54 protein-coding genes and 1 tRNA gene (2 of these 55 running past the window's edge) are annotated in these 57671 nt (G+C 63.9%); 48 read left to right on the top strand and 7 right to left on the bottom strand.

Annotation, left to right across the window (positions count from 1 at the left end):
• On the bottom strand, positions 1-16 hold the beginning of the coding sequence (locus ACZ5R1_RS07270) for an Arc family DNA-binding protein (protein WP_007160462.1). 299 nt of this gene lie to the left of the window's left edge; 16 of the gene's 315 nt are visible here — the first part of the coding sequence; its start codon is at positions 14-16; its stop codon lies off the left edge, out of view.
• A 259-nt stretch (positions 17-275) separates the two neighbouring features.
• On the opposite strand from ACZ5R1_RS07270, the gene ACZ5R1_RS07275 reads away from it, so the two are divergent.
• The 9 genes from ACZ5R1_RS07275 to ACZ5R1_RS07315 all read left to right on the top strand — a co-directional run bounded on the left by ACZ5R1_RS07275 (position 276) and on the right by ACZ5R1_RS07315 (position 8586).
• Positions 276-352 (top strand) — tRNA-Arg (locus ACZ5R1_RS07275).
• A gap of 245 nt (positions 353-597) precedes the next feature.
• On the top strand, positions 598-1620 hold the full coding sequence (locus tag ACZ5R1_RS07280; protein ID WP_027598048.1) for a glycosyltransferase: 1023 nt from the start codon (positions 598-600) through the stop codon (positions 1618-1620).
• A 47-nt stretch (positions 1621-1667) separates the two neighbouring features.
• Positions 1668-2732 (top strand): FAD-dependent oxidoreductase, encoded by a 1065-nt coding sequence (locus tag ACZ5R1_RS07285; RefSeq protein WP_391564048.1) that lies wholly within the window; start codon positions 1668-1670, stop codon positions 2730-2732.
• Positions 2713-4344 (top strand): hypothetical protein, encoded by a 1632-nt coding sequence (locus ACZ5R1_RS07290; RefSeq protein WP_222932029.1) that lies wholly within the window; start codon positions 2713-2715, stop codon positions 4342-4344. Before ACZ5R1_RS07285 ends, ACZ5R1_RS07290 begins: the two co-directional genes overlap by 20 nt.
• Before the next feature lie 5 nt (positions 4345-4349).
• Complete coding sequence (locus ACZ5R1_RS07295; protein ID WP_037007070.1) at positions 4350-5138, top strand: NAD-dependent epimerase/dehydratase family protein; 789 nt, start codon at positions 4350-4352, stop codon at positions 5136-5138.
• Positions 5138-5971, top strand: coding sequence for a sugar phosphate isomerase/epimerase family protein (locus tag ACZ5R1_RS07300; RefSeq protein WP_267399860.1), 834 nt, complete (start codon positions 5138-5140; stop codon positions 5969-5971). Before ACZ5R1_RS07295 ends, ACZ5R1_RS07300 begins: the two co-directional genes overlap by 1 nt.
• Complete coding sequence (locus tag ACZ5R1_RS07305) at positions 5968-6324, top strand: SMR family transporter (protein WP_007160456.1); 357 nt, start codon at positions 5968-5970, stop codon at positions 6322-6324. The genes ACZ5R1_RS07300 and ACZ5R1_RS07305 overlap by 4 nt, the downstream gene beginning before the upstream one ends.
• Before the next feature lie 13 nt (positions 6325-6337).
• Positions 6338-7186, top strand: a complete 849-nt coding sequence (locus ACZ5R1_RS07310; protein ID WP_027598042.1) for a glycosyltransferase family 2 protein — start codon at positions 6338-6340, stop codon at positions 7184-7186.
• 44 nt (positions 7187-7230) lie between these two features.
• Complete coding sequence (locus ACZ5R1_RS07315) at positions 7231-8586, top strand: MFS transporter (protein ID WP_077172389.1); 1356 nt, start codon at positions 7231-7233, stop codon at positions 8584-8586.
• Positions 8587-8628: 42 nt separating this feature from the next.
• Here ACZ5R1_RS07315 and ACZ5R1_RS07320 read toward each other — a convergent pair whose 3' ends face one another.
• The 4 genes from ACZ5R1_RS07320 to flgA form a co-directional block, all read right to left on the bottom strand.
• Positions 8629-9363 carry a flagellar brake protein gene (locus ACZ5R1_RS07320; protein WP_077172390.1) on the bottom strand — a complete coding sequence of 245 codons (735 nt, stop codon included), beginning with the start codon at positions 9361-9363 and terminating at the stop codon, positions 8629-8631.
• Positions 9364-9451: 88 nt separating this feature from the next.
• Positions 9452-9919: a flagella synthesis protein FlgN gene (locus ACZ5R1_RS07325; protein ID WP_074584329.1), complete on the bottom strand. Its 468-nt coding sequence runs from the start codon at positions 9917-9919 to the stop codon at positions 9452-9454.
• 60 nt (positions 9920-9979) lie between these two features.
• A complete protein-coding gene (flgM, locus tag ACZ5R1_RS07330) occupies positions 9980-10288 on the bottom strand; it encodes a flagellar biosynthesis anti-sigma factor FlgM (protein ID WP_027598038.1) in 309 nt (102 codons plus the stop codon).
• A 160-nt stretch (positions 10289-10448) separates the two neighbouring features.
• The gene (gene flgA / locus ACZ5R1_RS07335; protein ID WP_081398847.1) at positions 10449-11177 is read right to left on the bottom strand and encodes a flagellar basal body P-ring formation chaperone FlgA; all 729 of its coding nucleotides are present in this window, start codon (positions 11175-11177) and stop codon (positions 10449-10451) included.
• A 98-nt stretch (positions 11178-11275) separates the two neighbouring features.
• Between flgA and ACZ5R1_RS07340 the strand changes: the two genes are divergently transcribed.
• From ACZ5R1_RS07340 to ACZ5R1_RS07525, 38 genes are all read left to right on the top strand, one after another.
• Positions 11276-12208 carry a chemotaxis protein CheV gene (locus tag ACZ5R1_RS07340; RefSeq protein ID WP_007160449.1) on the top strand — a complete coding sequence of 311 codons (933 nt, stop codon included), beginning with the start codon at positions 11276-11278 and terminating at the stop codon, positions 12206-12208.
• A 42-nt stretch (positions 12209-12250) separates the two neighbouring features.
• The gene (gene cheR, locus ACZ5R1_RS07345) at positions 12251-13078 is read left to right on the top strand and encodes a protein-glutamate O-methyltransferase CheR (RefSeq protein WP_027601640.1); all 828 of its coding nucleotides are present in this window, start codon (positions 12251-12253) and stop codon (positions 13076-13078) included.
• A 222-nt stretch (positions 13079-13300) separates the two neighbouring features.
• Positions 13301-13723: a flagellar basal body rod protein FlgB gene (flgB, locus tag ACZ5R1_RS07350; RefSeq protein WP_017642008.1), complete on the top strand. Its 423-nt coding sequence runs from the start codon at positions 13301-13303 to the stop codon at positions 13721-13723.
• Between the two features lie 2 nt (positions 13724-13725).
• Entirely contained in the window at positions 13726-14163 is a 438-nt protein-coding gene (flgC, locus tag ACZ5R1_RS07355; RefSeq protein ID WP_027598035.1) for a flagellar basal body rod protein FlgC, read from the top strand.
• 12 nt (positions 14164-14175) lie between these two features.
• Entirely contained in the window at positions 14176-14886 is a 711-nt protein-coding gene (gene flgD, locus ACZ5R1_RS07360) for a flagellar hook assembly protein FlgD (RefSeq protein ID WP_027598034.1), read from the top strand.
• A 26-nt stretch (positions 14887-14912) separates the two neighbouring features.
• Positions 14913-16436 (top strand): flagellar hook protein FlgE, encoded by a 1524-nt coding sequence (locus tag ACZ5R1_RS07365; protein ID WP_027598033.1) that lies wholly within the window; start codon positions 14913-14915, stop codon positions 16434-16436.
• Between the two features lie 169 nt (positions 16437-16605).
• Positions 16606-17349: a flagellar basal body rod protein FlgF gene (locus ACZ5R1_RS07370; protein ID WP_027598032.1), complete on the top strand. Its 744-nt coding sequence runs from the start codon at positions 16606-16608 to the stop codon at positions 17347-17349.
• A 46-nt stretch (positions 17350-17395) separates the two neighbouring features.
• Entirely contained in the window at positions 17396-18181 is a 786-nt protein-coding gene (gene flgG / locus ACZ5R1_RS07375) for a flagellar basal-body rod protein FlgG (RefSeq protein WP_027598031.1), read from the top strand.
• Positions 18182-18202: 21 nt separating this feature from the next.
• Entirely contained in the window at positions 18203-18898 is a 696-nt protein-coding gene (gene flgH / locus ACZ5R1_RS07380; RefSeq protein WP_027601645.1) for a flagellar basal body L-ring protein FlgH, read from the top strand.
• An 11-nt stretch (positions 18899-18909) separates the two neighbouring features.
• On the top strand, positions 18910-20010 hold the full coding sequence (locus ACZ5R1_RS07385) for a flagellar basal body P-ring protein FlgI (RefSeq protein WP_007160438.1): 1101 nt from the start codon (positions 18910-18912) through the stop codon (positions 20008-20010).
• Between the two features lie 12 nt (positions 20011-20022).
• Complete coding sequence (gene flgJ / locus ACZ5R1_RS07390; protein ID WP_288493552.1) at positions 20023-21243, top strand: flagellar assembly peptidoglycan hydrolase FlgJ; 1221 nt, start codon at positions 20023-20025, stop codon at positions 21241-21243.
• Between the two features lie 8 nt (positions 21244-21251).
• Positions 21252-23291: a flagellar hook-associated protein FlgK gene (flgK, locus tag ACZ5R1_RS07395; RefSeq protein WP_464712969.1), complete on the top strand. Its 2040-nt coding sequence runs from the start codon at positions 21252-21254 to the stop codon at positions 23289-23291.
• Between the two features lie 11 nt (positions 23292-23302).
• Positions 23303-24601 (top strand): flagellar hook-associated protein FlgL, encoded by a 1299-nt coding sequence (gene flgL, locus ACZ5R1_RS07400; RefSeq protein ID WP_077172396.1) that lies wholly within the window; start codon positions 23303-23305, stop codon positions 24599-24601.
• A gap of 118 nt (positions 24602-24719) precedes the next feature.
• Positions 24720-25715: a UDP-N-acetylglucosamine 4,6-dehydratase (inverting) gene (gene pseB, locus ACZ5R1_RS07405; protein ID WP_027598025.1), complete on the top strand. Its 996-nt coding sequence runs from the start codon at positions 24720-24722 to the stop codon at positions 25713-25715.
• Complete coding sequence (gene pseC, locus ACZ5R1_RS07410) at positions 25712-26863, top strand: UDP-4-amino-4,6-dideoxy-N-acetyl-beta-L-altrosamine transaminase (RefSeq protein WP_464712970.1); 1152 nt, start codon at positions 25712-25714, stop codon at positions 26861-26863. The genes pseB and pseC overlap by 4 nt, the downstream gene beginning before the upstream one ends.
• Positions 26864-26874: 11 nt before the next feature.
• Complete coding sequence (locus ACZ5R1_RS07415) at positions 26875-27495, top strand: pseudaminic acid biosynthesis-associated methylase (RefSeq protein ID WP_464712971.1); 621 nt, start codon at positions 26875-26877, stop codon at positions 27493-27495.
• Positions 27492-28193 carry a pseudaminic acid cytidylyltransferase gene (gene pseF, locus ACZ5R1_RS07420; RefSeq protein WP_464712972.1) on the top strand — a complete coding sequence of 234 codons (702 nt, stop codon included), beginning with the start codon at positions 27492-27494 and terminating at the stop codon, positions 28191-28193. The genes ACZ5R1_RS07415 and pseF overlap by 4 nt, the downstream gene beginning before the upstream one ends.
• On the top strand, positions 28193-29251 hold the full coding sequence (gene pseG / locus ACZ5R1_RS07425; protein WP_464712973.1) for a UDP-2,4-diacetamido-2,4,6-trideoxy-beta-L-altropyranose hydrolase: 1059 nt from the start codon (positions 28193-28195) through the stop codon (positions 29249-29251). Before pseF ends, pseG begins: the two co-directional genes overlap by 1 nt.
• 20 nt (positions 29252-29271) lie before the next feature.
• Positions 29272-30324: an N-acetylneuraminate synthase family protein gene (locus ACZ5R1_RS07430; protein WP_108581186.1), complete on the top strand. Its 1053-nt coding sequence runs from the start codon at positions 29272-29274 to the stop codon at positions 30322-30324.
• On the top strand, positions 30321-31031 hold the full coding sequence (locus tag ACZ5R1_RS07435; protein WP_464712974.1) for a hypothetical protein: 711 nt from the start codon (positions 30321-30323) through the stop codon (positions 31029-31031). The genes ACZ5R1_RS07430 and ACZ5R1_RS07435 overlap by 4 nt, the downstream gene beginning before the upstream one ends.
• A 2-nt stretch (positions 31032-31033) precedes the next feature.
• Entirely contained in the window at positions 31034-31711 is a 678-nt protein-coding gene (locus ACZ5R1_RS07440) for a WbqC family protein (RefSeq protein ID WP_177324644.1), read from the top strand.
• On the top strand, positions 31708-32388 hold the full coding sequence (locus ACZ5R1_RS07445; RefSeq protein ID WP_027598017.1) for a class I SAM-dependent methyltransferase: 681 nt from the start codon (positions 31708-31710) through the stop codon (positions 32386-32388). The genes ACZ5R1_RS07440 and ACZ5R1_RS07445 overlap by 4 nt, the downstream gene beginning before the upstream one ends.
• The gene (locus ACZ5R1_RS07450) at positions 32385-33065 is read left to right on the top strand and encodes a PIG-L deacetylase family protein (RefSeq protein WP_027598016.1); all 681 of its coding nucleotides are present in this window, start codon (positions 32385-32387) and stop codon (positions 33063-33065) included. Before ACZ5R1_RS07445 ends, ACZ5R1_RS07450 begins: the two co-directional genes overlap by 4 nt.
• Positions 33062-34093 (top strand): hypothetical protein, encoded by a 1032-nt coding sequence (locus ACZ5R1_RS07455; RefSeq protein ID WP_027598015.1) that lies wholly within the window; start codon positions 33062-33064, stop codon positions 34091-34093. The genes ACZ5R1_RS07450 and ACZ5R1_RS07455 overlap by 4 nt, the downstream gene beginning before the upstream one ends.
• Complete coding sequence (locus ACZ5R1_RS07460) at positions 34090-38025, top strand: glycosyltransferase (RefSeq protein ID WP_464712975.1); 3936 nt, start codon at positions 34090-34092, stop codon at positions 38023-38025. The genes ACZ5R1_RS07455 and ACZ5R1_RS07460 overlap by 4 nt, the downstream gene beginning before the upstream one ends.
• Before the next feature lie 238 nt (positions 38026-38263).
• Positions 38264-39697, top strand: coding sequence for a flagellin N-terminal helical domain-containing protein (locus ACZ5R1_RS07465; protein ID WP_027598014.1), 1434 nt, complete (start codon positions 38264-38266; stop codon positions 39695-39697).
• A gap of 72 nt (positions 39698-39769) precedes the next feature.
• Positions 39770-40159: a flagellar protein FlaG gene (locus ACZ5R1_RS07470; protein ID WP_077172406.1), complete on the top strand. Its 390-nt coding sequence runs from the start codon at positions 39770-39772 to the stop codon at positions 40157-40159.
• A gap of 71 nt (positions 40160-40230) precedes the next feature.
• Entirely contained in the window at positions 40231-41685 is a 1455-nt protein-coding gene (gene fliD / locus ACZ5R1_RS07475; protein WP_464712976.1) for a flagellar filament capping protein FliD, read from the top strand.
• Between the two features lie 94 nt (positions 41686-41779).
• Positions 41780-42160 (top strand): flagellar export chaperone FliS, encoded by a 381-nt coding sequence (gene fliS / locus ACZ5R1_RS07480; protein WP_026083956.1) that lies wholly within the window; start codon positions 41780-41782, stop codon positions 42158-42160.
• Between the two features lie 14 nt (positions 42161-42174).
• Entirely contained in the window at positions 42175-42486 is a 312-nt protein-coding gene (locus ACZ5R1_RS07485; protein ID WP_464712977.1) for a flagellar protein FliT, read from the top strand.
• 164 nt (positions 42487-42650) lie between these two features.
• Positions 42651-44129, top strand: coding sequence for a sigma-54 dependent transcriptional regulator (locus tag ACZ5R1_RS07490; protein ID WP_044340926.1), 1479 nt, complete (start codon positions 42651-42653; stop codon positions 44127-44129).
• 188 nt (positions 44130-44317) lie between these two features.
• Entirely contained in the window at positions 44318-45517 is a 1200-nt protein-coding gene (locus ACZ5R1_RS07495) for a sensor histidine kinase (RefSeq protein ID WP_464712978.1), read from the top strand.
• Complete coding sequence (locus ACZ5R1_RS07500; protein ID WP_464712979.1) at positions 45514-46896, top strand: sigma-54-dependent transcriptional regulator; 1383 nt, start codon at positions 45514-45516, stop codon at positions 46894-46896. The genes ACZ5R1_RS07495 and ACZ5R1_RS07500 overlap by 4 nt, the downstream gene beginning before the upstream one ends.
• A gap of 241 nt (positions 46897-47137) precedes the next feature.
• A complete protein-coding gene (gene tkt / locus ACZ5R1_RS07505) occupies positions 47138-49222 on the top strand; it encodes a transketolase (protein ID WP_464712980.1) in 2085 nt (694 codons plus the stop codon).
• Positions 49219-52038 (top strand): bifunctional transaldolase/phosoglucose isomerase, encoded by a 2820-nt coding sequence (locus tag ACZ5R1_RS07510; protein ID WP_464712981.1) that lies wholly within the window; start codon positions 49219-49221, stop codon positions 52036-52038. Before tkt ends, ACZ5R1_RS07510 begins: the two co-directional genes overlap by 4 nt.
• An 18-nt stretch (positions 52039-52056) precedes the next feature.
• On the top strand, positions 52057-53034 hold the full coding sequence (gene gnd, locus ACZ5R1_RS07515) for a phosphogluconate dehydrogenase (NAD(+)-dependent, decarboxylating) (protein WP_007160419.1): 978 nt from the start codon (positions 52057-52059) through the stop codon (positions 53032-53034).
• Positions 53035-53117: 83 nt separating this feature from the next.
• On the top strand, positions 53118-54674 hold the full coding sequence (gene zwf, locus ACZ5R1_RS07520; protein WP_464712982.1) for a glucose-6-phosphate dehydrogenase: 1557 nt from the start codon (positions 53118-53120) through the stop codon (positions 54672-54674).
• Positions 54656-55474 (top strand): HAD family hydrolase, encoded by an 819-nt coding sequence (locus ACZ5R1_RS07525; RefSeq protein WP_464712983.1) that lies wholly within the window; start codon positions 54656-54658, stop codon positions 55472-55474. Before zwf ends, ACZ5R1_RS07525 begins: the two co-directional genes overlap by 19 nt.
• Positions 55475-55826: 352 nt before the next feature.
• Here ACZ5R1_RS07525 and ACZ5R1_RS07530 read toward each other — a convergent pair whose 3' ends face one another.
• A complete protein-coding gene (locus tag ACZ5R1_RS07530; protein ID WP_464712984.1) occupies positions 55827-56729 on the bottom strand; it encodes a LysR family transcriptional regulator in 903 nt (300 codons plus the stop codon).
• A 162-nt stretch (positions 56730-56891) separates the two neighbouring features.
• Between ACZ5R1_RS07530 and ACZ5R1_RS07535 the strand changes: the two genes are divergently transcribed.
• Positions 56892-57620: an SDR family oxidoreductase gene (locus tag ACZ5R1_RS07535; RefSeq protein WP_464712985.1), complete on the top strand. Its 729-nt coding sequence runs from the start codon at positions 56892-56894 to the stop codon at positions 57618-57620.
• Here ACZ5R1_RS07535 and ACZ5R1_RS07540 read toward each other — a convergent pair.
• Positions 57617-57671: the 3' portion of a LysR family transcriptional regulator gene (locus ACZ5R1_RS07540; RefSeq protein ID WP_027598001.1), read on the bottom strand. The gene runs 866 nt beyond the window's last position; only the last 55 of its 921 coding nucleotides appear in the window; the start codon falls outside the window, past its right edge; its stop codon occupies positions 57617-57619. The two genes, ACZ5R1_RS07535 and ACZ5R1_RS07540, sit on opposite strands and share 4 nt — an antisense overlap.

Below are 57671 nucleotides of genomic sequence, written 5' to 3' on the forward strand. Positions count from 1 at the left end.
TAATGGCCTGGGTCATTGAGGTACTTCATCTGGAGTCAAAAATCAGTGAAGGCATAAGCCCTCGTCTCGTTCCGCTAGCACTCACGGCACCTTGGACTCTGTAACCACCTGTCCCTAGGTATCTGTTTTTATTGACGTCAATTTACCGACGTACAGAACAAATTGCAAAGCTGCCGAAGAACTTCCTGCCTGTGCCGCCCCGCGCGCAGTGTCGCGCTGCCTGAACCGGAACATGACAAACCTTCCGCTGCTCGTTACCATGAGCGCCCTTTCCTGTCCCAGTAGCTCAATTGGATAGAGCATCCCCCTCCTAAGGGGAAGGTTGGTGGTTCGACCCCACTCTGGGACACCAGATTCCTTTCCAGAACCTCTCCTCGCGATCCGACGCCTTCAACTGCCCTTGCCGAACCGTTACAGCAGTTTGGAGGATAGGGCAAAAACGGCGACCTTGTCCGACTTCCAAGCTCTTCCAGTGGCGATTTGTGGCTGTGATCACAGCATAGAGCAGCAGACAAAAACCTGCCGAATTTATCTGTACTCTCCGTTGGCTAACCGTCTGCATTGCTTGTATCTGGAGCGCCTCTGGAGGTTCGCGTCATGGCCTTTTATCCCGTCCTACTTTCAGTCGTGTTCGTTGTGCGTAATCAGGCTACCGAGTTGCAGAGCGTCCTGGAGCGCGCGGCAACTGTTATCGGTCCCTTGGTAAGTGACTACGAACTTATCATTGTCGACAACGCCTCTTCTGATGACAGCGTAGCTCGATTGAAGCAACTCACCAGCATCAATGGCCTGCCCAATCTGCAGGTATATGCCCTGACCAAGGAAGTGGACTCCGATACCGCCGCCTGGGTGGGACTGGAGAATGCGCTGGGAGACTTCGCGGTCGTCATAGATCCGGAAACCGATGACATCGCCTTCTTGCCCGACATGTTGCAACAGGCTGCGGGTGGCATCGACGTGGTGTTCGCCAACAATCAGCAGAAAGTTCGGCAGACCCTGTCCTACAGTCTTTGCTCCAAGGGCTTCAACAGTCTCTACAAGCAGTTCAACGGCGTCGATCTGGCCAAGGATGCGCCTCAGTACCGGATGCTCAGCAAGAAGGTCATCAATTACATCCTGCGCCACCCCGCGCCGGCGCTGACCTATCGCCATCTGCCGGCGACGGCGGGCTTCTCGCGGATCAATCTCGAATACAGCATGCCGCCGCGCAGCACCAAGCCCAAGCGGTTGTCAGGCAGCTTCGATCGCGGTGCCCGGTTGCTGGTGTCCTCCACCCGCAAGCCCATGCGCATGGTCAGTTTCCTGTCCATCGTCGGGGCCCTGTCCAATCTGCTCTATTCGATCTACGTCATCGCCATCGGCCTGTTCAAGGATGACGTCGCGCCAGGTTGGGTGACGATTTCATTACAGCAGTCCGGCATGTTCTTTCTCATTTCGCTGGTCCTGCTGGTGCTCGGCGAATATGTCCTGCAGTTGACCCACAGAGTCAACGAAGGGCCGCTCTATCATGTCGCCCAGGAGTTCACGAGTGCGGTCATGACGCGCCGTGACAAGCTCAATGTCGAAGTAGTGCAGGGCGGCAATGCCGCAAGGCCGGCCACTCAATCCGGCATGGCCTGACGATCATGAGAGATGCGATCGTCATAGGTGGCGGATTTTACGGGGCCATGACGGCCCTGTATCTCATGCGCGTGAGAGGCTTTGCGAAAGTCACTCTGGTCGAGCGGGAAGACGGGCTGTTGAAGCGCGCCTCTTATCACAATCAGGCACGCGTCCATAACGGTTATCACTATCCCCGCAGTTTCGTCACGGCCTTTCGCAGTCGAGTCAACTTGCCGCGCTTCTTGCGCGATTATCCGGATGTGGTGGTGCGCGACTTCACCAAGTTGTATGCCATTGCCCGCAATAACTCCAAGGTCACGGCCAAACAGTTCGAACGCTTCTGTCAGGGGATCGAGGCGTCGCTGCAACCGGCGTCCGAGGAATTAAGTCGATTGTTCGACGATCGACTGATCGAGGCGGTTTATCTCACCGAGGAATATGCCTTCAACTCCGCCGTACTCGCCGCTGAAGTCAGTCGCGAACTGGATGCCGTCGGCGTCGAGTTGCGCCTCAAAAGTCGCGTGACGGCGATCCGCGGCGAAAGCGGCGGCCTGGGGGTCGACGTGGTGGATGAAGCCGGCGGGCAGGAGGAGATGCATTGCCGTTATCTCTTCAACTGCACCTACAGCGGCCTCAACCAGTACGGTGGCGATTTCCCCGGGACCGCTACCCGGCTGCGCCACGAAATCACCGAGATGGCGCTGGTGGAGATGCCTCCGGAACTGCGCAACCTCGGGGTGACGGTCATGGACGGGCCGTTCTTTTCCATGATGCCGTTCCCGGCCCGGGGTCTGCACACCCTGTCCCATGTGCGCTACACCCCGCACCTGAACTGGGAAGACGCCAATGGCACCGATCCCTATGCGCTGCTGGACGGCTATGACCGCGCCTCGCGGGCGGACTGGATGGTGCGCGACGTGGCCCGCTACATGTCGGCAGCGGCGCGGGTGGAGTACCGGGATTCGCTGTTCGAAGTGAAGACCATTCTGATGAAGAACGAAGGCGACGACGGCCGTCCCATCCTCTTCGAACAACATCCCCAACTGCCCGGCTGCTATTCGATGCTGGGTGGCAAGATCGACAACATTTTCGATGCCCTGGAGCGCCTCGATGCCGAACCCTTCCACTGAAGCGACACCCAGGGGGGTGTCCGGCGTCGCCGGCTTCATCAGCGTTCTGGTCTTTTCCATCATCAATTTCTTTCTGTTCGGCAAGGGCGTCATCCTCGACCCCTTCCACCAGGGGGAGTATTTCGCCACATTGCCGACGCTGCTGCACAGTCAGCCGGGCGCCCATGCCTTCACCATCCATGGTGGCCTGGATTTCATCCCGGTATGGCTGGCGGAGACCTGGTTCGGCGCCCAGCACACCTTCCTGGTGACCCAGATCCTCTATGGACTGTGCAACACCGGTGCGGCACTGCTGCTCTGGGGAACGGCCGTGTTGCTGTGCCCGGTGCCCAAGGGCCGCGCGCGCCTGATCCTGCTGGTCGCCGTGGGCGCCGTGGCGACCCAGGTGGTGGGCTATCGCGATCTCTTCCTGCTGCTGTCGCTGTTCCTCTTCTGCCTGCATCGCAAGGTGGAGACCACGCCGCGGCGACTGCTGTGCGAGGTGTTGCTGGGCCTAGCGGCCGGCTTCAACCTGTTCTGGTCCTATGACCGCGGCATCGCCGGGGTGCTGGCCATCGGCTCGGCGGTACTGCTCACGCTGCTCCTGCAGCGGCGGCATGTCCTGTCGCTGCTGAGCTTCGTGGCGACCGTCGGCTGGCTTGGCTTTGGTACCGATTTCTTCGCCCTGACCGATTACGTCAAGAACCTGACCTTCCTCCTGGAAACCTCGTCCCAGTGGGGCTACGGGCTGAGTGCCCGGCCGCTGGCGCTGAGCCTGCTGCTGGCGGTGCCCACGGCCCTGGCAGGTTTCGCCCTGATCCGTTGTCTGCCCTGGCCATGGCGCTGGAGCGAGGATCTGCCACTGATCGGTGCCCTGGCCGTGTTGCTCGCGATCTTCTTCAAGATCGGGGTCAATCGCGCGGACTTCCAGCACATCCAGATGGGTTTCTGGGTCCCCCTGCTGAGCCTGCTCTATGCCGCCCGGCGGCAACGCCTCGCGCGCAATGGCGGTTGGGATATCTCGGCCCACCCGCGCGCGGCGGTCGCGGCCATTGCCGCTGCGGTGCTGCTGGGGCTGGTCGGACTTAATCCCTCGCCGTTCTTCGCGGTACTGCTGGTTGGTGCGCTGCTGGCTTTCAGCCGGCGCCTGCTGGTGCCCGCCCTGGCGGCGCTGCTGGTGCTGCTCGCCGCCTTCAACCTCTACAAGTCGCCGGTGGAGCGAGTGTGGGCCCAGGGGCTCGCCTGGGTGCCGAAGCTGGCCGCCTTGCCGGATGACGCCGCCCTGGCAACGCCCGGGGTGCAATGGGCCTCGCAGCGCCTGCTGGAGAGCGGCGCCCACTGTGTGTTCGACCTGGCCAACAACGGGGTCATCAACGGGGTGACCGATCTGCCGGCCTGTACCAAGTACATCTATCCGGTCTATGCCACGCCGCCCTACGAGGCCGATCTGCTCAGCGATCTGCAGCATGCCGATCCGCCGGCGGTGGTGTATTCGACGACCTTCTGGTCATTCAACCTGAACAACATTTCCATGCACGACAAGTTTCCACGACTCAAGGCCTACCTGGACGAGCGTTATCCCGTCGAGGAGTGCCAACCGGACTATTGCCTGAGATTCAAGACCAAGGGGTGAGCAACATGAAGACCGACGCATTGATAGGGTACAGCGGCTTCGTGGGGTCGACGCTGCTCAAGCAGAAGGCCTTCGGCGCGCTGTTTCGCTCCACCAATATCGACCAGATCGGCGACCAGCCCTATGGCCAGGTCATCTGCGCCGGCGCCCCTGCCCAGAAGTGGATCGCCAATCGCGATCCCGAGGCCGATCGCCAGAAGATCGATGGCCTGATCGGTCATCTGTCGCGGATCCAGTGCGATTCCTTCGTGCTGATCAGCACCGTGGACGTCTTCAAGCAGCCGCTCGGGGTGGATGAGACCACCGCGGTGGACGAAGAGGGCCTGCACGCCTACGGCGCCAATCGCTATCGGCTGGAGCAGTTCGTCCGGGAGCATTTCGCCAATGCCCTGATCGTCCGCCTGCCTGGCCTGGTCGGTCCCGGCCTGCGCAAGAACGTGATCTATGATCTGCTCAACGACAACAACCTGCACGCCGTGGAAAGTCGCGGCGTCTTCCAGTTCTATCCGATGGTCAATCTCGGCTATGACATCCAGACCGCCCAGGCCGCCGGGCTGGACCTGGTGCACCTGACCGCCGAGCCCATCAGCGTGGCGGACATCGCCCGCCAGGGCTTCGGACGCGACTTCGGCAACACCCTGGAGGGTACGCCGGCGCGCTACGATTTTCGCAGCGTGCATGCCGAGGTCTTCGGCGGGCGTGACGGCTACCAGTACAGCGCGCGCGACACCCTGCTCGCGGTTCGCGCCTACGCCCAGTCGGAACCCCCGGTCATCAAGGCGGAGGGTCAGTGATGCGCATCGCCATCTCCAATATCGCCTGGGAGCCGACCGATGACGCCATGGTCGCCGAGATCCTGCAGCAATACCGGGTCGATGCCATCGACATCGCGCCTGGCAAGTACTTCGCCGATCCCAAGACGGCCACCGCCCAGGACATCCAGGCGGTGCGTCAGCAGTGGCAGGCCCGCGGCATCGAGATCACCGGTATGCAGGCCCTGCTGTTCGGCACCACCGGACTCAATGTCTTTGGCGCCGATGACATCCAGCGTGCGCTGCTGGCGCAGCTGGAGGGCGTCTGCCGGGTCGCCGAGGGACTGGGTGCGACGCGTCTGGTGTTCGGTTCGCCGCGCAATCGCGATCGCTCGGGCTTGAGTGACGACCAGGCCCTGGCACAGGCACGGGATTTCTTTCGCCGTCTGGGCGATGTGGCCGCGACCCATGGCGTGCAGATCTGTCTGGAGCCGAATCCGCCCCGCTATGGCGCTAACTTCATGATCGACAGCGATTCCACCGCCGCCGTGGTGCGGGCGGTCGAGCATCCGGCGATCCGCATGCAACTCGATACCGGCGCCCTGACCATCAACGAGGAAGATGCCGCTCGCGTGCTCGAAGAGCATGCGGAGCTGATCGGTCACGTCCATGCCAGCGAGCCGGACCTGGTGACCTTGGGGGAGGGCGGTACCAACCACGAGGGCATCGCCTTCGCCCTGACCCGCCGCCTGCCGGAACAGGTCGTCAGCATCGAGATGCTGCCAGCCAAGCAGGGCTCCAACCTGGCCGCGCTGGAGCGTGGCGTCCAGGTCGCGGTCAAGGCCTATCGAGACCTGCCGGAGGCTGCCGCATGAAGTGGCTGATCCTGATCCTGGGCATCGCGTCCAACGCCTCGGCGAGCGTGCTGGTGAAACTGGCCATGCTGCCGCCGCGGCGTTTTCCCAGCCTGAGCGATCCCATGGGCGCCCTGGCCAACTGGCCGTTCTGGCTCGGGCTGTTCATGTATGGCCTGGCCTTTCTGCTGTATGCCGCCGCCCTCGCCAAGCTGCCGCTGAACGTGGCGCATCCGGTGCTGACGGCCGGCGCCATCGCCAGCGTCGCGTTGCTGTCGGTGGTGATCTTTCGCGAAGCCTTTCCCTGGACCACGGCGGCAGGCATCGTCCTGATCATTGCCGGCGTCGCCCTCATCACGGCCCGTGTCGGTTGAACCTGGAGGACCTATGACTACTGCAATTCCCGCCACCGAGCGCGCCCTCTGGCAGGTGCCCAGCTATTCGACGACCTTCTGGAACGGCCGTAGCCGCCCGCACTGCGTGGTGATTCCGGTCATCAACGAAGGCGAGCGCATTCTCAATCTCCTGCGGCGCATGGCGGCGGTCAGGATCGCCGACATCGCCGATGTCATCATCGTCGACGGCGGCAGCACCGATGGCTCGCTGGAGCCGCAACGGCTGCAGGAACTGGGCGTCCGCGGGCTGCTGGTCAAGACCGCGCCGGGCAAGCTGAGCGCCCAGCTGCGCTGCGCCTATGCCTTCGTCCTCGACGAGGGTTACACCGGCATCGTGACCATCGACGGCAACGACAAGGACGACCCGGACGCCATTCCGCGCTTCATTGAAGCCATCGAGCAGGGTTACGATTTCGTCCAGGCCTCGCGCTTTCTGGCTGGCGGCGTGGCGGAGAACACCCCCAAGTCCCGCGACTTCGCCATTCGCTTCATCCATGCCCCCATGCTGAGCCTGGCCTCGGGTTTCCACTGGACCGACACCACCCAGGGTTTCCGCGCCTACAGCCGGGCCATGCTGCTGGATCCGCGCGTGGCACCGTTCCGCGACGAGTTCACCACCTACGAGTTGCTGGCCTATCTGTCCTACCGGGTACCGAAATTGGGCTATCGCTGCGTGGAACTCCCCACCGTGCGGCGCTATCCGAAGGGCGAGGTACCCACCAAGATCAGCAGCGTCAGAGGTAATCTGTCGGTGTTGCAGGTACTGATGAAGGCCTGTGCAGGCCACTACAACCCACGCTTGGGCGAGGATGCCCAGTTGGCAGCGCAACGACGAAGCTGATCCCGTCGCGCTCGCCTGATGCGCAAGAGACGATGGAGTAGGCAATGGTGCGTGTGCTGTCGGCGTTTCGCGGGCTCTATTTCGCGACGCTGTTGATGTTGATCGGGACCGGTCTGCTGAGTACCTATCTAGGCCTGCGACTGGCCGCCGATCAGGTGCAGGGACTCTGGGTCGGCGCTCTGACCGCCGCCTATTACGCAGGACTGGTGATAGGCGGCAAGCTGGGGCATCGGCTGATCGCCAAGGTTGGCCATATCCGCGCCTATGTGACCTGTGCCGGGGTGGTCGGCGCCGCGGTACTGGGCATCGGCCTGCTGCCCTGGTTGCCGGTGTGGCTGGCGCTCAGGGTACTGATCGGCATGGGCATGATGTGCCAGTACATGGTGCTGGAAAGCTGGCTCAACGAGCAGGCTGGCCCTGGCGAGCGGGGCAAGGTCTTTTCCGGCTACATGACCGCCTCCTACCTTGGCCTGGCGCTGGGGCAGGTGGTGCTGGTGCTCTCGCCCGATCTCGGCGTCGACAAGCTGATGCTGGTCGCCATCTGCTATGCCCTGTGTCTGGTGCCAGTAGCGGTCACCGGCAAGATCCACCCGGCGCCGCTCAAGCCGGCGCCGCTGGAGCCCACGTTCTTCATCCAGCGGATTCCGCAGTCTTTGACGACGACCCTGGTCGCCGGACTGGTGATCGGCTCCTTCTATGGCCTGGCGCCGCTCTATGCCAGCGCCCAGGGCCTGCCCACCGAGCGCATCGGCCTGTTCATGGCCTGCTGCATCTTCGCCGGTCTGATCGCCCAGTGGCCGATCGGCTGGCTTTCGGATCGGCACGATCGCAGCTGGCTGATCCGCGTGGTCGCCATCGCCCTGACTCTCGCCGCCCTGCCGTTGGCCGTGCTGCCCCATGTGCCGCCAGTGGTGCTGCTACCCCTCGGCCTCATCGCCAGCCTGCTGCAGTTCGTGCTGTATCCGCTGGCGGTGGCGCTGTCCAATGACCATATCGAAGGGGAGCGCCGGGTCTCCCTGAGTGCCATGCTGCTGGTGACCTTTGGCATCGGTGCCTGTATCGGTCCGCTGGTGGTGGGGGCTCTGATGAATCTGGTCGGACCCAATATGCTCTATGCCTTCGTCGTCCTCTGCGGGGCGATCCTGATCTGGCGCATCCGGCCGGATGCAGTCACCGGCAAGCACCTGGTCGACGAGGCGCCCTTGAGCCATGTGCAGATGCCCGAAGGGTCGACCAGTTCGCCGCTGGCCGCCGCGCTGGATCCACGGGTCGATAGCCAGGTGGTACACGACCAGATGCATACTGATCCGGTCGTGGAGGAGGAACCCGCCGAGGAGGGGGCGCCTCTGCAGGAAGAGATCGAGTTTCCCCGGAATCCGCCTGAATCCAAGGCGACCTGAGAGTTGGAGGAGGGCGCCCAGCAGCCGTGGGCGCCCGATCGGTCACTCGAACCGGCGATTTTCTCGCTGCAGCTGGTAGATGAAGCGCTCGACTTGGCGCTGGGCTGCGCCACTGAGGTTGTCGAAGCAGACGCCCACGTCGCTGTATTCCAGGCGGTCCGGACAGGCCACGTGGCGGATGGTCACCGGTGTGTTGATGGCGCCTATGGGCAACTCGGCGGTAAAGCTCTGGACCCGCTGCCCGGGTTGCAGCAAGTGGGTCACGTTGCCGGGAAAGCGTAGCTTGCAGCCCGTGGCCGACAGATCAATCAGTTGGCCACGCAGCTGGATCTGGCTGTTGCCCTGACTCAACTCGGCCGTCGCCGGCTGGGTCAGCAGCAGCTTGACCCGATAGGCATTTCGCCGCTGGTGATAGGTGAGCTCGGTGGGCAGGCCGATCCAATAGCAGCGGTTGCCGTCCAGTTCGCTGAACTCGACCGGATGATCAATCTGCCAGGTGACCTTGATGCCCTCGTGGAAGCTGTCCACCCGGAACGCCTGGCCCTGTTCGAGCAGGCGTTCGGCTTCACGTGGGATGAACTCGTCCAGCGCGATCAGTCCCTTGGCTTCGTCGATTTCGACGACGAAGCTCTGGAATTGCTGCCCCTGACGATTGAAGGTGATCCGCAGCGGAATGTGCTGCTGTTGCGCCGGCCGCAGGCAGGCCAGGATCTCGCCCTTGGAGCGATAGATCTGGGGTGGCTGAGCGGCGTTGTCGCTAGCGGAAGAACCTTGCACCTGGAAACTCCTGTAAACAGCGGTCAGCAAGAATACTGGCTAGCTGCCATCTGTACAGCAAAAACGCGTTGGGGGAAAAGCTTCGAGCTCAAGCCGAACTCAGCGGACGCTGATAACCGCCACCGGTCTGGCTGCCGCGACGGTTGTACAGCGTGGGTGCCGAGGTGCCCTGCAGCACGTTTAGCAGCTTGCCGACCACGAATCGGTTGGCCTGGATGATCTGGCCATTGCGGACGTTGTGCGCCTTGCACTGCTCCATGAGCTGCGCGAGCCGACTGGAAAGCGTCAGCAGTTCTTCCCCATCGGGTAGCCGCGCAGCCAGGGCTTGCAAGCCCTGCAGATCCGCGCGCAGGCCGTGGGCCTGGAGCAGGGCAGTGCGCTGCTGGGCATGCTGGTCGAGCTGCTTGAGCAGGATCTGCTTGGTGCCCAGCAGGGCTTCCAGCCGATCGAGCTGACGCTCGCTCAAGGCCTGGAATTCCTGCTCGATCAGGGCCAGCAGTTGCTCGCTCAGGTCGATGTCGTGGCGGGTGATCTCGAGCAAGGTGGCATTGGGCATGGCACGGTTTCCTTTCGAACGTTAGTGACGATCGTCAGAAAGGCCGTGCCGAACCGGGCGTCAGGACTCGAACGCCATCAGTTTGTCGGCCACTTTCTGGCTGTCGACCTTGTAGGAGCCATCGGCGATGGCCTGTTTCAGGCGGCTGACCTTGTCGCTGTCGACCACCGGCAGATCCTTGAGCCCTGCCGTCAGGGAGCTCAGTTGCTTGGCTTCAGCACTCAAGCTGACCGACTCGCCGGAGGCGGTGCTCTGGGTAGCCTTGACGTCGCTGGTCTGAGCCGCGGACACGTCCTTGGTGGACGCCGCCTTGGTATTGCCTATGCCCGCAGTAGAGGACGAATTCAGGCGATTGATATCTAGAGCCATGAGTGGAGATCCTCGTGTCGTCTCGTTCGCATGTCCGGCTTATCGGCGTGCAATGCCGAAACTTTAGCCGTAGACCTGTGCGCCCCGTCACATCCTTCGACAGGATGACGCGCAGAGGTTCAGGAAGCGGACGTTCAAGGTACCTCTTTTGGCTCCTGCGCTAAAGGGCTACCTCCACCTGGCCCTGATCGACGACCCGACCGTGGATCACCCGGTTGGAGCTGAGGTTGCGGACCCGGATCTCTTCGTCCTTGGCGCCGGCGCTGAGGGCCTCGCCCTGCATGCGGATGCTGAAGGAGGCGCTGCGGGCATTGATGACCACCTGCTCGCCCTTGCGAATGAGTTCGGCCTGCTCGATAAAGGACGGCGCCAGGACCTGCTCGCTGACCACCTGACGCTTCAGCTGGGTGCCTATCACCTGTTCCAGGCTGGTCAGGTAGCCCTGGGTCAGGGTGCCAACATCACGCTCCACCAGCGCCACGTTCTGGTTGTCCAGCACCGCGCCACGCAACAGGGGCTGCAGCGTGACCACCACTGGGCGATACAGCTTGACCTGCGCGGGCACGAATACCGTCCAGGGACTGCCGCCCTCGCAGCGTACCTTGACGTTGATCCGACCCACCGGCATTGGATTGCCCTGTTGCGACAGCGTCAGGGGTTTGTCGCAGGCGGCCAGGCGCAGGCGGGAATCCAGCGAGTTGATCTGGGTTTCATGGCGAGCGTTGGAATGGGTCTCCAGCAAATATTCCTGCACGCGCTCCTCAAGAAAACTTTCGACGGCGCCGATAAGTTCGTCAGATGAGGTGTAGTCGCCTTCTGCATAGGCCTTTCCGCCCAGGCATGTCAGGATCAGCACAAGATTCGCAGCCCAGCGGCAAGAAGTCTTCATAGGTCGGAAACACGTCGCTTCGATCTTCATGAGTCACATCTAAGCAAGCCCTGTGCCGAGTTTTCCAACCGGTCCGTGGCAACGAGAGGAGTCGCCAAATGGCTGGTGTATTGGACGCAGTCAACCAACGTACCCAACTGGTGGGCCAGAACCGTCTGGAACTGCTGCTGTTCCGCCTGGACGGCTCGCAGCTCTATGGCATCAACGTCTTCAAGGTGAAGGAGGTGCTGCAGTGCCCCAAACTCACCGTGATGCCGAAATCGAGTCCGGTGGTACGGGGCGTGGCCAGCATTCGCGGCGGCACCTTTCCCATCATCGACCTGGCCATGGCCACCGGTCGTCGTGGGCTGGAAGACATCAACAACTGCTTCGTGATCATCACCGAGTACAACACCAAGGTGCAGGGCTTCCTGGTGCGCTCGGTGGAGCGGATCGTCAACATGAACTGGGAAGGCATCAACCCGCCGCCCAAGGGCACCGGTCGTGATCACTACCTGACCGCCGTCACCCGGGTCGACAACCAGCTCGTCGAGATCATCGACGTGGAAAAGATCCTGTCCGAAGTCGCACCGTCCGTCGAAACCGTGTCGGCCGGCGTCATCAGCGAAGTGGTACAGGCCAAGGCCGTCACCAAGCGCGTCCTGATCGTCGACGACTCCTCGGTGGCCCGCAAGCAGGTGAGTCGCTGCCTGGAAACCGTCGGGGTAGAGGTCATCTCCCTCAACGACGGCCGCCAGGCCCTGAATTACCTCCAGGCCATGGTGGCCGAAGGCAAGCGCCCGGAAGAGGAATTGCTGATGATTATTTCCGACATCGAGATGCCGGAAATGGATGGCTACACCCTGACGGCGGAAATCCGTCATGATTCGCGGATGCAGAAAGTGCATATACTGCTGCATACCTCCTTGTCCGGCGTCTTCAACCAGGCGATGGTCAAGAAGGTCGGTGCGGACGACTTCCTGGCCAAGTTCCGCCCCGATGATCTTGCCTCCCGGGTAGCCGAGCGCATCAACGCGGTCGACAGTCACTAGGTGAAGGCGTCTCTATCCCGGTATCCAGAAGGCGGAGCGGCAGTGTCAGCAGTCAACGCGGATTTTGTGCTTTTTCGTGATTTCCTCGAGAAATCCAGCGGGATCCTGCTCGGTGACAACAAGCAGTACCTCGTCTCCAGTCGGCTCAACAAGCTGATGGAGACCGAAGGGATCAAGACGTTGTCGGAGTTGGTGCAGCGCATCCAGATGCAGCCCCGTGGCGGGTTGCGGGAAAAGGTCATCGATGCGATGACGACCAACGAAACCCTGTGGTTTCGCGACACCTATCCCTTCGAGGTGCTTAAGAACCGCCTCTTGCCGGAGTTGACCAAGAACACCTTCGGCCAGCGCCTGCGGGTCTGGTCGGCGGCCTGCTCCTCGGGTCAGGAACCCTATTCGCTGTCCATGACCATGGACGAATTCGAGCGCAGTGCGGCAGGGCAGGGGCGTGGCGGCATGCAGATCGTGGCGACCGACCTGTCCGGCGCCATTCTCACCGCGGCCAAGTCCGGCGAATACGATTCGCTGGCGATCGGTCGGGGGCTGTCCCCGGAGCGCCTGCAGCGCTACTTCGACGTGCAGCAGCCGGGGCGCTGGGCGGTCAAGCCGGCGATTCGTAGCCGCATCGAATTCCGTGCGCTGAATTTGCTGGACAGCTATGCCAGCCTCGGCAAGTTCGACATGGTGTTCTGCCGCAACGTGCTGATCTACTTTTCCGCCGAGGTGAAGAAGGACATCCTCACGCGCATCCACGGCACCCTCAAGCCGGGTGGCTATCTGTTCCTGGGCGCCTCCGAGGCCCTCAATGGCCTGCCGGATCTCTATCAGATGGTGCAGTGCAATCCGGGCATCATCTACAAGGCCAAGTAGGCCGGTCGATGGACACCCCAAGGGCAGACCCAGGTCTGCCCTTTCTTTTGCGCCAAAGTTTTGCCGCCCCGGCCTCGGGGCCCGGCAAGGACGGCGGAAAAACCTTGCCGCTTGCCGTCGTTCTGACTGCCACCCTGCGCTAAGCCCTTGATTTAGATGGATGCTGGAGACTGGCACGGGCCTTGCTAAATCGCTTGCAAGCCACGTCAAAGGTCTCTCGACATGAGCATTAGTTTCGACAAAGCACTCGGGTTGCACGAGCAGGCGCTGAACTTCCGTTCGCAGCGTGCCGAGGTGTTGGGCAACAACATCGCCAATGCCGACACCCCGGGCTACAAGGCACGGGATCTGGATTTCAGCGCCGTGATGGCGGAGCAGGCGGCCAAGAGCGCACCGGGGGCCTCCGGCCACTATCAGCTGGAAACCACCAACAGCCGCCATATCGCTGCCGAAGGCTTCGACATGGGCATGGGCGACTCGGCGTTGAAATATCGCATCCCCACTCAGCCCTCGGTGGACCAGAACACCGTGGATGCGCAGGTCGAGCAGGCCAACTACGCCGAGAACGCGATGAATTTCCAGGCCAGTTTCACCCTGCTCAATAGCAAGTTCAAGGGGCTGATGTCGGCCCTGCGCGGAGAATAGCCATGTCCCTGAGTTCGCTGTTCAACATCGCCGGCAGCGGGATGAGCGCCCAGAACGTTCGCCTCAATACCGTGGCCAGCAACATGGCCAACGCCGATTCCGTGTCTTCCAGCGTCGACCAGACCTACAAGGCGCGGCACCCGGTGTTCGCCGCCCAGCTCAACGAGGCCCAGGGCGGCGCGTCGCTGTTCGATGATCAGGGCCAGGCCGGAGTCGGGGTGGAGGTCAAGGGCATCGTCGAGGACCAGAGCGAGGTACAGAAGCGCTATGAGCCCAACCACCCGATGGCGGACAAGGACGGCTACGTCTACTACCCCAACGTGAACGTGGTGGAGGAGATGGCCGACATGATTTCGGCCAGTCGCGCCTTCCAGACCAATGCGGAAATGATGAATACCGCCAAACAGATGATGCAGAAGGTACTGACCCTCGGTCAGTAAGGAATCGGCGCCATGGCCATAAGCACGACCAATTCAACCGCTCAGTCGGTGCTCGACAAGTACTCCGTCAACAAGACGAGTGCCACGGGTGACAGCAGCGGCAGCGAGACCAAGAAGACCAGCCAGCTCGGCAAGGACGAGTTCCTCAAGCTGATGGTCGCCCAGATGAACAACCAGAATCCGCTGGAGCCCCAGGGCAATGGCGAATTCATCGCGCAGCTGGCGCAATTCAGTACCGTCGAAGGCATCACCAACCTCAACACCAGCGTCAGCTCGATCCTTTCCGGCAGCCAGTCTTCCCAGGCGTTGCAGGCGTCCACCCTGGTTGGCCGCAAGGTGATCGTCGACAGCGACCAGGTCAAGGTGGATACCAGCGCGGACTTCAAGGGGGCGCTCAACCTGACCGCTTCCAGCTCCAATGTCTGGGTCAACGTCTATGACACCAGCGGCAGTCAGGTGAACCGCCTGAACCTGGGACAGCAATCCAGCGGTCTGGTGAACTTTACCTGGGATGGCACCGATGCCAGTGGCAAGAAGCTGGACGCAGGCACCTATCGCTTCGAGGCCCAGGCCAGCATCGATGGCAAGACCGAAGCCATGAAAACCAGTTTGCCGGCTAACGTCGACAGCGTGACGCTGGGGCAGAACGGCGGCGAAATGACACTCAACCTTGCCGGCGTCGGCAGCATCGGCATCTCCAAAGTCCAGGCGGTCGGCCAGTAAGGCGCGGCACACGAGAGGAATCCAGCATGTCTTTCAATATCGGTTTGAGCGGCATCAAGGCCGCGTCCAGTGACCTCAACATCACCGGCAACAACATCGCCAACGCCAGCACCGTCGGCTTCAAGCAGTCGCGGGCAGAGTTTCAGGATCTCTATGCCGCCTCGGTACTGGGTACTGGCAAGAATGCCCAGGGCAGCGGCGTGCTGCTGGGCAATGTCGGCCAGCTGTTCAACCAGGGCACCATCGATTCCACGCAGAATGCGCTGGACATGGGCATCAACGGCAACGGCTTCTTCATGACCAGCAACAACGGTGCCGTCCAGTACACCCGTGCGGGTTACTTCGGCACCGACAAGCAGGGCTTCATCGTCGACAACAACGGCTACAAGCTGCAGGGCTACACCACCAACGCCCAGGGCCTGCTGCAGCCCGGCGTACGCAGCGACCTGCGCATCGAGACGGCCAGTCAGGCGCCCAAGTCCACCACCCAGATCGCTCAGCAGTTCAACCTGAACTCGACCAGCGCACCGCCGACGCTGACGCCCTTCGATCCCTCGGATCCGAAAACCTACAACTCCTCGACCTCGCTGAACATCTATGACAGCCAGGGTAACTCCCACGTCATGTCGCAGTACTTCGTCAAGGCACCGGCGCCGGCCACCAATCAGTGGTCGATGCAGGTGCTGATCGACGGGCGCAATCCGCTGGATCCGGGGGTTGCCACCAAGACCGCCAATACGGCGGCGGGGGTTGCCGGTGCGACGGCAAACAGTGTCGCCACGGCGGTCAACAACATGTCCGGGGCCACGCCCCAGGTGAAGGCCATCGCCAACAATGCCGCCGCCGCTGCCGGTGCGACTCCGGCCTCGGTCGCCGCAGCCGTGGCCGCCTATGGCACCCAGCCGCAGAGCTTTGGCGTGACCTTCGATGCGGCTGGCAAGCTGAGCACCGTGAGCTCTTCTTCGTCGGGCGTCAGCATCGATCCCAAGACCAATATCATCACCTTCGCTACCGATCCCACCGGATCGAGCGGTAGTGGCTGGATCCCGGCGATATCCGATGGTGGCAACCCGGCGAACTACAGCTGGAACGGCGCGCTGGGCAACACGGGCGGCTTCACCTTCGATCCGCGCGGCTCGACGCAATTCTCTACTGCCTTCGCGGTGAACAGCGTTAACCAGGACGGCTACACCACCGGTCAGCTGTCCGGTCTGGAGATCGACGATACCGGTCAGATCTTCGCGCGCTACACCAACGGTCAGTCCAAGGTGCAGGGTCAGGTGATCCTAGCCAACTTCGCCAACGTCCAAGGCCTGACGCCCATGGGCAAGACCTCCTGGACCGAATCCGCCGAGTCCGGCCAGCCGGTGGTGGGCACGCCGCGGGCCGGTACCCTTGGGGCCCTGCAATCCGGTGCGTTGGAGGCGTCCAACGTCGACATCTCCACCGAACTGGTCGACATGATCGTGGCGCAGCGCAACTACCAGGCGAACGCCAAGACCATCGAGACCGAGAACGCCATCACCCAGACCATCATCAACCTGCGTTGATGTCGTTTCTCTGACGGCTTGCCGCTCAGCCGTCAGCAAAAGCCTCCCTCGGGAGGCTTCTCTGTTTTCAAGCCATTGATTCATAATGTTTTTCGTTTTCTGGAACGGGCCTTGCTAAAGAACCTCCGAACGCAAGCTTGGCGGCAATCGGCCGCCGTCGGAGGATCAGATGGACAAGCTGCTGTACGTCGCCATGACCGGCGCCAGCCAGAACGAGATGGCCCAGCGCGCCCATGCCAACAACCTGGCCAACGTCTCGACCTCGGGATTCCGCAAGGATCTCGAACAGGCGCGCTCGATGCAGGTGTTCGGCGAGACCATGCCGTCGCGCGTCTATTCCATGAGCGAGCGGCCGGCGACCGACTTCACCCCCGGTGCGCTGCAGGAAACCGGGCGTGACCTGGACGTGGCCATCCAGGGCCCCGGCTTCGTCGCGGTCCAGGATCCCTCCGGCAAGGAGGCCTATGTGCGTACCTCCAGTCTGCAGATCGATCCCCTCGGCATGCTGCGGACCGGCAGTGGTATGCCGGTGCTCGGCAATGGCGGACCCATCGCCGTGCCGCCCGCTTCCAAGGTGGAAATCGGTCAGGACGGCAGCATCACCATTCGCGGCTCCGGCCAGGCGGCCAATGCCCTGGCCCAGGTCGATCGCATCAAGCTGGTCAACCCCGACACCAAGCAGATGGAAAAGGGTCTCGACGGCCTGCTGCACATGAAGCAGGGCCAGGCGGCGCCGCCCATGGATGCCAATGTGTCCCTGGTGTCCGGCTTCGTCGAGTCGAGCAATGTCAATGCGGCGGAGGAGATGACCTCGATCCTGTCGCTGTCCCGCCAGTTCGAACTGCAGGTGAAGATGATGCGCAGCGCCGAAGACAACGACGCGGCGCTGGCAAAGGTTTTGCAATTCTCCTGATCAAGGCTAGCGCCGACGTAAAACCGGCACTTCGAGGAATACCATCATGATGTCGTCACTGTGGGTCGCCAAGACCGGTCTGTCCGCCCAGGACATGAACCTCACCACCATCTCCAACAACCTGGCCAACGTGTCCACCACGGGCTTCAAGCGCGACCGCGCCGAATTCCAGGACCTGCTGTACCAGATCCGGCGTCAGCCGGGTGCCCAGTCCACCCAGGACAATCAGCTGCCCTCCGGCCTGCAGCTGGGTACCGGTGTGCGCATCGTCGGCACCCAGAAGAACTTCACCGAGGGTTCGCTGCAGACCACCGACCAGCCGCTGGACATGGCCATCAACGGCGACGGCTTCTTCCAGGTGACCATGCCCGACGGGACCATCAACTACACCCGTGACGGTACCTTCCACCTGAATGCCGATGGCCAGCTCGTGACCGCCAACGGCTTCGCCCTGCAGCCCGCCATCGTGCTGCCGGCCGATACCAAGACCTTTACCGTCGGCGAAGACGGCACCGTGTCGGTCACCACCGCCGGCCAGGCCGCGCCCCAGGTCATCGGCAACCTGCAGATCGCCCAGTTCGTCAACCCGGGCGGTCTCCAGGCCGTGGGCCAGAACCTGTTCAGCGAGACCGCCTCCAGCGGCGCGCCCCAGGTTGGCACCCCGGGTCTGAACGGCCTCGGCACCGTCCTACAGAGCACCCTGGAAAACTCCAACGTGAGCACGGTGGAGGAGCTGGTGAACATGATCACCACCCAGCGCGCCTACGAGATGAATTCCAAGGTCATCAAAGCGGCCGACGACATGCTCGGCTTCGTCAGTCAACAGCTCTAATCCCCTGTGAGGACGCGCTCCATGAAACCTCTGTTCGCCGTCGCCCCGCTCCTGGGAGCGCTCGTACTCGCAGGATGCGTAGCCCCGGCCGCCAAGCCGGACGATCCCTATTACGCTCCGGTGTTGCCGCGCACGCCGGTGCCGGCGGCGCAGAACAACGGCGCCATCTTCCAGTCGGGGTTCGAACAGAATCTCTATACCGACCGCAAGGCCTTCCGCGTGGGCGACATCATCACCGTCACCCTGCAGGAGAAGACCCAGGCCAGCAAGAACGCCAGTTCCGACGTCGCCAAGAACAGCAAGGCGACCCTGGGGCTGACCTCCCTGTTCGGCGCCAAGCCGAAGATCCCCAACCCCCTGGCGGACGGCGACCTGAGCCTGGACGCCGGTTTCTCCGGCAATCGCTCCAACACCGGCAAGTCCACGGCGGCCCAGGGCAACAGCCTGTCCGGTTCGCTGACCGTGACCATCGCCGAGGTGCTGCCCAACGGCATCCTGGTGGTCCGCGGCGAGAAGTGGCTGACGCTCAACACCGGCAACGAACTCATGCGCATCCAGGGCATGGTCCGCGCCGACGACATCGCCACCGACAACACCGTGTCGTCCACCCGCGTGGCCGATGCGCGGATCACCTATTCGGGCACCGGCGCCTTCGCCGATGCCAGTCAGCCGGGCTGGCTGAGCCAGTTCTTCGGCAGCCCGCTGATGCCCTTCTGAGGATGAGCGCCATGTTCAAGACCCTCATCGCCGCTGCCGCCCTGGCCCTGGTCATGCCCCTGGCCCAGGCGGATCGGCTGAAGGACATCGCCAGCATCCAGGGCGTGCGGACCAACCAGCTGATCGGCTACGGCCTGGTGGTGGGTCTGCCCGGTACCGGCGACCAGACCACCCAGACGCCCTTCACCGTGCAGACCTTCAACAACATGCTGGCCCAGTTCGGCATCAAGGTACCGCCGGGTACCACCGCGCAGCTGAAGAACGTCGCCGCGGTGTCCATCCATGCCGATCTGCCGGCCTTCGCCAAGCCCGGCCAGACCATCGACATCACCGTGTCCTCCATCGGCAACTCCAAGAGCCTGAGAGGCGGCAGCCTGCTGCTCTCGCCGCTCAAGGGGATCGATGGCCAGATCTACGCCATCGCCCAGGGCAACCTGGTGGTGGGTGGTTTTGACGCCGAAGGTCGCGATGGCTCGAAGATCACCGTCAACGTTCCGTCGTCCGGCCGCATTCCCAATGGCGCCACCGTCGAGCGGCCGGTGCCGAGCGGCTTCGACCAGGGCAACAGCATCACGCTGGACCTCAATCGCAGCGACTTCACCACCGCCAAGCGCATCGTCGACAAGATCAACGAGACACTTGGCGCGGGTGTTGCATCTGCTGTTGATGCCGGATCGATTCGCGTCACGGCGCCGGTGGATCCCAGCCAGCGCGTCGACTACATCTCGATCCTGGAGAACATGGAAGTGGATCCGGGACAGGCGGTGGCCAAGGTCATCGTCAACTCCCGTACCGGGACCATCGTCATCGGCCAGAACGTCAAGGTCTCGCCGGCGGCGGTGACCCAGGGCAGCCTGACCGTGACCATCAGCGAGGACCCCCAGGTGAGCCAGCCCAATCCCTTGTCGGGTGGGCAGACGGTGGTGACTCCCCAGTCGACCGTCAAGGCCAAGCAGGAGGCCAAGCCGATGTTCAAGTTCGGTCCGGGTACCACGTTGGACGAGATCGTGAGAGCGGTGAATCAGGTGGGCGCTGCGCCCAGCGACCTGGTCGCCATTCTCGAAGCGTTGAAACAGGCCGGCGCCTTGCAGGCCGATCTGATCGTTATCTAAGGAGAACGGGCGATGGAATCTCGTCTGGGTGGCAACTACGGCAACGTCAAGGATTCGGGGGCCTTCACCGACCTGAATCGGTTGGCCCAGATGAAGGGTAAGGATCGCGACAGCTCGGAAAACGTCAAGAAGGTTGCCGGCGAATTCGAGTCGCTGTTCCTGAGCCAGATGCTCAAGTCCATGCGCAGCGCCAACCAGGCGCTGGCAGACAAGGACAGCCCCTTTTCCAGCGAGACCACCAAGCAGTACCAGGACATGTACGACCAGCAGCTGGCCGTCTCCCTGTCCCGGGATGGCGGCGGTATCGGCCTGGCCAACGTGCTCGAGCGTCAGCTGAGCAAGACCGCCCAGCCGTCGAGCCGTCCCAATCCCTTCGCCCAGGTCGGCCAGGCTGCGCCCACCGAAGGCCAGCTGGCCGCCGGCCGCAACGCCAAGCTCAACGACGTGGCGAGCCACGGCCTCAAGCCCGCCACTAACGTAGCGTCCTCCGGGCGGGACGATTCCAGCGCGCTGAATTCGCGCCGGTTGGCCCTGCCCGGGCGTCTGGCCGAGCGTACCGCCGCCAATATTTCCGGCGCGGCGGAGCAGGGCGCCACCCTCAAGCAGAGTTTTCAGGACGTCGCGGCCGCCCAGAGCGCCTGGCGCCAGCAGGCCACGCAACCCGGCAGCAAGCCGGCCGCCACGACCGAGGCCGTCGCCAGCGTGGACGGCGCCGCTGCCACCGGCAAGACCCGTTTCCGCACCCGTCAGGAATTCGTCGACACCATGATGCCCATGGCCGAAGCCGCGGCGAAGCGTCTGGGCGTGGATCCCAAGTACCTGGTCGCCCAGGCGGCGCTGGAAACCGGCTGGGGCAAGCACATGGTCAAGCAGGCCGATGGCAGCAACAGCAACAACCTGTTCGGCATCAAATCCCACGGCTGGGACGGCGGCAGCGCCCCCGCGGTGACCCAGGAATTCGTCAATGGCAAGGCCGTGACCGAGACCGCCAAGTTCCGCACCTACGATTCCTTCGCGGACAGCTTCCACGACTACGTGAACTTCCTGCAGAGCAACGACCGCTATGACAAGGCGCTGTCCACCAACGGCAACTCCGAGCGCTTCATGCAGGGCCTGCAGCAGGCCGGCTACGCCACCGATCCGCACTACGCACGCAAGGTGATCCAGATCGCTCGCAACATGAACACCTATCAGACGGTCGCCTCCCTGGGCACCAGTCCGTCCCGCGGTTGAGGTGAGCCATGGCTGATCTACTTTCCATTGGTCTATCGGGCCTGAGGTCCACGCAAAACGCCCTGACCACCACCGGTCACAACATCGCCAACGTCAATACGCCCGGCTATTCGCGGCAGGAGGCCATCCAGCAGACCAACATCGCCCAGTTCAATGGCTCGGGTTATGTCGGCTCCGGCTCCCAGACGGTGGATGTGCGTCGCCTCGCCAGTGATTTCCTCACCAGCCAGGTGCGCTCGGCCAACAGCCAGAACAGCGAGTTGCAGGCTTTCAAGAGCCAGATCTCCCAGCTCGACGGCCTGCTGTCCGACAACACCACCGGTATCACGCCGGCGATGCAGAAGTTCTTCGCCACCCTGCAGACCGCGTCCCAGGATCCGTCCTCGGTCCCGGCGCGGGAGGCCGTGCTTGCCCAGGCGCAGGGGCTGAGCAAGTCCTTCAATACCCTGTATGACCAGATCGACAAGCAGAACAGCCAGATCAACGATCAGCTGTCGGCCCTCACCGGTCAGATCAATTCCCTGGCCAAAAGCGTCGGCAGCCTGAACGATGCCATTGCCCGTTCCAAGGCAGCCGGCGCGGCGCCCAACGATCTGATCGATTCGCGGGACCAGGCCATCAAGCAGCTGTCCGGCATGGTCGGTTTGCAGGTGGTCAGCCAGGACGATGGCTCGCTCAACCTGTTCGTCGGCACCGGCCAGCCACTGGTGGTCGGCAGCAACGTTTCGACGCTGACCGCTCAACTGGGCAATGACGATCCGTCGCGCTATCAGATCACCCTGACGGCGGGCAGTACCTCGCAGATCATCACCTCGCAGGTCAGTGGCGGCGAGATGGGGGGCCTGCTGTCCTATAGAGACACGGCACTGGACCATGCCTTCAATAGCCTCGGTCAGCTGGCGCTGACCCTGACCGATACCCTGAACAAGCAGCTGGGGCAGGGTCTGGATCTGGCGGGCAATGCCGGTTCGGCGCTGTTCAGCGACGTCAACGGCGGCCAGAGCACCGGTCTGCGAGTCATGGGGCGGTCCACCAACTTCGGCTCGGCTACAGCCACGCTGAACATCACCGATACGTCCAAGCTCAATCCGAGCGACTATCGGCTGGATTTCGACGGCACCAACTTCAAGGCGCTGCGCATCAGTGATAGCACCAGCATCACGGTGACCCGCAGCGGTACCGATCCGGTCACCCTGACCTTCGCCGATGCCAAGGGTACCGATCAGGGTTTCAAGGTGCAGTTCACCGCGGCCGAACTGAACAAGGCCCAGGCGGGCGACGTCTTCAGCCTCCAGCCCACCCGTCGCGGTGCGGCGCAGATGAGTGTGGAGCTGAGCCAATCCAGCCAACTGGGCTTCGCGGGTACCGCCAAGGCTGCCAGCACTACCAACAACCGTGGTACCGGTGCTATCACCCAGCCTGACCTGAAGAGTGCGCCTTCGCCAGTCAGTACCGCCGATCTGGGTAGGCTGTTCGGTAGTGGTGGCATCAAGCTGAGTTTCAATGCCGCCGCTGGCAACCTGACCGGGACCCTGCCCACCGGGGCCAGCCTGAGTTATGTCTCGCCGTCCACTACCGGCCTGACCTCGGGTCAGACCAATACCTTGCGGCTGCAATACACCGACCCGAACACCAACAACAGCTACAGCTACGATTTCAACGTCAGCGGCGTGCCGCAGGATGGCGACAGCTTCACCCTGGGTGCCAACAGCGGCGCCGTCTCGGACAACCGCAATGCCCTGAACCTGGTGGCCTTGCAGACCAAGACCACCATGGGCGGCTATGGCACGACCGGTACCACTTACAACAACGCCTACGGCGGCCTGGTGGAGCGGGTCGGTACCCTGACCGCCCAGGTGCGGGTGGACTCGGCCGCCAGTGAGACCGTGCTCAAGCAATCCGAAGACAATCGTGATTCCCTGTCAGCGGTGAACCTGGACGAAGAGGCGGCCAAGCTCGTCCAGTTCCAGCAGTACTACGGTGCCTCGGCGCAGGTCATCAAGATCGCCCAGTCGCTGTTCGACACCCTGATCGGCGCCTTCAGATAAGGAACCCGCCCATGCGCATCTCTACCGTCCAGGCGTTCAACAATGGTATCAGCGGCCTGCAGAGCAACTATGGCGATGTCAGCCGCTCCCAGGAACAGATCAGCACCGGCAAGAAGATCCTCACCCCGGCGGACGATCCGGTGGCGTCGATCAAGCTGTTGCAGCTGAGCCAGGAAGAGGCGCTCAACGGTCAGTACAACACCGGTATGACCGCCGCCAAGAACAGCCTCACTACCCAGGAATCCATGCTGACCTCAGTGGAGACGGTGCTGACGCGTATTCGCGAGATCGCCGTCCAGGCCGGCAACGGTGCCCTGGATCCAACCGATCGCGCCTCTCTGGCCAAGGAAGTCGGGCAGCGCGAAGACGAGCTGATGAACCTGATGAACAGCAAGGATGCCAGTGGCAAATACTTGTTCTCCGGTTCCATGGGTGACACCCAGCCCTATGTGCGTAACGCCGACGGCACCTACAGCTACAACGGCGACGAAGGGCAGCGCAGCGTACAGATCGCCAGCTCCACCTTCGTGCCCCTCAGCGACAGCGGCAAGGACGCCTTCGAGAACAACTTCAACGCCAATCGGGTGGATACCAGCAAGGGGACGACCAATACCGGTACCGGGCGGATCTCCCTCGGCCTGGTGACGGACAAGGGCGCCTATGACTCGACCTTTCCGGCCAGCGCGCCGCCGGTAGCCAGTGACGGTATCGGCATCCATTTCCTCGATGACAAGAAATACGTCGTCTACGACCTCGCCAAGGCACCTACGGCCGCCCAATGGGCGGCCTACGATCCGGCCAATCCACCCGCGGGCCAACTCAAGGTGGACAGCCTGGACAGCACCCAGGAAGCCAGCAAATCCATCAGCTATGGCGGGGTGAAGGTGCAGATGGATGGCGTTCCGGCTGCCGGCGACGAATTCAAGATCACCCGCGACACCGCCAACGAGAAGCGCAGCCTGCTCAACGTGGTATCAGACCTGCGCAAGGCGCTGGAGAATGGCGACAGCAGTACCGAAGGGGTCTACCAGATCCGTGACAGCGCTGCCGTGGCCCTGAGCAACTTAGATACGGCCTACACCCAGGTCGACGGCGTGCGTGGCAAGGTCGGCGCGCGTCTCAACGTCATCGACTCCACCAGTGACTTCATCGCCAACGTCAGCCTGGTCAACAAGGCGGTGCAGTCTGATCTCCAAGATCTCGACTATCCCGAGGCGCTGTCGCGTTACGCCTTGCAGAACACCGTACTGCAGGCATCGCAGCAGAGTTTCGTGAAGATCGCCCAGTTGAGTCTGTTCAAGTACCTGTAAGGACAGAGGTCAAGGCGTAACGGGATTGGCCGATTTTTTGCTGCTACTCTTTCGCTAGGCTAGATGCGCCGGTTTTCCGCCGCCTCCGCCGCTCGACTCATCGCGAAGGGATAGCAACATGTTTGATGGCCTGTCGATCTTCATCTCGGGTGGTACCGGCTCTTTCGGTCGCGCCTTCGTCAAGCGGCTGCTAAGCGACTACCAGCCCAAACGGGTAGTGGTGTTTTCTCGCGACGAACTCAAGCAGTACGAGATGAGCCAGGAGTTCGATGCCCCCTGCATGCGCTACTTTCTCGGCGACGTGCGCGACGAGCAGCGTCTGCAGCAGGCCATGCGCGGCATCGATCTGGTGATACATGCCGCCGCCCTGAAGCAGGTGCCAGCGGCCGAATACAACCCTACCGAATGCATCCGTACCAACGTCAATGGCGCGGAAAACATCATCGCCGCGGCGTTGCAGAACGGTGTGAAGAAGGTCATCGCCCTGTCCACCGACAAGGCGGCCAGTCCGATCAATCTCTATGGCGCCACCAAGCTGCTGTCGGACAAGCTGTTCGTCGCCGCCAACAACATCGCCGGCAGTCGCGACACCTCCTTCGCCGTGGTGCGCTACGGCAATGTGGTCGGCTCCCGCGGCTCGGTGCTGCCACTGTTCCGCAAGTTGATCGCCAAGGGCGCCGAGGACCTGCCGATCACCGATACGCGCATGACGCGCTTCTGGATCACCCTCGACGAGGGCGTGGATTTCGTCATGCGCAGCTTCGAGCGCATGCAGGGCGGCGAGTTGTTCGTGCCCAAGATTCCCTCCGCGCGGATCGTCGATCTGGCGACTGCCCTGGCGCCGGATCTACCGCAGCGCCAGGTCGGCATCCGTCCGGGGGAAAAGCTGCACGAGATGATGATCTCCCGGGATGACAGTCCTCATACCCTGGAATTCGCGCATCACTATGTCATCGCGCCGGCGCTGAGCTTCAACCAGCCGTGCGACTACTCCCTTGATGGCCTGGGCGAGCAGGGACATCCGGTCGAGCCGGGCTTCGAATACCTGTCCGACAGCAACCCCGACTATCTGGACGTCGCGGCGCTGCGCCAGCTGGTCGAGCGCTGCCCATGAGCGCCATTCCCTACGGTCGGCAATCCATCAGCGAAGCGGACATCGCCGCGGTCACCGCCGTGCTGCGCTCCGACTGGCTGACCCAGGGGCCAATGATCGAGCGCTTCGAACAGGCGGTGGCGGGGCGCTGCGAAGCGACGCATGGCGTGGCCGTCTGCAATGCCACGGCGGCGCTGCATATCGCCTGCCTGGCGCTGGACCTGGGGCCAGGGGATCTGCTCTGGACTTCGCCCAATACCTTCGTGGCCAGCGCCAACTGTGCGCGCTATTGCGGCGCCGACGTCGACTTCGTCGACATAGATCCGCGCACCCTCAATCTCAGCGTTCCGGCGCTGGCCGCCAAGCTGGAAGTCGCCGAGCGGACAGGGCGGCTGCCGAAGATCCTGGTGCCCGTGGCCTTCGCCGGCCAGAGCTGCGACCTGGCCGCCATCCAGCCTTTGGCACGCCGCTATGGCTTCAAGGTGATCGAGGATGCTTCCCACGCCATAGGCGCGCGTTACGCCGGTCAGCCCGTGGGCTCTGGTGCCCAGGCCGACATCACCGTGTTCAGCTTTCATCCGGTGAAGATCGTCACCACTGGTGAAGGCGGACTGCTTACCACCAACGATGCCGCCCTTGCCGAACGGCTGCGGCGACTGCGCAGCCACGGCATCACCCGCGATCCGGCGTTGCTGCAGGCCGCAGGGCAGGGTGGCTGGTACTACGAACAGCTGGAGCTGGGCTTCAACTACCGCATCACCGACATCCAGGCGGCCCTGGGACTGTCGCAGCTCGACCGCCTGGAGCTCTTCATCGCGCGTCGGCGCGCCCTGGTCCAGCGCTATCGGGAGCTGCTGGCGGAATTGCCGGTCGGCCTCCTTGGCGATCAGGTCGGTGCCGAGTCGGCCTGGCACCTCTTTCCCATCCGGGTGGATGAACACCAGCGCGATCAGGTCTTCGCCGGGATGAGAGCTGCGGGTATCGGCGTCAATCTGCACTACATCCCTGTGCACCTGCAGCCCTATTACCGCGCCCTGGGCTTCGCGCCGGGCGATTTTCCGGAAGCCGAGCGCTACTACGCCCAGGCCCTGAGCCTGCCGCTGTACGCCGACCTGAGCGAGGCCCAGCAGGATCGAGTGGTTGAAGCGTTGGCCAAGTTGTTGAAGTAGAGGAAAGGACCATGCGAAAGATGACCGCGCAAGAGCGCTTCTGGCAGGGTGAATTCGGCGATGCCTACGTCGACCGTAACGCCGGCGCTGCAGCCGTGGCCAGCAGCCTGGCCTTCTTCGGACGCGCGTTGGCGCGGGCCGGCGGTCTGGGTAGCGTGCTGGAACTGGGCACCAACCGTGGCCTCAACCTGCAGGCGCTGCGAGCCCTGTTGCCCCAGGCGCAGTTGCAGGGTGTCGAGCTCAACGGCAAGGCCTGCGCCCTGGCCCAGGCGCTGAACGTGGCCGAGATCTGGGAGGGTTCGCTGTTCGACTATCCCGTGCCCAAGGGCTTCGACCTGGCGTTCACCAAGGGCGTACTCATCCATCTGCCTCCCGACTTGCTGCCGGCTGCCTACGACAAGCTGTACCAGGCCAGCCGACGCTTCATTCTGGTCGCCGAGTACTACAACCCCACGCCGGTGGAAGTGAGCTATCGCGGCCATGCCGAGCGACTGTTCAAGCGCGACTTCGCCGGTGAACTGCTCGACCGCCATGCCGATCTGCGCCTGCTGGACTACGGCTTCGTCTATCACCGCGATCCGCTGTTCCCGGCCGATGACATCTCCTGGTTCCTGCTGGAGAAACAGGCGTGACCGCCATCGCCATCATTCCCGCCCGGGGGGGCAGCAAGCGCGTCCCGCGCAAGAATATCAAGGCCTTCCACAGCCGCCCGATGATCGCCTATTCCATTCAGGCGGCGCTGGAGAGTGGCCTGTTCACCCGGGTCGTGGTCAGTACCGACGATGCAGAGATCGCCGAGGTGGCCCGCAGCTGGGGCGCCGAGGTGCCCTTCCTGCGTCCCGCCGAGCTGGCGGATGACCATGCCGGTACCGTCGAGGTGATCCGGCATGCGGTAGCGGCGCTGCGCGAGCAGGACGAAGATTTCGCCTACGCCTGTTGCCTCTACGCTACCGCACCTTTTGTGACCCCGGCCGATCTGGCGCGGGGGCTGGAAATCCTCGAAGGTCATCCGGACAAGGCCTATGCCTTTACCGTCACCGATTACGCCTCGCCGGTGCAGCGAGCGTTGCGGCTGCGCCCGGATGGCGGTGTCGAATCGCTCTATCCGGAGTTCTACGAAACCCGTTCCCAGGACCTGGAACCGGCTTTCCACGATGCCGGCCAGTTCTACTGGGGGCGCACCGAGGCCTGGGCGCAGGGCGCACCCCTGCATGCGCCGCACTCGCTGCCCGTATGGCTGCCGCGGCATCGGGTGCAGGATATCGATACGGCCGAGGACTGGCGGCGTGCTGAAGTTATGTTCGCCGCCCTGGGAGCGGCGCCGCGGTGATGCGGATTCTGGTGCGTGTGGATGCCTCGCCCATGATCGGCAGCGGTCATCTGGCACGTTGTCTCACCCTGGCCAGGGCGCTGGAGGCACAGGGTGCGCAGTTCACCTTTGTCTGCCGACTCGCTGAGCCGGACTGGCGCGCACTGATCCCCCAAGCCTATGAAGTCCTGCTGTTACCCCCACTGGGATCGCCGCCTGGCTATCCCGAACAGCGGATCGACGCCGAGGAAGACTTCCTAAGCATGCAAGTCCTGCTGGGTGAGCGATGCTTCGACTGGTGCCTGATCGATCATTACGGCCTGGCCGCGGACTGGCATGCCAAGGTCCGCCGCCATGCCAGACGCATCCTGGTGCTGGACGATCTCGCCAACCGTCCCCTGGCGTGTGATCTGCTGCTGGACCCAGGCGATCATCCATGGCCGGAGCAGCGCTACGTATCCCTGCTGCTGCGCGACGCCGTGCAATTGTACGGGCCAGAACACGCACTGCTGCGCGACGAGTTCAAGCAAGCGCGAGAAGGGCTGGCGCCGCGCGCGGGGCGTCTGGAGCGGGTCTTGGTGTTCTTCACCGGCGGTGATGACCTGGGCCAGACGCGGCTGGCGCTGCAAGCCCTGCTCAACTGGCGCCCCGGCCTAATTGTCGATGTGGTGGTCGGAGCAGGGCAGGCTGACCAGGCAGAGCTCCAGGCACTGTGTGATCAGCCGGGGTGGCGACTGCACATTCAGATCGACTACATGGCCCGGTTGCTGGCGGACGCCGATCTGGCCCTAGGTGCTGCTGGCGCCTCCTCCTGGGAGCGTTGCGCGCTGGGAGTTCCAGCGCTATTGGCGATCCTGTCCGACAACCAGCGCGAGTTGGCGGCCGGTCTGGAGCGCTGCGGGGCAGCACTTATCCTGGGGGAAGGTGCCGAGCTTAAAGTCGAGGATTATCAGCAGGCGCTGCACGCCCTGACGCCCGAGCAATTGGCGCGGATGTCGGCGCAGGCCTGGAAGCAGGTGGATGGTCTGGGTACCCAGAGAGTCGTCCACGCCCTAATGGAATTGTCGGCCGCACGCTGAGGCGGTGGAGGAAAGCTCGCATGTACCCACGTCCATTCGCCATCGCCGGCCGCGAGATTGGGATAGCGCACCCGCCGTACTGCATTGCCGAGGTTGGCATCAATCACAACGGTGATCTGGACACGGCGTTTCGTTTGATCGAGGTGGCCAAGTCGGCCGGTGCGGATGCGGTCAAGTTTCAGACGTTCAAGGCCAAGGATTTCTGCGGCGATCCCGAGCAAACCTTCACTTACCGCTCGCAAGGCCATACGGTCACCGAGCCCATGCTGGCGATGTTCCAGCGCTATCAGTTCGCTCCTGCGCAGTGGCAGGCGATCAAGGCGCATTGCCAGGCCGTCGATATCACCTTCTTTTCAACGCCGCAGAATCGACCCGACCTGGATCTATTGCTGCAGATCGGCGTGCCTGCCATCAAGGTCGGATCCGACGACTTCACCAATCTGCCGCTGCTGGAAAGCTATGCTGGCGAAGATCTGCCGCTGATCCTGTCCTGCGGGATGAGCGATCTGGCCGAGGTGCATCAGGCGCTGGAAAGCGTCGGCTGGTTCGCCGGTCGACCGCTGGTGCTACTGCTTTGTACCTCCCAGTATCCGACGCCGCCAGACGATGTACACCTCAGCCGCCTGACTACCTTGCAGCACGCCTTCCCCGGCCTCACCGTCGGGTTTTCCGACCATACCCAGGGCCCTCTCGCTGCAGCATTGGCACTGGCCCTCGGCGCCCGTGTGTTCGAAAAGCATTTCACCCTCGATCACGATCTGCCCGGACCGGATCACTGGTTTTCCGAAGATCCGCTGGGTCTTGCGTGCTGGATCGAACACATCCACCAGGCGGCGGCCATGATGGGCCGTCCCTATGTCCGTCCGACGGTGGAAGAGCTGACGAACAAGCGTGAGTTTCAACGTGTGCTGGTGGCCTCCCGTGATATTCGTCACGGCGAGCTCTTCAGCGCTGAAAACCTCGGTGCGCGACGGGTAGCGGGTGGTATCGGACTTCCGCCGTCCTTCCAGAGACGCTTGGTGGGACGATCGGCTTCGCGGGATTTCCTGGCAGGCGCGGTGATCGACCTGTGAAGCCGAGGATCTGCCTGCTACTCAATGACCTGGCGGAGGCACCGGCCGCTACGTTGCTGGAACGTCTGCTGCCGTCATCTCGGGTGGTCGTGGACCTGGCCGTGCACTATCCGGCAGAGCCGGAGCGCTACACGGCCATCGTACCCTTCAATTATCGCAGGCTGCTGCCTGCCGAAACGCTGGACCGAGTACTGGTCTTCCATGCGTCGGCCTTGCCCCAGGGCAGGGGGTGGGCGCCGATCTACTACAGCATCGTCGAGAATCAGCCCTGCTATGTGGTGACCGGCTTTCGGGCCGCTGCAGCGGCCGACACGGGTGATCTGATCGTCCAGGCCAGCTTTCCATTACGTCCCGAGTACACCGCGGCCTATCTCCGGCAGGTGGACGAGCCACTCTTTCTACAGGTGCTCGGTCGATTGCTGGAGCGTTGGCCGACAGGCGATTTTCCTGCCATACCCCAGTCGGGCGAAGGTACGTTTCGCGAGCGCCGACGGCCTCCGGACAACGAGATAGATCCGACGCGACCCTTTGCGGACTGGATCCCGCATCTGCGTGCAGTGGAGGCGGCTCATCCAGCCTTCTTTTTTTACCGGGGCGTCAAATACCTCGTCGAGGTTCGCCCCGAGATACCCCCTGCTTTTCCGCCGCCCTTGCGCCTCGAATACTGCGCTTCGGGTGAAATCGAGTGGCTGGAGGACTGGGTGTGAGGGTGGCCATTCATCAGCCTGCTTATCTACCCTGGCTCGGTTACTTCGATCGCATCGCCCAGGTCGACCGTTTCGTCTTTCTCGATACCGTGCAATTCGAGAAGAACAGCTTCATCAATCGCAATCGCATCAAGACCCCTCAGGGTATCCAGTGGCTGAGCATACCGGTATCCAGTCGCGGCCACCTGAACAGCGATCTGAGCGAGACCCGTATCGACAATTCGCGCGATTGGCGCGCCGACCACCTCAAGGCGCTGGCGCTGAATTATCGGCGCACTCCGCATTTCGCCATGCGCTTTGCGCGTCTTGAGGCCCTCTACGCCGAACCTGAAGACTTGCTCTCGGCCTGGTGCTGGCGCCAGCTGCGCTTCTGGCTCGACGAATTGCGGATCTCGACACCCGTGCTGCGCGCGAGCGACCTCGACCTGCGGCAGCGCAAGTCGGCGCTGGTACTGGAAATCTGCCAGCGCCTGGGGGCTAGACATTATGTATCGGGTAGCCTTGGGCGTGACTATCTGGATGAGGCGTCGTTTACCAACGCCGGAATAGCCGTGGAGTACCAGGCGTTCGTGCCGCGATCCTATCCTCAGCTCTGGGGCGAGTTCAGTCCCGGCCTAGGCGTGGTCGACTGGTGGTTCAATCAGCCCGAATCGATCACCCCCTTCAGGAGTCAGCCATGACCTTTTCCGCCGAATGGGAGCAGCGCTATGCGGCCAATACCCATCTGTCCATCTGGCCCTGGTCGGATGTGGTCAGCCTGACCCGGCGCCATCATCCCATGCTCGGCGCAGGCCACCGTGTTCTGGAACTCGGTTGTGGCGCGGGTGCCAACATCCCGTTTTTTCTGCAGCTCGGGGTCGACTACCACGGCCTCGATGGCAGTCCGACCATGGTCACTCAGCTGCAAGAACGCTTTCCGCCGCTCAGAGAGAGGTTGCTCGTCGCTGACTTCACCGAGGCCTGGCCGCTAACGCCAGGCTTCGAGCTGATTCTTGATCGCGCCAGTCTGACTCACAACACCACCGCCGCCATCCGACGTTGCCTGGCCCAGGTGCTGGCGGCCCTGCGGCCCGGTGGGCTGTTCATTGGCGTGGACTGGTTTTCCACCGCGCATTCGGAGGTTGTCCATGGGCGACCCGATACCGATGCCAATACCCGTACCTCTTACACGTCCGGGCCCTTTGCCGGGGTGGGGCGGGTGCACTTTGCCGATGAGGCCCAGCTGCGCGAACTCTTCACCGATTTCGACCTGCTGCACCTCGAAGAACGACGTGCCCAGCGCCTGGAGCCGGCCGATGGCCTGTGCATAGCCACCTGGTCGCTGGTGGCGCGCAAACCCGAGAAGAAAAGCTCATGAGCAACGAACGCGTTCTGGTCATCGCCGCCCATCCGGACGACGAGATTCTTGGCTGTGGTGGCGCTATCGCCCAGCACAAGGCACGGGGGGACGAGGTGCATGTCGTCATCATGGCCCAGGGGCTCTACAGTCGCGGCACACCCGAGGAGGCGGAGCGCCTCGCCCTCGAGAAGGCGTCCGACGACGCCAATCGCATTCTGGGAGTGGATCGCCTGACCCGTCTCGACCTGCCGGACAATCGCCTCGACAGCCTCGATCTGCTGGATCTGGTCAAGCCCGTCGAAGCCCTGATTGGCGAGCTGCGGCCCGGTATCGTCTATGGCCACTGGTGTGGCGACGTGAACATCGATCATCGACGCCTGCACGAAGCGGTAGTCACCGCGTGCCGCCCGCAACCGGGTCATCCGGTGCATACCCTGCTGTTCTTCGAAGTCGCCTCGTCCACCGAATGGCAGCCTCCTCACAGCGCACCGGCCTTCCTGCCGAACTGGTTCGTCGATATCGATTCCGTGCTGACGCTCAAGCTGCAGGCCCTGGATGCCTATGCCATGGAAATGCGCGCCTGGCCGCACCCGCGCTCGCTGAAGGCAGTCGAGCATCTTGCCCGTTGGCGTGGTGCCTGTGTCGGCATGGCCGCGGCAGAAGCCTTCGTGCTTGGCAGGCTGCTGCAATCATGATCGAGTACGACGGCGGCTCACCGGTTGCCCGGGACTGGACCTCGACCGACCTGCCGTTATCAGACGGTCCCTGGCTCTTCGGCAATGCCGGGATCGATTGCCTGCGGCAGCAGGTGGAAGATGCCTTCGCCCGGCGCCAACTGGATCCCGCAGCCGAACCCCTGCGGGTGAGCGCCGACCAGCTGTCCGTACCGGCGACCCGCAATATGCAGGCCTATGCCGCGCTACCGGCAAGTCTAACGGCTGAACAGCGCTGGCATGACTACGCCGCTGCCTTGGAAGAGGGCGGGCGACTGGTACTGGACGTACGTCCGGCGGAGCACTGGCAGGGGTTCGGTCGGCGCCTGACAGCCCAGGATCAGCGGACGCCTTGCTATGCCGTACGCGACCTGATCAGCCAGTTGAGCGCCCAGGGGCTGGCTGTCATCGCCGTCGAACCCTATGCCGGGCTCTGGGACAATGCTTGGCTGTATCGGGGGCTCAGGCACAGACACAAGTGGCGGCGGCTGCTGTCCTGGCTCGCCAACGACGAGCCGCTGCTGACCTGGGCGCTGCGCCTGGAACAGGAGGTTTTCGCCACGCTGGCACCCCGGGCAAGTGGACGCTGCCTGGTCGCGGCAGAGAAGCGTCCCGGGGCGGTGGATCCTGCGGACGCATTGCAGCAGCTCGCCGAGCGCGACCAGGCCCTGAGTGATCCTCTGCGCCTGGCGCCGGGTGCCGAGGCGCTGGCGGCAAGCCAGGCGGAGGCGACTTCTTCCCTGCGTGCCCAGCAGCTGTTGCTCATGCTTGGCGAAGTTCTGCAGCGCCACTATCCGCAGCTGGATTGGCTGGCGCTGCTGCCAGAATCAGCCGCTCGGCAATTGCGCGATTGGCAGTCCGCGGAGGCGATCGATCAGCGGGCCATGACCATACTGGACGCGTGGCGCCAGGGCTCCGGCGAACATGAAGAGCTGTTGCGTGGCCTCGACTATTCCCTGATGACGCCGCTGTTGCGGCAGTATTTTCCGGCACGGAGAACGCCCTCGTGAAAGCCCCGGCCATCGTCGCCTTCCTTTGGGACAATCAACTGCCGGTGTTGCGGGAGTTCTTCCGCCGACACGGTCCCCTGACCCTGATCACCCTGTCGCCCTATGTCTCGCAGGGGCTGCTGGACGTATTGGACGAGGCGGGTAGCAAAGTCTTCGTGCTGGATCAGGAGCTGGACGATGCGGGCGTCTTCGCCGTCGAGCGCGACACCTACCACTGGCATAGCCGCCTGCAGCTCTGGTTCGATCAGGGGCCACCGGCGCGTCTGCACAACGAAGACTGGACCGCGCTGCACGCCCTGATCGATGCCCGCCTGCACGCCGAGTTGCCCACCGTGGTGACGCTGCTGGAAAGCCTTGCCCGCGCGCAACGCGACTACCGGCTGAGCCTGGTGCTGGGCAGTGAAGACGTGATGGTCATCGCCAAGGTGACCATGCTCTGGGCGCGTACCCAGGGGATTCCCTCCCTGCACCTGTCCCACGCCCTGGCGCTGAACGATCCCTACACGGTGCATGGGCGCCAGGTCGCCGACATCACCGCCGTCTATGGCCAGCGTGGCCTGGAGGGCTATCTGGATTATGGGGTGCCGCCGGAGCGCCTGAGGGTCACTGGCAATCCGGCCTGGGATGGCATTCCCGCGCGGCGGGCCGCCCGTGCCGAGCATGCCGCGGCCCTGCATGCCAGGCATGGTCTGCGCGTCGGAGAACCCATCGTGGTGTTCGGCACCACCTGGGCGAGCGGCCATAGCGCCCACGGTGACCAGGCCATTTTCGAACGGACCGTGGCAGCCTTCATCGATGCTTGCGAGAAGCTGTTCAGTAGCGGCTTGACCTTCAATCCGGTGATCAAGGATCGTCCGCCCAATTTCCAGTTCGGCGAGACGCGCGTGGCTGAATTGCTGCGCGAACGCCAGGCCGATCCGGGGCGCTATTTCTATCTGGCCGAAGACGGTCCGCTCTGGCCGGTGGTCGCCGATGTGCTGATCGCCGTGGATTCCAACTACTGCGTGGAAGCCTTGCTGAGCGGCACCGCTGCCATCAATTTGCGGCATCCCGGCAACATGCCCTTCGGACCCTGCTATGCAGCGGAGGCCGGTATCGCCGACGTCACGGCGCAAGAGCTCCCCGATGCGCTTGGCCGCCTGCTGCGCGATCCTGTCGAGCGGGCTCGCCAGGTCGCGGCCAGCGCCCGCAGCGCACCCTATTACAACCTTGCCCAGGCGGGCGATGCCGCCCAGCGCGTGGCACAACTGATGGGTGAGATGGCCGTCGGCCTGGTGCCGCGTCTGCTGGCCTGGCTGGATGCCCGCCTGCCTATCCCGGCAGAGCGCGAGGCGCTGCAGCGTCCGGTTGAGGAGTTGGGCCGCGGTCGGCAATTGCTGGGAATCCTGATTCTGGATGCCGGCCAGAACGCCGTTGCGGTGGAGCGAACCCTGGCCAGTCTGCAAGAGACCCTGGGTACGGCCTGGACCGCCGTGGTAGTCAGCCCGGCGCCTGCGCCCGTCACCCTGGAGGCCGGCGTCGAATGGCTGCCGGTCGGGGCAGGAGAGGTCATGAACGTTGCCTCGGCCCGAATGCAGGAGCAGGGCAATGGGGCTTGCGACTGGTGGCTGACCCTGGACGCCGGTGGCGAATTCACTCGCAGCGGCCTACTGCTGTTCACCTCGATGCTGGCCCGGTTGCAGTTGCAGGATCCCGAGGGGCAGGCGAGTCATGCCTGTTTCGCCGACGAATTGCAGCGCTCTGCCGAAGGCGCGATCGGCGCCTGCTTTCGCCCGGACTTCAACCTGGATCTGCTGCTGAGCTTTCCGGCGTTGTTCGGCCGGCACTGGGCCGTGCGTCAGTCGAGCCTACTCGCCCTGGGCGGCCTGGAGCCCGCCTACGGCACTGCGGCACCTCTGGATCTGCTGCTGCGGGTGATCCAGCGCCATGCCGGGGCCGGTATCGAGCATCTGCCCGAGGTCCTGCTGGTCGCGGACAGTCCCGCCCTGAGCGTCGAGCCCGCCGAGCAGGTGGCGCTGGAGCAGCACGTGCAGGCGCGCGGCTATGCCGAGGCCCGGGTCGAAGCCTTTCTGCCACGGCGGTATCTCATCACCTACGGCCATCAGGCGACTCCCAGCGTATCGGTGGTCATCCCGGTGCTGGATGAGCTGGAGCGCGCCCAGCGCTGTCTGGACAGCCTGCTGGAACAGACCCGCTATGCCGGTTTTGAGGTCCTGCTGGTCGATTGCGGCAGCCGTCAGCCGGCGACGCAACGCTGGCTGGATGACCTGGAGGCGCTGGGTGCCGAACAGGTTAAGGTCTGGCGCTTTGCTGGCGAGCCGAATCGCTCCGCGCTGATCAACGCCGTGGCCCAGGCCAGCGCGGCGGACTTCCTGCTGCTGCTCGAGCCCAGTTGCGTGCTGGTGCAACCGGACTGGCTGGAGATTCTGCTCGATCAGGGACAGCGGCCGGAGGTCGGCGCCGTTGGACCACGCATCTGTGATCCCCAGGGGCGGATCCTCGAAGCGGGCCTGCTGCTGGGCCTGGACGATGGGGCCAGTGCCGCCTTCGCCGGAGAGGACCTGCAGACGCCTGGCTATCTGAGTCGTCTGCAACTGGTGCAGGATTACAGCGCCCTGGGTGCGAGCTGCCTGTTACTGAAGCGCGAATTGATCCTGGCGCTGGATGGCTGGGATGCCGAGCGCTTTCCGCTGGCCTATGGCCCGGTGGATTTCTGCCTGCGCCTGCGGCAGGCGGGTTATCTCAACGTCTGGACACCCCAGGCGACCGTTATCCAAGAAGGCCTGGACGGCACGCTGGTCGATCGGCAACGAGCGACGGAGCGCGAGGCGCTGCAGGAACGCTGGCTCCCCGTGCTGGCACGGGATCCAGCCTACAATCCCCAGCTCTCATTGGCCGGCAGCGGCTTCAGCTTCGAATACGGTACGCGACGCCTGCAGCAGGCTGTCCTGCCACAGATCCTGGTCTGTCCCGCCGACGAAGCGGGCTGCGGCCACTACCGGATACGTCAGCCGCTGATGGCGCTGCGCGATGCCGGCCGGGTGGAAGGGCTGATCTGCGCCCAGCATCCGACGCCTCTGGAGCTGGAGCGTTTTTCGGTCGATACCCTGGTTCTGCAGCGGCAGATCACCGATGACCAGCGTGACAGCCTGCGTCGCTTGCAGAGGCTGTCGCGCACCTTCACGGTGTTCGAGCTGGACGACTATCTGCCGAACTTGCCGCTCAAGAGCATGCATCGCGCCTCGATACCCAAGGATATCCTCAAGGCGCTGCGTCAGGCCGTGGCGACCTGCGACCGCCTGGTGGTTTCCACGCCGGCGCTAAGCAGTGCTCTGGCCGGTATGAATACCGATATACGCGTCGTACCGAACTTCCTGCCTCCACGCTGGTGGGCGGGGCGGCAGAGCCTGCGTAGGCAGGGACGCAAGCCACGAGTGGGCTGGGCGGGGGGCAGCAGCCATACCGGCGACTTGGAGTTGGTGGTGGATGTCGTCCAGGCGCTTGCCGATGAAGTGGAGTGGGTCCTCTTCGGGATGTGCCCCGACCGACTCAGACCCTATGTGCATGAGTTCCATCCGGGAGTCTTCATCAATGACTACCCGGCCAAGCTGGCCAGCCTGAATCTCGACCTGGCCATTGCGCCGCTCGAAGACAACCTGTTCAACCGCTGCAAGACCAACCTGCGGCTGCTCGAATATGGCGCCTGCGGTTTCCCGGTGGTGTGCTCGGATATCGAGCCCTACCGGGGTGATCTGCCGGTCACCCGGGTGCGCAACAGATTCAAGGACTGGTGCGATGCCATTCGCAGTCAGCTGGCCGATCTGGATGCCACCGCGCGACAGGGCGATCTGCTGCGTGAACAGGTGCTCCAACAGTGGATGCATGAAGGCTGCAATCTGGACGTCTGGCAGGCTGGATGGCTACCCGGTTGAACGTCGCGATGAAAAGTGCGCTTCGCCATTAAATAAAACGGCTCTCCCGTCGATAACCTGGATGTCACTCTCCGGCGTTTGATCACTGTCAAGTGTCTGGCGAAGAAAATCGCCAAACACCCTTAAAGTTCTAGCGACAGGCGCCGATAAACAAGATGAATGCGAAATACAGGGGCGTCTGAGCAAGCAGGTCCCATTCGCATGCTCAGGCACACAAGGTTCAACTGGAGACGCCACCATGGCACTTACCGTCAATACCAACATCCCTTCCCTGAACACTCAGCGTAACCTGCAGAACGCGTCCAGCTCCCTGGCCACCTCCATGCAGCGTCTGTCCACCGGTAGCCGTATCAACAGCGCCAAGGACGATGCCGCCGGTCTGCAGATCTCCAACCGTCTGACCAACCAGATCAACGGTTTGAACCAGGCGACTCGCAACGCCAACGACGGTATCTCCCTGTCGCAGACCGCTGAAGGCGCCATGCAGCAGTCCACCAACATCCTGCAGCGTATTCGCGACCTGGCCGTGCAGTCCGCCAACGGCTCCAACAGCGACGCCGACCGTTCCGCTCTGCAGAAGGAAGTGACCGCGCAGCAGAACGAACTGACCCGTATCGCCCAGACCACCACCTTCGGTGGCCGCAAGCTGCTGGACGGCTCCTTCGGCACCACCAGCTTCCAGATCGGCGCCAACGCCTACGAAACCATCGACGTCACCCTGAAGGACACCTCGGCTACTGCCCTGGGTTCCAACCAGATCGGTAGCGGTGCCGGCACGAGCGCAGGCAGTGCGGTTGCGGGCAGCGGTGGTGTGCTCACCGCCAGCGGCAGCATCACCCTTGTGGGCGGTGGCAAGAGCCAGCCGGTGACCTACGCCGCCGGTGACTCGGCCAAGACCATCGCTGGCGCCATGAATGGCCAGATTCCTGGTCTCGCTGCTTCGGCGCGCACTGTGCTGACCGTAACCGACTCCATTACCAGCGGTGCGGCCAACATGACCATGAACGTGGGCAGCAACTCGCTGAACCTGGTCGGCGTAGCCAGCACAAAGGACATGGCTGACCAGATCAATGCCAACGCCGCCAAGCTGGGCGTCACCGCCAACTACGACACTCAGTCCAAGAAGCTGACCATCACCTCGGCCACCGGCGAAAACGTAACTTTCGGTGCGGATACCGGTAACGCTGCAGGCGCCATCAGCGTCTCGTCGCAGAAGTCCGATGGTAGCTTCAGCGGCCCCGTGGATGTTCGCGCCAACGGCGGTCAAGCCATGGGCTACGTCAAGCTGGATTCGCCGACCACTTTCGCCATGACGGGTGATACCACTGCGATCTTCGGTGCGACCAAGTCCTCGCTGAGCAAGGTCTCCGACGTCGACATCTCCACCGCCGACGGCGCCCAAAAGGCTCTGTCCGTGATCGACCAGGCCCTGGCCAACATCGACTCCCAGCGCGCTGACCTCGGTGCGGTGCAGAACCGCTTCGACAACACCATCAGCAACCTGACCAACATCTCGGAGAACGCCACCTCCGCCCGTAGCCGCATCAAGGACACCGACTACGCCGCGGAAACCGCGAACCTGTCGAAGAACCAGGTGCTGCAACAGGCTGGTACCGCGATCCTGGCCCAGGCCAAGCAGCTGCCCCAGTCGGTTCTCAGCCTGCTCCAGTAAGGGCAGAGATCGGTCTAGGCAGGGAGAAGGGGGACGCCCCTTCTCCCTTTCATGCGTTGTGAGGACATTACAATGGACATCGTCAAGACAACGGGTTTTTCAGCGGTAAGGCCCTATGGCGCTCAATCGAGCCCTGCGGCCGCGACGTCCTTCAGCGCTGCGGCGCCCACGGCGGACTCCACGGTCAAGCCGGTTTCCCAGACCAGCAAGGCCGACGGGGACAAGGCCGAGAAGCCGGAAGACGGCAACATGGATGGCGCCCTGTCCAAGCTGAAATCGAAATTCCAGGAAGACCACCGCAACCTGGATTTCAGTATCGATGACTCCACCGGCGAGGTGGTGGTCAAGGTGCTGGACGGCGAATCCGGCAAGCTCATCCGGCAGATGCCCAGCGAGGAGGTGCTCAAGCTGGCCAAGCAGCTGGATGAGATGCGCAGCCTGATGTTCAAGGCCAAAGCCTAGTTGGCGCGGAACTTGAATCAGACTGACTAAGCGCAGGGGCGACGACGTAACGTTGGCAGGGGGATAGCGACATGGCAGGTATCAGCGGGATTGGCGGGTCGGGACTGGACATCGATTCCATCGTCACCAAGATGGTGGCCGCCGAAAAGGCACCGAAGATGGATCAGTTGAACGCGACGCAAACCAAGGCGACTGCGCAGCTGACCGCGATCGGTTCCCTGAAGGGCGCCATCAGCGAATTCCAGACGGCGCTGACCACGCTCAATAGCCCCACCAGCTTCCAGGCGCGGGCCGTCACCCTGTCGAAAAGCGACTATCTCACGGCCACGGCCAGTACCAGCGCCAGCGTCGGGAGCTATCAGGTCGCAGTCACGCAACTGGCTGGCAGCAGCAAGGTGGCCCTGGCGTCCGTACCAGCCACCTCCACCACGACTGCCAGCGATGGCACCAAATCTTCTTCTCCCACCACTTTCGGCAAGGGCACGCTGAGCATCAAGATCGGCGATACCAAGCTCTCGGACATTCAGGTCGATGCCACCAACAACACCCTGAGTGGCATCCGCGATGCCATCAATAAGGCCGGACAGAACCAGGGCATCAGTGCCAGTGTCGTCAATGACGACACGGGTTCACGACTGGTATTGAGCAGCACCAAGACCGGTGACGGTAATGACATCTCGGTGTCGGTGAGTGGTGATGATGGTTCGGGCAAACAGAGTCTGACCAAGCTGGCCTACACGCCAAGCAACAGTGACTCCAGCGATCCTGCCGCCGCCCATTCGCTCTCCAAAGCCAAGAGTGCCCAGATGACCATCGATGGTCTGAAGGTCACCAGCGCTTCGAACACGGTGAGCAATGCGGTCGATGGTCTAAGTTTCACCCTCAAGGCCACCACCCCGGCGGACAGTCCGATGACCGTCGGCGTCAGCCAGGACGAGTCGGGTGTCAAGGGCAACATCAAGGGCTTCGTGGATGCCTACAACAAGCTCATGGGTGTCATCAAGACCCAGACCTCGGTGACGAAGGTCGGGGACAACAGCTCGCCCATCGCGGCTGCGCTGGTGGGGGATGCGACTGCTCGCGGCCTCACGACCACCATCCGCAGCGAGCTTGGCACCATGCAGGGGACAGGCGCCGTCAAGGCGCTGGCCGACCTGGGTATCACCACCCAGAAGGATGGCACCCTGGCCATCGACGACACCAAGCTGAGCAGTATGGTGAGCTCCAACTTCAGTGACCTGTCCAGCTTCTTCACTGGCGACCAGGGCATAGCGGCGCGGCTCAAGGGTAAGCTCGATCCCTATACCATGACCAATGGCATTCTCGAGCAGCGTTCGAACTCCCTGAGCACCACCTTGAAGAACGTGGACGCCCAGACCGCCACGCTCAACACGCGTATGACCGCGCTCTCGGATCGTCTCTACAAGCAATACAACGCCATGGACCAGCTGTACTCGTCGTTGTCGACCACCGCGTCCTCGCTCTCCCAACAGCTGGCGGCCATGCCCTTCGCCAACAAGAGTTGAGTGGGCCGATTCGGCCAATCCGGTCGATAAAGGGGTCAAGTAATTCGCGTCATGACCGATAAAGAAAGTATCGGAAACACACAGAGGTCGTGACATGAACGCAATGACAGCCATGCGCCAATACCAGCAGGTCGGCCTGCAGGCGCAGGTGTTCGAAGCCAGTCCCCATCAGCTGATCCAGATGCTCATGCAGGGCGCCTTGGATCGTCTGGCCAAGGCGCAAGGCGCGCTTGAGCGGGGTTGGCTGCCGGAGAAGGGCGAGCTGATCGGCAAGGCGGTATCCATCATCGCCGGTCTGAAGGACGTCCTGGATTTCGAGCAGGGTGGCGAGCTCGCCACCAACCTGGATCGTCTGTATGACTATATGATCCGCCGGCTCAGCGAAGCCAACCGCAACAATGATCCTGTTATCCTTGAAGAAGTATCCGGCCTGATCCGCGAGATCAAATCCGGCTGGGATGCCATTGCCCCCTGATCTGGAGTCGACCGATGAACGTCGCCATGCAAAAGACCCCGGTGGAACGCGTCGAGCTCGTCTATGAGCAGATGGCCGTTGCGCTCAAGGCCGGAGACTGGACGCGGATCGCCGAGCTGGATCTGGATTGCCGCCTGTTCGTCGACGAAGCCATGTATGCCACAGGCGACGAGGCCGTAGCCCTGCGTGCCAGCCTCGAGCGCCTGCTGGCGCTCTATGCCTCCCTGCTGCAGAGCTGCAAGGCAGAGCGGGATGCTACCGCCCAGGAGTTGACCAAGCTCAACAAGTCGAATCAGGCCGCCAAGGTCTATCAACTGTTCGGTTGACTGTCATCTGTTGGACGGTAATTCAAAGTTTGGATATTTCGCCGCCATAAAATTGACCCCGCATCACAATTTGTCTTAACTTGCGCAAGATGCCGACCAGTTGGCACTTGGATGCAGGCGACTCCTGCGCGTAGCGAACCGACAAGCCGAATTGGGGCAGGGACATGTGGCGTGAAACCAAGATCCTTCTGATCGACGATGAAGCCGAGCGGCGCAAGGCGGTCTCGGTCATTCTCGATTTTCTCGGCGAAGCTCATCTCGCCTGCACCAGTTCCGATTGGCAGGCCACCCTCGAAGCGCTCGACAGCAGTCGGCAGGTCAGCTGTGTGCTGGTCGGTCGCGTCGACAGCCGCGGCAACAGCGTCGAGCTGCTCAAGCAGGTGGTGGCCTGGGACGAGATGGTCCCGCTGCTGTTGCTCGGCGAAGCGGCGCAGCCGGAGTGGCCGGACGATGTCCGCCGCCGCGTGCTGGTCTCCCTCGAATACCCGCTGGCCTACAACAAGCTGCTGGATTCCCTGCACCGTGCCCAGGTCTATCGCGAGATGTACGACCAGGCTCGGGATCGCGGGCGTCAGCGCGAGCCCGAGCTGTTCCGCAGCCTGGTGGGTACCAGCCGCGCCATCCAGGGCGTGCGCAAGATGATGCAGCAGGTGGCCGATACCGAGGCCACGGTACTCATCCTCGGTGAGTCCGGCACCGGCAAGGAGGTGGTGGCGCGCAACCTGCACTTCCACTCCAAGCGCCGCGAGGCGCCCTTCGTGCCGGTCAACTGCGGCGCCATTCCGGCAGAGTTGCTGGAAAGCGAGCTGTTCGGTCACGAGAAGGGTGCTTTCACCGGCGCCATCACCAGTCGCGCCGGTCGTTTCGAATTGGCCAACACCGGCACCCTGTTCCTCGACGAGATCGGCGACATGCCGCTGCCCATGCAGGTCAAGCTCCTGCGGGTGCTGCAGGAACGGACCTACGAGCGGGTAGGCAGCAACAAGACCCAGAGCGTGGACGTGCGCATCATCGCGGCGACCCACAAGAACCTGGAGCAGATGATCGCCGCTGGCACCTTCCGCGAAGACCTCTACTACCGCCTCAATGTCTTCCCCATCGACATGGCGCCGCTGCGCGAACGGGGTGAAGACATCCCGCTGCTGATCAACGAACTGATTGCGCGGATGGAACACGAGAAGCGGGGCTCCATCCGCTTCAACTCGGCCGCCATCATGTCGCTGTGCCGCCACGAGTGGCCGGGCAACGTCCGCGAACTGGCCAACCTGGTGGAACGCATGGCGATCATGCATCCCTATGGCGTCATCGGCGTGGCCGAGTTGCCGCTCAAGTTTCGCTACGTGGAAGACGAAGCCGATCCCATGGTGGAGTCCTTGCGCGAGGAGTTGCAGGAGCGTGAGGCCATGGCTGGGATCGGGACGGTCGAGGTGTCGTCCTCGGCGCTGCTGCCGAGCGAAGGCCTGGATCTCAAGGACTACCTGGCCAACCTGGAAAAGAGCTTTATCCAGCAGGCGCTGGACGATGCCGGTGGCGTCGTGGCACGTGCCGCCGAGCGACTGCGCATCCGCCGGACCACCCTGGTGGAGAAGATGCGCAAGTACGGCATGGGCCGTCGCGACGACGAGTTCGACGAAGAGATCTAGCGAACCCTCTGTAGCGCTGAATGGGTCAACGTAGGGTGGATGACGGCGCAGCCTCATCCACCTTATTTTTTAGCGTGGCAAGTGGAAAAGGCCGCGCCGTTTTCCGCGCTACGGCGCTTTGGCGCCAGGACGGCATGGGTCTTGCTCCAGCCTGGACAATGTCAATTGTCCGTCGCGAGCCCTAGCCGATGCCTGCGCAAGCCCTTTCTTCCGCCGTCCCTGCCGACGCTGCAGTGGAGGCTTCCGCCTCCGCGCAGGCCCGTGAAGCCCTGGGGCAGATGTCGCGCCAGCTGAGCGAATCCTTCCAGTTACTCGAAGCCCGGATGAATTCGTTGCAGGGCGAACTGGAATGGGTATCTGCCCAGCGTCTGCAGGAGCTGGCGGAAAAGGAGCGCCTGGCCAGCCGGCTGCAGAATCTGCTCGACGTCCTGCCCGCCGGCATCGTGGTGCTGGACGGCGCCGGGCGCGTGCGCGATGCCAACCCCGTGGCCCAGGCTCTGCTCGGCGAGCCTCTGACAGGCGAGTTGTGGCGTACGGTGATCGCCAGGGCCTTTGCCCCGCGCCATGACGACGGCCATGAGGTGTCCCTGCGCGACGGCCGGCGCCTGTCCATCGCCATCCGCTCCCTGGATGGCGAGCCGGGACAACTGGTGCTGCTCAACGACCTTACCGAAACCCGTCACCTGCAGGGCGAACTGGCGCGGCATGAGCGGCTGTCGGCGCTGGGTCGGACCATGGCCTCGCTGGCGCATCAGATCCGTACCCCGCTGACCGCAGCGCTGCTCTATGCCAGCCATCTGGAGGAGGGCGGCCTGGCGCTGGCGCAGCAACAGCGCTTCGCCAGCCGGCTCAAGGAGCGGCTGCACGAACTGGAGAACCAGGTCCGCGACATGCTGGTATTCGCTCGCGGCGAATTGCCCCTGGCGGATCGACTGCCCCCCAGCGCGCTGTTCACCACCTTGCGCGAGGCGGCGACCCCTCATCTCGGCGACTGCCCCGTGCGTTGGCAACTGGATGCCCAGGGCGGACTGCTCGCCTGCAACCGCGACATGCTGGTGGGCGCCGCCCTGAACCTCATCCACAACGCCCTGCAGGCCATGGCGGGCAGTGGCCGCCCGGGACGACTCAAGGTGCATCTATATCGCCGTGACGGCGAGTTGCGCCTGGTGATTAGCGACAGCGGTCCGGGCATTCCGCTGGCGGTCCAGCAGCGTCTGGGCGAGCCCTTTCTCAGCACCAAGACCACCGGCACCGGTCTTGGCTTGCCGGTGGCCCTGGCGATGGCCAAGGCCCACGGCGGCCGGCTGACCGTGCGCTCGCGGGTGGGGCGTGGCACGGTGGTGACCTTCATCCTGCCCCTGCTGGCGAGCGAGGAGACCTCGGCATGACCCTGCCAATCCTGCTGGTGGAAGACGACCGCGCCCTGCGCGAAGCCCTGGCCGATACCCTGGAGCTCGGCGGTTACCGCTATCGCGCCGTGGACAGCGGTGAAGCGGCATTGCTGGCGCTGGCCGAGGAGCCCTTCGGCCTGGTGATCAGCGACGTCAACATGCCCGGCATCGACGGTCATCAATTGCTGGCCAGTGTCCGGCTGCGCGATCCGGCGCTGCCGGTGCTGCTGATGACCGCCTTCGGCAGCATCGAACGCGCCGTCGAGGCCATGCGCGGCGGGGCGGCGGACTATCTGGTCAAGCCCTTCGAGCCGCGCCTGCTGCTGGACACCCTGGCGCGCTGCTGCCCCCAGGGGCGCCGCGCGCCCGGTGCGCGGCAGCCAGTGGCAGCCGATCCCCAGAGTCGGCAACTGCTGGAGCTGGCCAGCCGGGTCGCCCGGAGCGAGGCCACGGTGCTCATCACCGGTGAATCGGGCACCGGCAAGGAGGTGCTGGCGCGCTTCATCCACGACCAATCGGCGCGGGCGGACGGCCCCTTCGTGGCGGTCAACTGCGCCGCTATCCCCGATCACCTATTGGAAGCCATCCTCTTCGGGCACGAGAAGGGCGCCTTCACCGGCGCCATCGCCGCCCAGCCGGGCAAGTTCGAACTGGCCCAGGGCGGTACCCTGCTCCTGGACGAGATCTCCGAGATGCCGCTGGGGTTGCAGGCCAAGCTGCTGCGGGTCCTGCAGGAGCGCGAGGTGGAGCGGGTCGGGGCGCGCAAGCCGCTGGCGCTGGACATCCGCGTGGTGGCCACCAGCAACCGCAAGCTGGCGGAGGAGGTGGCCGCCGGGCGCTTCCGTGAAGACCTCTTCTATCGCCTGTCGGTCTTTCCGCTGGCCTGGCTGCCGCTGCGCGAACGACCGGCCGACATCGTGCCCCTGGCCGAACGGCTGCTGGCGGTCCAGGCCGCGCGGATGAATCGTCCGGTACCGGCCCTGAGCGCCGCCGCGTGCCAGGCCCTGGCCGAGCATCCCTGGCCGGGCAATGTGCGCGAACTGGACAATGCCGTGCAGCGGGCGCTGATCCTGCAACCGGGCCACCAGCTCCAGGCCGAGGATTTCGGACTGCACTGGCTGGCGACCGGTGTCTCCCAGACGCCTGTCGCAGCGCCCGTACCGACGTCAGGCGTGGCCGAAGCCATGCGTCCATTGGACGCCGATCTGCGCGATCGGGAATTCCAGGTGATCCTCGATACCCTGAAGGCCGAACGCGGCCGCCGCAAGGAGACCGCCGAGCGCCTGGGCATCAGTGCTCGCACCCTCAGGTACAAGCTGGCGCAGATGCGTGATGCCGGGCTGGACGTGGAGCAGGAATTGCTCGCCGGTTGCTGAGCGCGCAAGTCGATAGCCGGCTATCTACCCAGAGGGAACCAACCGTCTAAGGCGCTGTTCTAGAGAAAGGATCGCGACTGCGGCGTGGGGTCGCAGAGGAAGCTTGCCCCCGCCGTCCCGGACCCCGTCCGGCCGCTTTGCTTTCTTCTCCTAGGCGCTGCTTGTGCTGAAAACGGTTTCATGGACGGTGCTTGCCGTTTTTGCCGCGGGTGGCGCGCCTGCCAGCACGAGGACGCTTGCCATGGGTTCCACCGCACCTTCCAGCTCCAACGCCGACCTATTGACCATCAATACCATCCGTACCCTGTCCATGGATGCGGTACAGAAGGCCAATTCCGGCCACCCTGGTACGCCGATGGCCCTGGCCCCGGTCGGTCATACGCTGTGGGGCCGCTTCCTCCGCTATCACCCCGAGCATCCGGACTGGCCCAACCGCGACCGCTTCGTGCTATCGGTCGGCCATGCCTCCATGCTGCTCTATTCGCTGCTGCATCTCGCAGGCGTCAAGGAGATCGACGAGCACGGCACCGCGACCGGCAAGGAAGCGGTCAGCCTGGAGGACATCAAGCAATTCCGCCAGCTGGATTCCAAGACCCCGGGCCACCCCGAGTACCGCATGACCACCGGCATCGAGACCACCACCGGTCCGCTGGGGCAGGGCTGCGGCAACAGCGTCGGCATGGCACTGGCGCAGAAGTGGCTGGCGGCGCGTTTCAATCAGCCGGGCGTGACCCTGTTCGACTATGACGTCTACGTCCTCTGCGGCGACGGCGACATGATGGAAGGGGTCACCGGCGAGGCAGCGTCCATGGCCGGCCACCTGGGGCTGGACAACCTCTGCTGGATCTATGACAACAACACCATCAGCATCGAGGGCCACACCGAGCTGGCCTTCAGCGAAGACGTGGCCGAGCGCTTCCGTGGCTATGGCTGGCACACCCTGCACGTCAAGGATGCCAACGACGCCGAGGCCCTGGCCGCCGCCCTGCATCGCTTCAAGGGCAACACCGGCAAGCCGACCCTGATCGTGGTCGACAGCCTGATCGGCTATGGCGCGCCCAACAAGCAGAACACCGCGGCGGCCCACGGCGAGCCGCTGGGCGCCGACGAGATCAAGCTGGCGAAGAAGGCCTACGGCTGGCCGGAAGATGCCGACTTCCTGGTTCCCGACGAAGCCCGTCATCACCTGCGGGATGCCCTGCTGGAGCGTGCCAGCGGCCTCTACGAAGACTGGAATCGCGCCTTCGACCGTCTGCGCCAGGACGATCCGCGCCGTGCCGACGAGCTCCAGCGTATGCGTGCCGGCGAGATGCCGGAGGGTTGGGACGCCAAGCTGCCCAGCTTCGACGCCGACGCCAAGGGCGTGGCCTCTCGCGAATCCGGCGGCAAGGCGCTCAATGCCTTCGCGGAACAGATCCCTTGGCTGGTCGGGGGGGCCGCCGACCTGGCGCCGTCCACCAAGACCAACCTCAAGTTCGACGGCGCCGGCAGCTTCTCCGCGCGGGAGCCTGCGGGGCGCAACATGCATTTCGGCATCCGCGAGCATGCCATGGGCTCCATCGCCAATGGCATGGCGCTCTGCTACCTGCGCAGCTTCACCGCCACCTTCCTGGTGTTCAGCGACTACATGAAGCCGCCGATCCGCCTGGCGTCGATCATGGAGCTGCCCGTGGTGTTCGTCTTCACCCACGACTCCATCGGCGTCGGCGAAGATGGCCCGACCCACCAGCCCATCGAGCACCTGGCGCAACTGCGCGCCACCCCGGGCCTGCTGACCCTGCGTCCGGGCGATGCCAACGAAGCCGTGCAGGCCTGGAAGATCGCCCTGCAACAGACCAACAGACCCTCCTGCATGGTGCTGTCGCGCCAGCCGCTGCCGACCCTGGATCGTTCGAAGTACGCCAGTGCCGAAGGGGTCGCTCAGGGTGCCTACGTGGTGGCCGATGCCGAGGGCGGTAAGCCCCAGGTCATCCTTATGGCTACCGGCAGTGAATTGGGCCTGGCGATGCAGGCTTATGAGCAACTCAAGGGCGAAGGGGTCAAGGCACGGGTGGTTTCCATGCCCTGCTGGGAATTGTTCGAAGAGCAGGACGAGGCCTACAAGCAGTCCGTGCTGCCCGACGAGGTGCTGGGGCGCGTCGCCATCGAGCAGGCCGGTCCCCTCGGCTGGGAGCGCTATATCGGGCGCAAGGGTGCCTCGGTGACCATGAGCACCTTCGGGGCCTCGGCGCCCATCGGCAAGCTGCAGGCCAAATACGGCTACACCGTGGACAACGTGGTCAAGCTGGCCAAGGAACAGGCACAACGCTCCGGGAGTGCCAAATGAGCAATCCACTCAAACAGCTGACGGAGCAGGGCCAGGCGGTCTGGCTCGATTTCGTCAGCCGCGAGTTCCTCGCCAAGGGTGAACTGCAGAAGCTGATCGAGCGTGACGGCCTCACCGGGGTCACCTCCAACCCGTCGATCTTCGAGAAGGCCATGGGGCATGGCAGTGACTACGACGCCAGCCTCAAGGCCTTTCTGGAAAAGGCCGATGCCGAGCCGGTGGATGTCTATGAGCATCTGGCGATCGAGGACATTCAGCAGGCCGCCGACATCCTGCGGCCGGTCTATGATCGTCTCGAAGGCCGCGATGGCTACGTGAGTCTCGAGGTCTCGCCCTATCTGGCGCTGGATACCCGTGCCACCCTGGAAGAGGCGCGCCGCCTCTGGCAGGCGGTGGACCGACCCAATCTCATGGTCAAGGTGCCGGGTACGCCCGAGGGTGCCGTGGCCATCCGCAAGCTGATCGAAGAGGGGATCAACGTCAATGTGACCCTGCTGTTCGATCGCAACGCCTATATGGCGGTGGCGGAGGCCTATATCGCCGGTGTGGAAGCCCGCTTGCATCGCGGTGAAGACATCTCCCGTCTCGCCAGCGTGGCCAGCTTCTTCATCAGCCGGGTCGATGGCGTGCTGGACAAGCTGATCGACGAGCGCAAGGGAGAGAATGCCGAGCTGGGCGGGCTGCGTGGCAAGGTCGCCATTGCCAACGCCAAGCTGGCCTATCAGGACTACCTGCGGTTGATCCAGTCGCCGCGCTGGAAGGTCCTGGAAGCCAAGGGGGCGCGCCCGCAGCGTCTGCTGTGGGCCTCCACCGGCTCCAAGGATCCGGCCTATCCAGACACCCTCTATGTCGATCAGCTGATCGGTCCGGATACCGTCAACACCATGCCGCCGAAAACCATGGATGCCTTCCGTGACCATGGCACGGCGGCTCCCATGCTGAGCACCGACATCGAAGCCGCGCAGCGCGTGGTGGATGCGACGGCCCGTTTCGGGCTGGACCTGGATGGCGTGGCCAAGCGGCTGGTCAAGGACGGTGCCCGCCAGTTCGAGGACGCCGACGATGCGCTGCTGGGCGCGGTCGGCCAGAAGCGCCTCGATTTCCTGGGTGAGCGCCTGAATACCGCGGACTATCGCCTGCCCGATGCGCTGAATGAAGCGGTGGAAAAGCGTCTCGACGAGGCACGCCGTGAAGGCTGGTCCCGTAGGCTGTGGCAGGGCGATGCCTCGCTCTGGACCGGTCGCGACGAAGACCAGTGGGTCGGCTGGCTGGCCGCGGCCCAGGGCCGTCAGGCTGACCCCAAAGCCTTGGCAGCCCTGGCGGAAGCGGCCCGGCAAGAGGGCCTGGATACCGTGGTGCTGCTGGGCATGGGCGGTTCGAGCCTGGGTCCGGAGGTGCTGGCCAATACCCTGGGCACCGCGCCAGGCGGGCTCACGCTCAAGGTGCTCGATTCCACCGATCCGGCGCAGATCGCCGCCCTGGAAGAGCAACTGGACCTGCACAGGACGCTGTTCCTGGTGTCGAGCAAATCCGGCTCGACCCTGGAGCCGGAAATCCTGCGCGCCTATTTCCATAAGGCTGTCGAGCAGGCCCTGGGTGCGGAAGCGGCCCAGCGGCGCTTCGTCGCCATTACCGATCCCGGCTCCAAGCTCGAAGCCAGTGCCACGGCCGAGGGCTACCGGGCTATTTTCCAGGGCGATCCCCATATCGGTGGACGCTATTCGGTGCTGTCGGTATTCGGCATGGTGCCCCTGGCGCTGCTCGGCCATTCGGTGGCCAATTTCTTCCAGGTGACCCAGCCCATGGTGCTGGCCTGCAGCCCCAGTGCGCCGCCGGCCATCAATCCCGGCATCCGCCTGGGCGTGGTCCTGGGCGAGGCGGTGCGTGCCGGACGCGACAAGGTCACCCTGATCGCCTCGCCGGGTGTCGCCAGCCTGGGCGCCTGGCTGGAGCAGTTGCTCGCCGAGAGCACCGGCAAGCAGGGCAAGGGCATCATCCCGGTGGACCTGGAGCCGCTCGGCGAGCCAGCCGTCTATGGGGCGGATCGGGTGTTCGTCAGCCTGGTGCTGGCGGGCGAAGAAGACGCCGAGCGCGACCGTCGCCTGCAAGCCCTGGCCGCAGCCGGGCATCCGGTGGTGGACATCCGTCTCGCCCGCGCCGAACTGATCGGCCAGGAATTCTTCCGCTGGGAGGTGGCGACCGAGGTGGCCGGTGCCGTCATCGGCATCAATCCCTTCGATCAGCCCGACGTGGAAGCCAGCAAGATCAAGACCCGCGCCCTTACCGACGGCTACGAACGCGAAGGGCGTCTTGCCGGCGACGAGCCGTTGCTGGAGGAGGGTACCCTGGCCCTGTTCGGCGATGCCGACCTGCAGGGGCAGGACACCGCCCGCGCGGCGATCAAGGCGCACCTGGCGCGCCTGCAGCCTGGCGACTATCTCGCCGTGCTGGCCTATCTCGAGCGCAATGCCGTGCATGAGGAGGCCTTGAGCGCCATGCGTGATAGCATTCGCGACAGCAAGCGCGTAGCGACCGTCGGCGGCTTCGGCCCCCGCTTTCTGCACTCCACCGGACAGGCCTACAAGGGCGGTCCGAACTCGGGTGTGTTCATCCAGATTACCGCCGATGCCCAGAACGACCTGGAGATTCCAGGGCGGAGTCTGAGCTTTGGTGTCGTCGAGGCCGCCCAGGCCAAGGGCGACCTCGAGGTGCTGGCCGAACGGGGACGGCGCTACCTGCGCGTGCATATCAAGGGCGGCGACATCGACGCCGGCCTGCAACAAATCGTCGAACTGGTCGAGGCGGCGGTCGCCTGACCTCAAGGAGTCATCAGCATGCAATTGGGAATCATCGGACTGGGCCGCATGGGCGGCAACATCGCACGGCGTTTGATGAAGCATGGGCATGAAGTCGCGGTCTATGACCGCAGTGCCGAAACCGTGGCCGGCCTCGGCAAGGAAGGCGCCGTCACCGCCGATAGCCTGGACGGTGTCATCGCCGCCCTGGCTCAGCCGCGGGCCATCTGGGTCATGCTGCCGGCCGGCGAGCCGACCGAGCAGACCATCGCCGAGCTGGCCGACCGCCTGGCTCCCGGCGACGTCATCATCGATGGTGGCAACACCTACTACAAGGACGACATCCGTCGCGCCAAGACCCTGGCCGAGAAGGGCATCGACTACGTCGACGTCGGCACCTCCGGTGGCGTCTGGGGCCTGGAGCGCGGCTACTGCATGATGATCGGCGGCAAGTCCGAAGCCGTCGAGCGCCTGGAGCCCATCTTCGAAGCCCTGGCCCCCGGTTATGGCAGCATCGAGCGTACCCGTGGCCGCAACGCCCCGGACGAGCGTGCCGAGCGCGGCTTCATCTTCACCGGTCCGGCCGGTTCCGGTCACTTCGTCAAGATGGTGCACAACGGCATCGAATACGGCCTGATGCAGGCCTATGCCGAAGGCTTCGACATCCTCAAGATGAAGAACAGCGACAAGCTGCCGGAAGACGAGCGCTTCGACCTGGACCTGGCCGACATCGCCGAGGTCTGGCGCCGTGGCAGCGTGGTGTCTTCCTGGCTGCTGGACCTGACCGCCCAGGCCCTGGCCGGCGACGTCGCCCTGGAGAAATTCTCCGGCTCCGTGGCCGACAGCGGCGAAGGTCGCTGGACCATCGAGGCGGCCATCGAGGAAGCGGTACCGGTCAACGTCCTGTCCGCCGCCCTCTATGCGCGTTTCCGCTCCCGCCAGCAAGCCACCTACGCCGACAAGCTGCTGTCGGCCATGCGCTTCGGCTTCGGCGGCCACGTCGAAATCCCGCAATAAAACCCCGGCCGTTCCCCTGTGGAGCGGCCACGGGCCGCGTCCCGGGGGACGGCATCAGCCGCCCTCGCGGATAAGGCCCTGTCATGACCGATTCTCCTGCCGTCACCCCCAGCACCGCCGCCCAGGAGCGCCGCTCCTGCACCAAGGCGCCCACCGCACCGCCGGCCACGCTCTTTCTGTTCGGCGCCAATGGTGACCTGGTCAAGCGACTGCTGATCCCCTCGCTGTACAACCTCCTGCGCGATGGTCTGCTCGACGACCGCACCCAGATCATCGGCGTCGATCACAATCCCAACACCGACGAAGGTTTCGCCGACCGGCTGGAAGCCTTCATCCGCGACCAGGCCGAAGCCAAGGGCAAGTCCCGGGACGAGGCGCTGGATGCCGATCTCTGGGGCCAGCTGCGCGGGCGCATCCGCTATCTGCAGGGCGACTTCCTCGAAGACGCCACCTACCAGGCGGTGGGCGAGCGCATCGCCCAGGCCGACACCGACAACGCCGTCTTCTACCTGGCCACCGCCGCGCGCTTCTTCGGCGACGTCGCCGAGCGCCTGGGCAAGGCCAAACTGCTGGAAGAGCGTGAAGACGCCTACCGCCGGCTGGTGGTGGAAAAGCCCTTTGGCGCCGACCTGGCCAGTGCCCAGGCGCTCAACCAGCGCCTGCTGGCGAACATGGAGGAAAAGCAGATCTATAGAATCGACCACTACCTGGGCAAGGAGACGGTGCAGAATATCCTGGTCAGCCGTTTCTCCAACGCCCTGTTCGAGTCGTTCTGGAACAACCACTACATCGACCATGTGCAGATCACCGCGGCCGAGACCGTGGGCGTGGAGTCGCGGGGCGATTTCTACGAGAAGACCGGTACCCTCAGGGACATGGTACCCAACCACCTGTTCCAGCTGCTGGCCATGGTCGCCATGGAGCCGCCGGCCTCCTTCAACGCCACCTCGGTGCGTGACGAGAAGGCCAAGGTGGTCGGCGCCATCCGTCCCCAGACCACCGAAGAGGCCCTGGCCAACTCGGTGCGTGGCCAGTACGCCGCCGGGACGATGAACGACAAGCCCGTCAAAGGCTATCGCGAGGAAGAGCGGGTCGATCCCGAGAGCCAGACCGAGACCTATGTGGCGCTCAAGCTGTTCGTCGACAACTGGCGCTGGGCCGGGGTGCCTTTCTACCTGCGCACTGGCAAGCGCCTGACCGCGCGTGATACCGAGATCGCCATCTGCTTCAAGCATGCGCCCTATGCCCAGTTCCGCGACACCAAGATCGACCGGATGCGGCCCAACTACCTGATCATCCAGATCCAGCCCGACGAAGGCATGTGGTTCGACTTCCATGCCAAGCGCCCGGGACCCCTGGTGGAACTGGAGAACATCCGCATGGGCTTCGCCTACAGCGATTTCTTCGAGATGCAGCCCTCCACCGGCTACGAAACCCTGATCTACGACTCCCTGATCGGCGACCAGACCCTGTTCCAGCGCGCCGACAACATCGAGAACGGCTGGCGCGCCGTGCAACCCTTCCTCGACGCCTGGCAACAGGGCGGCGTAGTGGAAAGCTACGCCGCGGGCAGTGCCGGTCCCGCCGGCGCCGATGAACTCCTGCAGAAGGACGGCCGCTCATGGCATCCGCTGACCTGATCCCCATCGACCTGCTGGTGTCGGATATCGACGGCACCCTGGTGCGTGACGACAAGAGCCTGAGCGAGGCGGTGATTGACGCCGTCAAGCGCCTGCAGGCGGCCGGCAAGGCCATTACCCTGGTCAGCAGTCGCCCGCCGCGGGCGTTGCTGCCGCTGGTGCGGCACCTGGGCATTGACCAGGCGGTAGCCGGTTTCAACGGCGGCAATCTGGTGGAAGCGGACGGCACCCTGATCCGCGCCCACCGCCTCGCCGAGCAGGTGACGCGTCAGGTGCTGGAGCGCCTGGATCGCGAGGCCTTCGAGGTCTGGCTGTTCGCCGACGACCTCTGGCTGACCCGCGACGGGGAGGGGCCCTATGTCCCCCGCGAGACCCGGGCACTGGGTTATGGCCCCACCGTCGTGGACTCCTTCGAACCCTACCTGGATCGCGTCGACAAGATCGTCGCCGCCGGCAGCGATCACGCCGGCCTGGAAGCCCTGGAGGGCGAACTTGGTGAGCGATTGGGCGAGGGCGCCACGGTGCTGCGCTCCCAGCTCTATTACCTGGACATCACCCATCCCAAGGCCAACAAGGGCGACGCCCTGATCGAACTGGCCCAGGCCGCGGGCGTGCCCGTGGCGCGCACCGCGGCCATTGGCGATGGCAGCAACGACGTGCCCATGTTCCGCCAGGCGGGCCTGGCCATCGCCATGGGCCAGGCCGGGACGGCGGTGCGCGAAGCAGCCGACCGGGTGACGGCCAGCAACCAGGAAGATGGCCTGGCCCAGGCCATCGATCAGTGGATCCTGGGGGCCTGATGGCTGGTTGGTGATGTTGGGCTTCGCTGCGCTCAACCCAACCTGCTTGTCCTGTAGGTTGGGTTGAGACAGCTCCACCGTCGAAGCCCGACAGGTCTGAATTAGCTCCAGGTGGAAAAGGCTGCGCCGTTTTCCACGCTACGGCCTGATGGGTGAGGTTGGGCTTCGTTGTGCTCAACCCAACCTACAGGGTGCGTAAGTTGGGTTGCGGCGGCTCCATCGCCGAGGCCCATCAGATCCGAATTAGCTCAAGGTGTAAAAGGCTACGCCGTTTTCCACGCTACGCGGTATCAGGCGGGCGCCCCCTCTCCCTCCGGGAGAGGGCCGGGGTGAGGGTAGCCCAAACCCCGCGCTACCCCTCCTTCTGCTCCCTGAACCCCCGCACATGCTCCACCAGTGCCCGCAGCTTGGGCGCCAGGTTGTGGCGGTTCGGATAGTAGAGGTAGAAGCCGGGAAAGGGCGGCAGATAGTCGTCCAGCACCCGCTCCAGTTCGCCACGTGCCAGATAGGGCCGGAAGGTGTCCTCCATGCCAAAGGTGATGCCGCCGCCGGCCAGGGCGGTGCGCACCATCAGCAGCATGTCGTTGGTGGTAATCCGCGGCGAAACGGCCACGTCGAAGGCGCGGCCGTCCTCGCTGAATTCCCAGCGCCAGGGCGCCACTTCCGGAGCCGGACGCCAGCCGATGCAGCGGTGGTTCGCCAGGTCGCGCGGGTGCCGGGGCCGGCCATGGCGGGCGAAGTAGGTCGGGGTCGCCACGGCCACCTCGCGCTGCGCCCCGGTCACCGGGATGGCGATCATGTCCTGCTCGATCACCTCGCCCAGCCGCACGCCGGCATCGAAACCCCGCGCGACGATATCGAATTCCTCATCAGTGACGGTGATGTCCAGGGTCACCTCCGGATAGGCCTCGACAAAGCTGGCCAGCAACGGCCCGTCGAGAAAGCGCTCGGCGATGGAGGTTACCGCGACCCGCAACAATCCGCGCGGAGGGCCGGCGTGACTGGCGTCTTCCAGGGCGCCCAGCAGCCCGGCCAGAGGCCCGGCGACCTGTCGCTGCAGGCGTTCGCCCGCTTCGGTGAGACGCACGCTGCGGGTGGTGCGCTGGACCAGTGAACTGCCCAATTCGTCTTCCAGACGGCGAATGGCCTGGCTGACCGCCGAGCGACTGACGCCCAGGCGATCGGCCGCCACACGAAAATTCTCGGACGTGGCCACCACGGTGAAGACCTTGAGCAGATTCAGATCATTAGGCATTGGTAAGTCCGGCTAACCATGGCAGTCAGGGAAGGGGGAGTTATCACGACAATGACCCCTCGCTACGGTGGTGGCAAGCCTGGAAGGGCGCGCTGCTGACAAAGCACGCAGCCGACGAGCAGATCATCCAGGCAGATCACCCCATTTCGAGAGGAACACTCCATGGCTATCGACAAGGTCGTACTCATCACCGGCGCTTCCAGTGGCATAGGTGCGGGCATCGCGCGCGAACTGGGCGCGGCCGGCTGCAAGCTCCTGCTCGGCGCCCGCCGCCGCGAACGGCTGGAGGCCCTGGCGGCCGAGATCAACGCTGCGGGCGGCGAGGCCGCCTGCCGCCGACTGGACGTCACCGACAGCGCCGACGTGGCCGCCTTCGCCCAAGCGGCGCGCGAACGCTGGGGCCGGGTGGACGTCATCGTCAACAACGCCGGCATCATGCCGCTGTCGCCCCTGGCCTCGCTCAAGACCGCAGAGTGGATGCAGATGGTCGACGTCAACATCAAGGGCGTGCTCAACGGCATCGCCGCGGTGCTGCCGGAATTCACCGCCCGCGGCGCCGGACATATCGTCAACCTGGGCTCCATCGGCGCCCTGTCGGTGGTGCCCACGGCGGCGGTCTATTGCGCCACCAAGCATGCGGTGCGGGCGATCTCCGAGGGATTACGCCAGGAACGTGACGATCTGCGGGTCACCTGCATCCATCCGGGCGTGGTAGAAAGCGAGCTGGCGTCCACCATCACCGATCCCGCCGCCCAGGCGATGATGGACAGCTACCGCGCCATCGCCCTGCAACCCGATGCCATCGGCCGCGCGGTGCGCTACGCCATCGAGCAGCCGGACGACGTGGACGTCAACGAGATCGTCGTCCGCCCGACGCGCAGCGCCAACTAGACCGTTTCGGCCAGGGCTTCGAGAAAGCGCTCCAGCACCAGATTCGGCCGC

This window comes from Pseudomonas sp. Pso3 (assembly GCF_055393275.1).

Bases quoted from the DNA above. Each gene is read 5' to 3' on its own strand.
- ACZ5R1_RS07430 (WP_108581186.1), top strand. From the start codon at position 29,272: ATGTACCCACGTCCATTCGCCATCGCCGGCCGCGAGATTGGGATAGCG.
- ACZ5R1_RS07340 (WP_007160449.1), top strand. From the start codon at position 11,276: ATGGCTGGTGTATTGGACGCAGTCAACCAACGTACCCAACTGGTGGGC.
- flgM (WP_027598038.1), bottom strand. From the start codon at position 10,288: ATGGCTCTAGATATCAATCGCCTGAATTCGTCCTCTACTGCGGGCATA.
- ACZ5R1_RS07385 (WP_007160438.1), top strand. From the start codon at position 18,910: ATGTTCAAGACCCTCATCGCCGCTGCCGCCCTGGCCCTGGTCATGCCC.
- ACZ5R1_RS07415 (WP_464712971.1), top strand. From the start codon at position 26,875: ATGCGAAAGATGACCGCGCAAGAGCGCTTCTGGCAGGGTGAATTCGGC.
- ACZ5R1_RS07305 (WP_007160456.1), top strand. From the start codon at position 5,968: ATGAAGTGGCTGATCCTGATCCTGGGCATCGCGTCCAACGCCTCGGCG.
- pseG (WP_464712973.1), top strand. From the start codon at position 28,193: ATGCGGATTCTGGTGCGTGTGGATGCCTCGCCCATGATCGGCAGCGGT.
- flgL (WP_077172396.1), top strand. From the start codon at position 23,303: ATGCGCATCTCTACCGTCCAGGCGTTCAACAATGGTATCAGCGGCCTG.
- ACZ5R1_RS07315 (WP_077172389.1), top strand. From the start codon at position 7,231: ATGGTGCGTGTGCTGTCGGCGTTTCGCGGGCTCTATTTCGCGACGCTG.
- flgJ (WP_288493552.1), top strand. From the start codon at position 20,023: ATGGAATCTCGTCTGGGTGGCAACTACGGCAACGTCAAGGATTCGGGG.
- ACZ5R1_RS07470 (WP_077172406.1), top strand. From the start codon at position 39,770: ATGGACATCGTCAAGACAACGGGTTTTTCAGCGGTAAGGCCCTATGGC.
- ACZ5R1_RS07530 (WP_464712984.1), bottom strand. From the start codon at position 56,729: ATGCCTAATGATCTGAATCTGCTCAAGGTCTTCACCGTGGTGGCCACG.
- ACZ5R1_RS07485 (WP_464712977.1), top strand. From the start codon at position 42,175: ATGAACGTCGCCATGCAAAAGACCCCGGTGGAACGCGTCGAGCTCGTC.
- pseB (WP_027598025.1), top strand. From the start codon at position 24,720: ATGTTTGATGGCCTGTCGATCTTCATCTCGGGTGGTACCGGCTCTTTC.
- gnd (WP_007160419.1), top strand. From the start codon at position 52,057: ATGCAATTGGGAATCATCGGACTGGGCCGCATGGGCGGCAACATCGCA.
- ACZ5R1_RS07450 (WP_027598016.1), top strand. From the start codon at position 32,385: ATGAGCAACGAACGCGTTCTGGTCATCGCCGCCCATCCGGACGACGAG.
- flgH (WP_027601645.1), top strand. From the start codon at position 18,203: ATGAAACCTCTGTTCGCCGTCGCCCCGCTCCTGGGAGCGCTCGTACTC.
- ACZ5R1_RS07280 (WP_027598048.1), top strand. From the start codon at position 598: ATGGCCTTTTATCCCGTCCTACTTTCAGTCGTGTTCGTTGTGCGTAAT.
- flgG (WP_027598031.1), top strand. From the start codon at position 17,396: ATGATGTCGTCACTGTGGGTCGCCAAGACCGGTCTGTCCGCCCAGGAC.
- flgA (WP_081398847.1), bottom strand. From the start codon at position 11,177: ATGAAGACTTCTTGCCGCTGGGCTGCGAATCTTGTGCTGATCCTGACA.
- zwf (WP_464712982.1), top strand. From the start codon at position 53,118: ATGACCGATTCTCCTGCCGTCACCCCCAGCACCGCCGCCCAGGAGCGC.
- flgC (WP_027598035.1), top strand. From the start codon at position 13,726: ATGTCCCTGAGTTCGCTGTTCAACATCGCCGGCAGCGGGATGAGCGCC.
- fliD (WP_464712976.1), top strand. From the start codon at position 40,231: ATGGCAGGTATCAGCGGGATTGGCGGGTCGGGACTGGACATCGATTCC.
- ACZ5R1_RS07500 (WP_464712979.1), top strand. From the start codon at position 45,514: ATGACCCTGCCAATCCTGCTGGTGGAAGACGACCGCGCCCTGCGCGAA.
- ACZ5R1_RS07465 (WP_027598014.1), top strand. From the start codon at position 38,264: ATGGCACTTACCGTCAATACCAACATCCCTTCCCTGAACACTCAGCGT.
- flgD (WP_027598034.1), top strand. From the start codon at position 14,176: ATGGCCATAAGCACGACCAATTCAACCGCTCAGTCGGTGCTCGACAAG.
- ACZ5R1_RS07510 (WP_464712981.1), top strand. From the start codon at position 49,219: ATGAGCAATCCACTCAAACAGCTGACGGAGCAGGGCCAGGCGGTCTGG.
- ACZ5R1_RS07285 (WP_391564048.1), top strand. From the start codon at position 1,668: ATGACGGCCCTGTATCTCATGCGCGTGAGAGGCTTTGCGAAAGTCACT.
- ACZ5R1_RS07445 (WP_027598017.1), top strand. From the start codon at position 31,708: ATGACCTTTTCCGCCGAATGGGAGCAGCGCTATGCGGCCAATACCCAT.
- pseC (WP_464712970.1), top strand. From the start codon at position 25,712: ATGAGCGCCATTCCCTACGGTCGGCAATCCATCAGCGAAGCGGACATC.
- ACZ5R1_RS07295 (WP_037007070.1), top strand. From the start codon at position 4,350: ATGAAGACCGACGCATTGATAGGGTACAGCGGCTTCGTGGGGTCGACG.
- ACZ5R1_RS07310 (WP_027598042.1), top strand. From the start codon at position 6,338: ATGACTACTGCAATTCCCGCCACCGAGCGCGCCCTCTGGCAGGTGCCC.
- ACZ5R1_RS07455 (WP_027598015.1), top strand. From the start codon at position 33,062: ATGATCGAGTACGACGGCGGCTCACCGGTTGCCCGGGACTGGACCTCG.
- fliS (WP_026083956.1), top strand. From the start codon at position 41,780: ATGAACGCAATGACAGCCATGCGCCAATACCAGCAGGTCGGCCTGCAG.
- tkt (WP_464712980.1), top strand. From the start codon at position 47,138: ATGGGTTCCACCGCACCTTCCAGCTCCAACGCCGACCTATTGACCATC.
- ACZ5R1_RS07490 (WP_044340926.1), top strand. From the start codon at position 42,651: ATGTGGCGTGAAACCAAGATCCTTCTGATCGACGATGAAGCCGAGCGG.
- ACZ5R1_RS07365 (WP_027598033.1), top strand. From the start codon at position 14,913: ATGTCTTTCAATATCGGTTTGAGCGGCATCAAGGCCGCGTCCAGTGAC.
- ACZ5R1_RS07370 (WP_027598032.1), top strand. From the start codon at position 16,606: ATGGACAAGCTGCTGTACGTCGCCATGACCGGCGCCAGCCAGAACGAG.
- flgK (WP_464712969.1), top strand. From the start codon at position 21,252: ATGGCTGATCTACTTTCCATTGGTCTATCGGGCCTGAGGTCCACGCAA.
- ACZ5R1_RS07300 (WP_267399860.1), top strand. From the start codon at position 5,138: ATGCGCATCGCCATCTCCAATATCGCCTGGGAGCCGACCGATGACGCC.
- ACZ5R1_RS07525 (WP_464712983.1), top strand. From the start codon at position 54,656: ATGGCATCCGCTGACCTGATCCCCATCGACCTGCTGGTGTCGGATATC.
- ACZ5R1_RS07325 (WP_074584329.1), bottom strand. From the start codon at position 9,919: ATGCCCAATGCCACCTTGCTCGAGATCACCCGCCACGACATCGACCTG.
- flgB (WP_017642008.1), top strand. From the start codon at position 13,301: ATGAGCATTAGTTTCGACAAAGCACTCGGGTTGCACGAGCAGGCGCTG.
- ACZ5R1_RS07495 (WP_464712978.1), top strand. From the start codon at position 44,318: ATGCCTGCGCAAGCCCTTTCTTCCGCCGTCCCTGCCGACGCTGCAGTG.
- ACZ5R1_RS07535 (WP_464712985.1), top strand. From the start codon at position 56,892: ATGGCTATCGACAAGGTCGTACTCATCACCGGCGCTTCCAGTGGCATA.
- ACZ5R1_RS07290 (WP_222932029.1), top strand. From the start codon at position 2,713: ATGCCGAACCCTTCCACTGAAGCGACACCCAGGGGGGTGTCCGGCGTC.